Origin of the sequence: Desulfovibrio sp., from assembly GCF_019424165.1 — a bacterium.
Lineage (GTDB): Bacteria > Desulfobacterota > Desulfovibrionia > Desulfovibrionales > Desulfovibrionaceae > Desulfovibrio.
The window spans coordinates 57,667-111,050 of sequence record NZ_JAHZAA010000004.1 but is presented as its reverse complement, the minus strand read 5'-3'; the positions used below and the strand labels follow the sequence as shown (position 1 = coordinate 111,050).

The window sequence follows — 53,384 nt, the reverse complement described above, 5'->3', positions numbered from 1 at the left end:
AGTATCGCTTCCAGGGCAAGGAGAAACGCATACCACTGGATACCTGCCCTACCGTGGGGCTGAAGGATGCCAGAGAGAGACGCGAACAGGCCAAGAAGCTGCTGGCGCGGGGCATTGCCCCAAGCGCCCACAAGCAGGAAGCCAGGGCCGCAGCTACAGCTATTGAACAGGAACAAGCCACCACTTTTGAAGCCGTTGCCCGTGAGTGGTACTCCAAAAAGAAGGCCGCGTGGAAGCCTGTTCACCAAGAAAAAATCCTCTCCCGGCTGGAGAAGCAAATTTTTCCCTTCATCGGCGACAGGCCATTCTCTGCACTGGAACCTGCCGATTTCCTCACAGCGATACAGAATGCGGAATCAAGAGGGGCCATAGTGACCGCCCACAGGCTGGCGCAACTCTGCGGCCAGGTCTCGCGCTATGCGCGTATTGTGGGCCATACCCGCTATGATGTGGCGGCGGGGCTGGCCGAAGCCCTTACCCCGATACAGACCACCCACTTTGCCACGATCACTGACCCGAATGAAATTGGGCACTTACTCCGGGCCATTGACTCATATACCGGAGAACCTTCCATCTGCTTTGCCCTGAAAATCCTTCCTTTCGTTTTCGTGCGCTCTGTAGAGCTGCGGGGTGCAGAATGGAGCGAGATTGACCTTGATGCCGCCGAGTGGGTTATCCCGGCAGAACGGATGAAAATGAAGCGTCCCCACATCGTCCCGCTGGCTCGTCAGGTAATCACTCTGTTGAGTGATCTGCGTTCTTTAACGGGTGCAGAACGCTATTTATTTCCAAGTCTTTACAGTGCCAGCCGCCATATTTCCGATGTGGGCCTGTTAAATGCGCTGCGCCGCATGGGCTATGCCAAGGGAGTTATGACAATCCACGGATTCAGAAGTATGGCCTCTACTCTGCTCAACGAGCAGGGCTATAACCGGGACTGGATTGAGCGCCAGCTTGCCCACGGCGAGAAGAACGCCATCAGAGCCGCTTACAACCATGCAGAGTACCTGCCGGAGCGCCGCCGCATGATGCAAGAATGGGCGGATTATCTGGAAGGGTTAAAGGCTGAACCCTACGAAAAAACGACTACGTTTACGATAAATAAAAAATAACGTTGACTTCACCTTTAATGCCGTTTATCTTTGACTTGTCAGGAGGGCATTAACGTGAAGAACCAAGAGCGCCTAGAGCATTTTATAGCACTGCTAAACCTCGTTCCCCCGCAAGCTTACGACCTTGCCCAAGATATTACAGAATATATTAGGATAAGGGACGCTCTGCGTGCGGCCAATATTTGCTATTGTGTCCTGTTTAAAAAAGAACACCCGCTTATCATTTATACGCGAGAAGAGGCAATGGCGATCTTTGGGCAAGATTCTAATGCACCGTACGAGGTCAGAAGAGCCTTTGCTGAGGAAGAAGTTGAGCACCAGCCGATTTTCCTCGATGAAACTAAGGTTGAATTCTGGAGCTATATAATACATTTTGTTATTAAAATTAGAACCTTTGCGGACAAGTGCATTGCCGGGCATGTTGATACTACGTTTCTAAACACTCATTTAAATTGGGAAGACCATGAGGCGGAGTTTTCCGCCACAAGCAACCCCATGCGCCCGATCTTTTGTCCAACTCTTCCATCTGCACATGGCGAGGATTGGGGAGTAGAAAAAGCTCTTTGCTACCGGATACTTTACCCCTTAGTGCTTGACCCAAAGGCCCCACTTACCAAAATAAAATGCTGTCGAAATTGCGGCAAGTATTTCATTGCAAAGAGATTGAGCGCAACATTTTGCAGCGACAAGTGCAGGGGGGCGTACCATTATGCCGCAAGTGGTGACTAGGGGGCGCACCCCCCACCCACGATTAAGGGAAGTATTGGAAACGATAGAATCTATTCTTTCGGAAAATTCCACACAGGCTTACACCGGAGAAATCAGGCTTTCGATTCACATGTCTCAGGGTGCCCCAGCAAGGGCGTATCGGCTGCATGAGTCCAGAGAAGAAATAGTTCGTAAAGCATAACCGGCACCTGTACCCGCACAGCGTTCTTACGGCCCGGCCTCAGGCTCTCCCCTTTACAGGGAGGCTTGATGCCGGGCTTCTTTTTTGGTCATGGCAGGAAAGTAGAAAAACCTGTCAAGCCCCCCCATGATCAGACATCCCCACCCATGACGCGCTTTCCGATTGCGTTTCCAATACCCTGCCCGGCAGATGAGTGGATCGCATGCAAAGCCCGTGGAGATTTTGAGGGCAGCTAGAGGCCAGGAACCCGCGCGCGCAAAGGGTTCCCCCGTGGAGGATTTTGCATTATTGCCGTGATTGGTGGGTGGATAGTGCGACATGGTCCACAATCGCCGCCTGACGCACGAAAGCCAAGTTCGCACAGTAAGTGTCGCGCGATGGTTTTTATCACCTGAGATTGGACGCTGTGAGCATGGCTCTGCTGGTGGCATACCATCGGCATACCTTGAGCATAGGGTGTGCATCCGTTACACACCCTCTCAAAATAAGTGGTCTTAATGATTCATGTTGGTTACGAAGTATGGGCAACTAATGTCCGACAAAATGCAAGCAATTGCAGCCAATTGGTAGCTTTTGCATGCAATTGGTGGTCAACCAGTGGTCATCTGGTGGGCAAATTGTTTCACGCAAAATCAAATAGCACGATTATTTATTTTAGTAGCACTCAAAAAAAATGTGCGCAGGCCGTTTTGTGAAACAGCAGGAACCATTGAATATTTTATTTTGCCATGTCTCATAAGAGGCAATATGTAAACTTGGACAAACTATAAATGGCATTTTTCAAATTAATACTTGCATAAATTAAACGAAAATGGCAAGAAGAAAAAAACGGAGGTGAACAAATGTCTCCCCTGACAGAAGAGGAAAAGGCAAATAGGCCGATGAACCTTGAGGAAGTTATGGAGTACCTCCGCGTTGGGCGCAATACAGCCCTGAGCCTTCTGCAAAGCGGGAAGGTGAGCGCGGTTCAGGTCGGGCGACAATGGCGTGTTACCCGCAAGTCGTTGGATGAATTTCTTTCAGGCAAGGCCACAAGCAAGAATTAACCAAAACAGCCCGGCAAGGAGTCTAGTCCACTCCAAACCGGGCCTAACCCAGACCTACCAAGGAGGTCATGCGCTATGCAAACTGTACCCACCACCGCCAGCAATGGCAACACCACTGACGACACCACCCGCGAACAGCTTCTTTCCTTGCTGGGCGAACTGACCGAAAAACTTGAGCCGACCCCCGCGCCCGGGCCGGAAAAAATCACTATGGCCCATATATACATGGCCCCTTATCAAAGTGAGCGCGAAGACTTGGGCCGGGCAACCGAAAGCGTGGAGGCCTGCGCCAACGCCCTTAGACGCGAGGTGAAAAAGCTTGTGCGGGCGCTTCCTCCGATGGAAAATGAACGTGTCTGGAAACACATTTTTGAGCATTCTCTGGATGAATTTGAAGACATGGTGAAGGCCCTTGGTTGGCATGCCTGCGCCATGCGGCGACACGCGGACCATCTTGTACATTTGGTCGTTATGGCCGCTGGTGGTGACCCCGAAGCCGCTGCCTCCCTCCAAGGCGGTGAATGCCATGAGTAAACATCCCGCCCTCACTGGATACCAGTTTGATGAAGCACAGCCCGATCTTAATGATCTTTTGTGGGAAGCCCATGAAGTGCTTGCCTGTCTCAGCGACCTTTTCCAGCATAGCAATGGCCGGGACGTTGAAATCGAAATGAGTGACAGCGGGCGTCAAGGCCTTGGCCGGATTCTCAGGCATTGCGAACAGATCACCATTGACGCCATCGGGCTTGCACCGAGTAGGAGGAAGGAGGTCAGCCATGAGTAATTCCACCCTGACCACCAAAGACCACGGCAATGCAATCATGCTGTCCGAATCCATTGAACTGATGGCGCAAGGATTACGGGAAACCTACCTCGATCACGGCTTAAAGTCCGGCGACGATACCGCCGAGCATTCCCTTTATGCCGGACTGAACATGATTGCCTTCTCTGCAAAGAATTTGAGCGAGTATGTGGAGCAGTGCCAGCGTGAACTTGGCGAATTTGATCGGTCCTGATGAACTACCTGAACGAATAGCACTTAAGGGCCTGCCCCCCCACAGGCCGGCGCACAACAGCCCCCTGAGGGCTTGAAACGAAAATCCCGACTCAGTACATGGGCCGGGATTTTTGTGATCTTATACCGCATGGCGGCGTCTTTTCCTGCCGGGCTACACCAAGGGGCCAAACTTCCAATCTCTTACCCCCCAAAAACAACTGACACCCAGGATATGGGGATTACTTCTTCTTCGACAAAAAATTACTTCCTGACAGCGCGGACTTTCCAGACTTGCTTTCCAGTTCTTCGCGGGCTTTCTTGGCCACACCACCGCCATCTTTGGCTGCCTCGGCGTTTTCATCAAACCCGGTAGCTTCCATTTTCTCGGCAATCTGCTTGGTAGAAATTTCAGCCAGCATGGTCAAAACAAGCTCGGCATCGCTCATATGGTCACGAAGGTTTTGCGATTTAAGCCCTTTCAGGTCTTTGTGCTGGCGCACAGACAATCCAGTCCATTCCTTATGGGTAATACCCGTGAGGCGGGCGAACTCAGCGCCTTCTTTTATCCCGTGTTCGTCCCAAAAATCAGTGAGGGAATTACGGACTCGAATGCTAAGCATGCGCTGATTAATCCAATCATCAGAGCGCCCCTGCCTTTTCCAGTCTGCACGGGCGCGGGCAATCCCTGCCTCTGGGTCTTCTGTTTCCTTGATTCGCTCATAACCAACGCGAGCCAGCCAGAGCTTGATGGGTTCTGCTTTGGGGCTTGGAACTGACTGAATAAGGCGGAGGAGGGTTTCAACATTGGCCACGTCTGTGAGCCTTTTTTTGCCATCCTCAGCGGTTAGTTTCAACTGTTGACAATCTGTCAACAGTTCGGATCCTTCCTGCTTGAGACGGCTTTTTAGTTTGCCCCAATACAATGCGGCCCCTCGCGATGTTGGCTGCTCTGTAAGCACACCGACAATATCCACCACCGAGAAATACCAAGTCTCGGTCTCTTCATCGAACTGACGACGTACATGCCATCTTTCGAAAGCTGCGATTTCTTCTTTTGGCGTCATTTATACCTCGTATCCGAACATGCTTATGTAGGGTGGCTAACTTACTCAGCACTCAATCAACGGGGCTGTGCACCAACCCGATAGTCATAAAAAACCGTCAGGAGCACTGTGCGCCTAATCCTAGCCAAAACTGACTGATATTACCACCTCCCTCACGACAAGCACCCGTGCGCCACAGTGGGTCTAAATGGCTGTTTATGGACATGCTTACATATATAACCGTCTGAAATTATTGTTTACAACACATGGCGCCGGCATAGGCCTAGTAGGCCTGGTAAAAATGGGCGATTCTGGGCCAATCTTGGGCATGCGTCGAATGCGGAGCTACCTACAGGATACACCAAAAACTACAAAAATGATCAGGGGGTTTTCTGTCAGCCCTGTTTAGGTGATACCTCCGCCAGTGCCGCACCGAATAAAAAAGGGGGCAACTTTGGGGGCAACTCCAAATTTGTTTTTATAAATATTTATAAATTCAATTATGTTATTTAATATATTCAAGTCCCGCTCCGTCTTAAATGCCTTGTGGGGCTTAATGCTTTCCGAACGGACAAGCCTTGCAGGCTCAAGGGCGCCGTCGGCATCTCATGGCATTGGGGGCAACTTGGGGGGACAAATTACGATTAACAGTTGCACCCACAGATGGAGTTGCCCCCATGCCTCTTACCGACACCGCAATTCGGGAACAAAGCCCGCCATCAAAGCTGCCAGGCTGCTTGACAGCGACGAATTCCATATTGAAGTTGCCCCAAGCCGGAGCACGGGGGGGGGGAGCGTAAGTATCGCTTCCAGGGCAAGGAGAAACGCATACCACTGGATACCTGCCCTACCGTAGGACAGAAGGACGCCAGAGATAGATACGGATCCGGCCCAAAAGAAGCTGCTGGCGCAGGGCATTGACCCAAGCGCCCACAAACAGGAGGCCAGGGCCGCAGCTACAGCCATTGAACAGGCACATGTGTGCCTGCCAGCTTCATCACAGCAAACCAGGCTGACGTAGAAAACGACCTCGCGTCCACGCATTTTTTTCTACCACAGCCCGGCCACCCAGCATTTCAGGGCAAAGCTGACAGTGCGGTGCAACGCTCGAAACGTGATCAGATGACGCTAGTGCAGAAAAGGAAACAACAAAGCCCCCAGCACTTTGTGCCAGGGGCTTTATTTCATCAATATGCGCTAGGCTTACCAGCGACGGGCGGCCGGCTTTTTGGGCTCGGCCTTGTTCACGCGCAGGCTGCGACCGTCAACTTCTTTGCCGTCAAGGGCAGAGATCGCGTTGGTGGCGTCGTCGTCTTCCATTTCAACAAAACCAAAGCCGCGAGCACGGCCGGTTTCGCGATCTGAAATCAGGTTAACGGAAAGCACCTGACCATAAGCGCTGAACAGGGATTCAACGTCGCCCTGCGTGGTAGACCAGGAAAGATTGCCGACATAGATAGAAGTAGCCATAATAGACTCCATGGGGTTACGGGAGGTAGACTTTCGGCTGAAGCCTTACCCATGTAAAGTCTCTGGCGAAAAATTTACGATACCCAATCAGTGATGCGTAAAGATACGGATAGGCCCGTGCGTTGTCAATAATTATTTTAATAAATTTGTTATTATTGAAGAAAAATTAAATCCTGTTAAATTATTATCAACCTTAACAAATGGATAGCAATCTACATTTATTTTTTAAATCATTTATTGCACAACAGTTATATAATTGTATTGCGATCACCTGATATTAAAAAATGAAACAGCTATGAACTACAACGCACACCATGTTGCACCATGCCTACTGGTCAGAAAGCAAAATTTTCCCGCTTATCGCTTCAACCATACTGCAAATATCCACCATCATTGAAATAATAACTCTTTTTGCAACAAGAATCCTGGGGCGCAGCATTAAAAATTACCTCCAGCATTATCCAGTATTATCATAATTCCATCATTTATGCCCACATGCCTCTGCACAAAGCCCTGAATGGGTCTTTTAATCCTGAACAACTGTTGGCCTTGAACGCTCATCGCCCAGCAAGGCTACGTAGACAAAGCATGCCACACACTACGACGGCGCGCCCTCCTGGCAATCCATCACCCCGGCAGGCAGCACCTCCATAACGTCCCCGGGGCGCACAATCCCGCCCTGCAAAACCCTGGCAAACACGCCCTGCCGGGGCATGATGCAATCCCCCATGGTGTGGTATATCTGACAGTGATTATGGCACTCCTTGCCTATCTGCGAAACCTCGAGAAGAACCTCGTTACAGGACAGCCGCGTTCCCACGGGCAGGGCCGCAAAGTCAATGCCGTCCACAACAAGGTTTTCACCAAAACACCCGTGGGTCACAATGGCTCCCCTGGCCTTAAATGCTTCGATGGCCTGCCATGAGAGCAGGCTGACCTGGCGGTGCCATTTTCCGGCGTGGGCGTCGCCCTCAATGCCGTGATCCACCACAAGCGTGGCGGAAGACGCAGTTTTCTTGGCTGTACCTTTTTTGGGGCTGGTACAGATGGCCTTGATAATACCCATATTATTTCCCTATGTTTAGCAGACGCACTCGTTGTACTGCGTGACGGATCAGCTCTCGCCAAGGCAGCGCCGGCAGCACGGCAATCCCGCGATTCCGCCGCGCCGCTACCCGCAATCGCGGCTCCACGTCCTGCAGCGCCTTTACCGATCAACGTATCCATTCCTCTGTGCCCCGGCAATACCCCTGCCCGAAACACTCTGAAAAAGCATCATGTATTGCCGGAAGCTCCGGCATATCCACATCCTTGTCATTCCTTCCGGCACACACGCTGGCGGCATGGTCAGATTCGGATATCGACCGCAACGCATCGCGCGCTGTACGTTGCAAAGGGACATGACGCGGCACCGGATTGCGGCCCGGATTGCGGCCCCACCAAAAACACGTCCGGCCCCCCTGCCCCACCAGCCTTTCCGGTGCATCCTTCCTTATATAAAACACAAAAACAGATGGTCATCCCCTTCATTGAAAAAAGTGGAATTCGTAAGCAAATCAAATAAAATGCAGGAAGGCATAAAAAATTCTTGACGGAGCATGCATGAGTAGCTATATAACCCCTTGCCTCATGTAGGAGCGTAGCTCAGGTGGCTAGAGCACTTCCTTGACACGGAAGGGGTCAGCAGTTCAAGTCTGCTCGTTCCTACCAAAAGAAACTTCGGGGATGGTTCCCCTTAACGGCGGAAGGCCTTGGCCCCGCCCATAGCACAGGCTGCTGCAAGGCGGCCGAATGACCGGTATCGGCGCAGTGGGGAGGTTTACCTCCCCATTTTGTTTTGGCTTTTTTGTCTGGCCGGGCAGCGCCTCCGGCGACGCAAGGAGATTGTCATGGAAGTCCGTGTGGAAGGGCAAATGGTAGAGGGGCAGGCTGGCGACAGCGTGGCCGCCGTACTCCAGAAAGCCTTGAGCGGCAAAAAGTTCAAGGCCGTTGTGGCCGCCCGCGCCCTTGACAGCGCGGAAGAACTGCTTGACCTTTCCTCTCCGGTTCCCGCCGGTTGCACCGGCATCGAGCCTGTGTATGCCGACTCACCCGAGGGCCTGCAAATACTCCGCCACTCCACCGCCCACGTTATGGCGGCGGCAGTGAAGCAGCTTTTCCCAAAAACCCGCGTTACCATCGGGCCTTCCATCGAATCCGGCTTTTACTACGACTTTGACGTGGAAAAGCCCTTTTCCAGCGAAGATTTTTCTGCCATTGAAGCGGAAATGCAGCGCATTGCCAATGCGCGCGAGCCCTTTACCCGCGAAGTGCTTTCCAGGGCCGAAGCCATCGAGCGCTTCAAGGCTATGGGCGAAAACTATAAAGTTGAAATCATTGAAGGCATCGACGCAGATACGGTGTCGGTCTATACCTGCAGCGGCTTTGCTGACCTGTGCCGCGGCCCGCACGTGCCGCACACGGGCTTTGCCAAAGCCTCCAAGCTCATGAGCGTTGCCGGGGCCTACTGGCGCGGCGACGAAAAAAACCGTATGCTGTCCCGTATTTACGGCACGGCCTTTGCGGACGAGAAAGCTCTTGCCGCATACCTGAAGCAGATGGAAGAAGCCAAACGCCGCGACCACCGCAAACTGGGCCGCGAACTTTCGCTCTTCACCTTCAAGGAAGAGGTTGCTCCGGGCATGGTGTTCTGGCTGCCCAAAGGCATGCTTGTGCGCACCATTCTGGAGGATTTCTGGCGCAAAGAGCACCTCAAGCGCGGGTATGATATTGTGCAGGGGCCGCAGCTTCTGCGCGTTGAAACATGGCAGAAGTCCGGTCATTATGACCATTACCGCGAAAACATGTACTTTACGCAGATCGAGGAAGACGCCTACGGCGTCAAGCCGATGAACTGCATCTCGCACATGCTTATTTACGGTAACGAGCTGCATAGCTACCGCGACCTGCCGCAGCGCTACTTTGAACTTGGCGTGGTACACCGCCACGAAAAAAGCGGTGTGCTCCACGGCCTTTTGCGTGTGCGCCAGTTTACCCAGGATGATGCCCACATCATCTGCGCACCGGAACAGCTTGAAGGCGAGATACTTGAGGTCATCCATCTTATCCGCGACCTTATGCATCTCTTCGGCTTTGAATACAAGGTGGCAGTGTCCACCAGGCCCGAAAGCAGCATCGGCACGGACGAAGCGTGGGAAATGGCCACCAGCGCCCTTGTGCAGGCAGTGGAAAAAGCCGGCCTGCCCTACACCATCAATGAGGGCGACGGCGCTTTTTACGGTCCCAAGATCGATGTGCGCCTGCTGGACTGCATCGGCCGCGAATGGCAGTGTTCCACCATTCAGGTGGACTTTACCCTGCCCGAGCGTTTTGATCTCACCTATGTGGGGCAGGACGGCGAACGCCACCGCCCTGTCATGGTGCACCGCGCCATCATGGGTTCGCTTGAGCGCTTCATCGGCATTCTTGTGGAAAACTTCGCCGGGGCGCTGCCCACCTGGCTCGCGCCGGAGCAGGCCCGCCTGCTTACAGTGACCGAAGCCGGGGACGAGGCCGTCAGCAGCATGCTTGAAGAGTTCAAGGCTTTGGGCATCCGCGCCCAGGCCGATACGCGCAATGAAAAGCTGGGTTTCAAGGTGCGTGAGGCCCAATTGGCAAAAGTTCCGTACATTCTTGTTGTGGGAGAAAAAGAAGTGCAGGCGGGCGGTGCCAATGTGCGCCTGCGCAATGGAGACAACCTGGGGCTCAAGTCCGTAGCGGAAATCGCCGCACTCATACGCACGGACGCCGAAGAGCCTTTCAAACAAGGAGGGATGCGCTATAGCTTCGCCTAACATGAGATTCCGCCGCGACATGCCGCAAGACAGCGTACGTCGCAACGAAATGATCCGCGCCCGTGAAGTGCGCGTGATCGCCGCCGATGGCGAGCAGCTTGGTATTTTGCAACGTAACGAAGCCATTTTGATGGCCAAAGAAGCGGGCATGGACCTGGTGGAAGTTTCTTCCAACTCCGAGCCGCCCGTTTGCCGCATAATGGATTACGGCAAGTTCAAATACGAGCAGCAGAAAAAAAAGCAGGAAGCCAAAAAACGCCAGGCTGTGGTGCAGATCAAGGAAATCAAGGTTCGTCCCAAAACGGATGACCATGATTATGAAACCAAGGTCCGCCACATCCGCCGCTTTCTGGAAGAAGGCGACCGCTGTAAAATCACCGTATTTTTCAGAGGTCGTGAAATCGTCCATAAAGATCGCGGCGTAGCCATCCTGGAGCGTGTGGTGCAAGACCTGGCCGATATTGCCAAGGTTGATCAAGAACCCCGCGCCGAAGGCCGCACCCTGCAGATGATGCTGATACCCAAAAAGTAGCGGCCTCACACGGCAAAAAACATTGGAGCAGCGGCCCTTGAGAGTGTGCATTCTCAAGGTCTGAAAGCGGTTAATCCGGCGCCGGCAGGGCGAATATGCCTGTCTGCGGCCCGTAAAAAACGCCTGCCCACATATCCGCGGGAACAATTTTACATTGAAGTTGTTCCAGCTCTTGCGCCTTATGGCGCTTTGGGGCATTATGCCCTTCCCCTGGCGCGTCTACAGACCTGCCGGGTATATGTTTTCGTAAGGAGTACGCCATGCCCAAGATCAAAACCCGGCGTTCCGCCGCCAAGCGTTTTTCGCAGACCGGCAGCGGCAAGTTCAAGCGTCGTCGCCAGAACCTGCGCCACATTCTTACCAAAAAGGCCGCCAGCCGCAAAATGCGCCTGGGTCAGTCCACCACTGTGGACCAAGCAAACGAAAAGGCCGTGCGCCGCATGCTGCCCAACGGCTAGGGCTTTTGCCCCGGCCTGCCTGTCCGGCAATCAGGTTCTCTATCTGAACCTTTTGCGGTGCGTTTTTAACTATCCGCGCGGGCATACAGCTTTTTACTGCTGCATTGCTCCGGACAAGCATTCGTGGAAACAGCAGCGGCCCTGGCCGTCGGCTTAAAAAAATTCAAGACGCGCAAGCGTCGCGGCGTGTGCGGAGCCGTAACCGATGTTCAATCCGCCCCCCTCTGCGAGGGCTCATGATACTTTACACCCCCCGACGGGCTTTCCTCCGCCTGGTTGGGAGAAGGAGGTTACACCATGCGTGTCAAGAGAGGTCTTTCCGGTCATCGTCGCCACAAGAAATATTTGACCGCCGCCAAAGGTTTTCGCGGCGGCCGCAGCCGTCTGTACCGCACCGCCCGCGAGGCTGTCGAGCGTTCGCTGCAGTACGCCTATGTGGGCCGCAAGCTGCGCAAGCGCGACTTCCGCACCCTGTGGATCCTGCGCATCAACGCTGGCGCCCGTCTGAGCGGTCTTTCTTACAGCCGCTTCATGCACGGCCTCAAGCTTGCCGGTATTGAGCTGAACCGCAAGGTTCTTGCCGATCTGGCCGTGTACAAAAAAGACGACTTCGCCAAGATCGTCGATATGGCCAAGGCTGCCCTGGGCAAATAAGCCACGGGCTGGCGCTCCCCGCGCCGGAGCTGGCCTCCAGGCCGCGCTGGCCCGCACATCAACGTGCGGCGGGCTGGCTTGCGGGAGCAGGGCCATACGTGCTATAAGGGCGTGGGCGGTGCACATGTGCTGCCCACGCCCTGTTTTTGAGCCACACAAAATTCAACGTCAGCGCCGCGCAGGCGGCATCGGGAATCCGTATGGATCTGATTTCTGCACTGGAAGGCCTGGTCCCTGAACTTGAAAAAGGTCTGGATCAGGCTTCTTCATTGGAAGGGCTTGAAGCCCTGCGGGTGGATTTTCTGGGCCGCAAGGGCAGAATTGCCCAGATCATGAGCCGCCTTCCCTCGCTCGCCCCGGAGCAGCGCCCCGCCGTGGGGCAAACAGCCAACAGCGTCAAGGAACGCTGCAATGCGCTGTTTGAATCCCGCAAGGCCGCGCTGGAGGCCGGGCGTGAAGCCGAAGCCCTTAAGCGCTTCGACCCCTCCGTCCCCGGCCGCGCGCCGTGGAGCGGCACCCTGCACCCCACCACTCTGGTGATGGAAGAAATTTGCGGCGTTTTTCAGGGACTCGGTTTTGATGTCGCCTCCGGCCCCGAAGTGGAGCTGGACTACTACAACTTTGAAGCCCTCAACATGCCGCCCGAGCACCCTGCCCGTGACATGCAGGACACGCTCTATATCACCGACAAGGTGCTCATGCGCACCCACACCTCGCCCGTGCAGGCCCGCACCATGCTGCGCCGCAAGCCCCCGCTTGCCGTTGTGGTTCCCGGCAAGGTCTACCGCCGCGACAGCGACCTTACCCACACCCCCATGTTTCACCAGATCGAGGGACTGATGGTTGGTCAGGGCATCAACATGGCCCACCTGCGCGGCACGCTCACAGCTTTTGTCCGCGCCATTTTCGGCAGCGATACCCGGGTACGCTTCCGGCCGAGCTTTTTTCCCTTTACCGAGCCTTCTGCCGAGGTGGACATGAGCTGCTGCATGTGCGGCGGCCAGGGCCACATTAACGACAGCCCCTGCCGCGTGTGCAAAACCACGGGTTGGGTTGAAATTCTCGGCTGCGGCATGGTGGACCCGGCAGTGTTTGAAGCCGTGGGTTATGATGCCGATGTCAGCGGCTTTGCCTTCGGTATGGGTGTGGAACGCGTGACCATGCTCAAATACGGCATTGGCGACCTGCGCATGTTCTTTGAAAACGATGTGCGCTTTCTGGGCCAGTTCGCCCGCTGAGGCCAAAGCCGTGTTGCGTTCCGCCAGCCGCCCCTGCCACCCTCGCGTCGCCTACGGCATGCTGCGTCACGCGCTTGCCTGCGCTGCGGCGGCAGCCCTGCTGCTGGTTCCCGCGTTCTGGCCCTTGACGGACGGCAGTTTTCTGACCGGCACAAAGACCGGCGGCGCAGCCCTGGCAAAATCGGCCTTCAGCCCGCGTAATTCCGGCCTGGAGCCTCCCGGCGGCCCGAAACCCATTGAAGGCCTGCCCGGCAAGGACATGAGCCGTACTGCCGAGGGTGGCATGGGATATACCGATGCCTACGGCAATACCGTCACCGAGTCGCAGCCGGAAGAGAAATCGCCCAAGCGGCGGCCGCGGGCGGGGGCTTACGGCCACAGGCCCGCGCAGGAGCACGACCGCCCCCTGCCGGACCCCGAAAAGGTTGACGAGACTCCGGCCTGGAATTTCAACTGAGGCCTGCGGCGCGTGGGCTGCGTCCATTCGCGGCCCTGTTTTGTAATGAACACCACTACCTATGACGCCCAACGCGGCGGCCCTACGCCCCGCGCAAACAGGACATGCTATGCTGCTCTCACTTTCATGGCTGCGTGAATTTACGCCTTACGAAGGCACGGCTGAAGCTCTGGGCGACCGCCTGACCATGCTCGGCCTGGAGCTGGAAGACATCCGCCGTCCCTTTGACGCCATCGCCCCCATCGTGGTGGGGCTGGTAGTCGCCTGCGAAGACCATCCTCAATCTGACCACCTGCATGTCTGCAAGGTAGACGCGGGCCAGGGCGAGCTGCTGGACATCGTCTGCGGCGCGCCCAACGTGGCCGAGGGCCAAAAAGTACCCGTGGCCCTTGTGGGCACGACCATGCCTGACGGCCTCGTCATCAAAAAGGCAAAACTGCGCGGCGCGCCGTCATTCGGCATGATCTGTTCCGAGCGCGAGCTGGGCCTGACCGAAGACCACGCCGGCATTATGGTGCTGCCCGACAGTTTTGAGGTGGGCAAACCGCTGGTTGACCAGCTTGTGCTTGACCGCGAATTGCTGGACATTTCCGTCACGCCCAACAGGGCCGACTGCCTTTCCGTTCTGGGTCTCGCCCGTGAAGCCGCGCTGGCCTTCAACCTGCCGCTGAACATCCCGGCCCTGCCCCTTCAGGTGGACGAGAGTGCGCCACAGCGCCTCATTCCCATTGATATTGAAGATCCCGACCTCTGCCGCCTTTATTCCGGCAGGGTCATCACGGGAGCAAAAATCGGCCCCTCCCCCATGCGCGTGCGGCACCGCCTGCATGCCATGGGCGTGCGCCCGGTCTCCAATATTGTGGACGTGACCAACTATATCCTGCTTGAATACGGCCAGCCCCTGCATTCCTTTGACCTCGACAAGCTTGAGGGTGGCCGCATTGTGGTCAGCCGCGCCCAGGATGGCGAAAAAATCACGACACTCGACGGGCAGGAACGCATCCTCACCCCGCAGGACCTGTGCATTCGCGATAGTTCGCGCGCCGTGGCCCTGGCAGGCGTGATGGGGGGCCTCAATACAGAAATTACCGCGGAAAGCAGCAATGTTTTTCTTGAAAGTGCTGTCTTCCTTCCTGCGGCCATCCGCAAAACATCGCGCCGCCTTGGGCTTTCGTCCGAATCTTCCTATCGTTTTGAACGCGGCATTGACCAGCAGCGCACGGTATGGGCGCTGGATCGCGCCTGCGCCATGATGGCCGCCCTGAGCGGCGGCACGGTGCAGCCGGGCCTTTCCGTTTCCGAACCGCGCCCATTCAAGGCCGCGAGTATCGACTTTCGCCCGGCCCGGGCCAATGCCCTGCTGGGCGTGACGCTTACGCCGGAATTTGACCAGACCGTGCTTACCGGCATGGGCTGCACGGTGGACGCCTCCGGCGATGTGTGGCGTGTGGGGCAGCCCTCCTGGCGGCCCGACCTCACCCGCGAGGCTGACCTTATCGAAGAAGTGGGCCGGGTTCATGGGCTGGACACCATCGCCCCCGAACTGCCCCCCGTCTGCCGTGACCTCGCGCATGCGGGCGAGCCGGAATCGCGCTTTGCCTTCTGGCTGCGCCTCAAACACTGGGGAGCGGGCCTGGGTCTCAATGAAGCCGTCAACTACAGCTTTGTGGGCCACAAGGATCTGGATCACCTGGGGCTGCCGCGCGAAGGCCGCATTTCCATCATGAACCCCCTTTCAGCGGAGCAGGACGCCCTGCGCACGGCCCTGGCCCCCGGCCTGCTGCACGACCTGCGCAACAACCTGGCCCAGGGCGCGCAAGGGCTGCGCTTTTTCGAGCTGGCCCACACTTTTGAGGCCGATGCCGCCTCCGAGACCACTGCCCGCGAAACCGGCATGCTGGGCGTGCTGCTGTACGGCTCGCGCTTTGACACGGCATGGCCCCAGGCTGAAGGCGACATGGACTATATGGACCTCAAGGGTATTGTGGAAAATCTTATGCGTTTTCTGCACCTGCCTGCACCGGTCTGCACGCTTGCTGCGGAACACCCCTTCCTGCTGCCCTGCGTTGAAGTTGCCGTTGACGGCCGCGCCGTAGGCGTTATGGGACGGGTCAAACCCGCCATGGCCGATGAGTTTCATGCCCGCAAAGACGTATGGCTGGCCGAACTGAATCTGGAAATACTGCGTGAACTGCACGATGCGGCCCAGGTGCGTTTCCGGCCTCTGCCCGTGTATCCCCCGGTACGCCGCGACATTACGGTCATGGCCGGGCCTGGGCTTACCGTGAGCGCCGTCATGTCACACGTGCGCGGCCTTGCCCTGCCCCTGCTTGAAGACCTTGTTCTTGTAGACTGCTTTGAACCCAAGGCGGTTGAGGGACAGGACGCTGTTCGCAACCTGACCTTCCGCCTGACCTTCCGCCATGCGGACCGCACCCTCAAGGATGCGGAAGTGGACAAGGAACGGGAAAAAGTGGCACAGTCGCTCGTAGCGGCCTTGGGAGTAAAGGTCTAGAGCAGATCAACTTTGAAAATATACATTTTCAAAGTTGTCATTCTGCCCAAAAATGCGATTTTCGGCAGAATCCACGCTGCGTTGCGGCGCGCTGCACTCGCGTGCAGCGTTAGAGAATTTAACCTTTTTCAAAGGTAAAATGCTCTAGTCGCGTTGCCGTGCCGCCACACGGCAGGCAAAGCGAAACCGTTCTGAAATTACGCTGCCCGCCGGAGCATGGAACGCCATGCTTCCGGCGCTTGGCGCTTGCATGCCATATGGCGGCATGATGCCGCGCGAGGGCGTCAGGGGGTGCCCTATGTCGGATCACAGTGAAGAAAAAACCTACCGCATCGGTGAAGTGGCAGAAATGCTCAACCTCAAGACCCATGTGCTGCGCTTCTGGGAAACGGAATTTCCCCAGCTGGCCCCCCTGCGCACGGGCAAAGGGCAACGCCTTTACACCGAAGACCATATAGGCCTTTTGCGCCGCATACAGCAATTGCTGCATGAACAGGGCATGACCATTGAGGGCGCGCGCCGCGTGCTGCACGGCAGTGCCGTGCTGGACGAAAGCCTGCCCGAACGTGTTGCCGCAGTGCCGGACCCGGATTTCATGCGCATGCTCCGGCGCGAGCTTACGGCGGTGCGCCGGCTGCTCAGCGGCCAGTAGGCCGCGCGCCATGCCAGCGAAGCTGGTACACGCCGGTCAGGTGTGACGCGGACTGGTGCAGGAAGCCGCAGGCTGCTGGCCCTGCCCGCATTACGGCGGACGTACCCCCAAAACGCGCCCTGCACAGCGCAAAAAACGATCAGGTGAGCAGCCCCCGCCGGGACTTACAGCGTCCGGCCGCTGCGCACGATGGAATATCAGGTTGAGGCAAAGGGACGCGGGGAAGGCGACTCCTTTGCGCACGGCGGCCAAGGCAGTCAGACACTGCATACGGCAAAGCCCGAAGGCCCTTCCCCATAACACAAGACAGAACTACTCCCATGATTCTATCGCCCTCGCTACTTTCCGCCGATTTTTCCCGTCTGGCCGAAGAGTTGCAAGCTCTTGAGGCCGCCGGGCTTACCTGGCTGCACCTTGATGTGATGGACGGGGCCTTTGTACCCAACATCACCTTTGGCCCCCCGCTGATCAAGGCCCTACGGCCCGGCAGCGGGCTTTTTTTTGACGTGCATCTCATGGTGGAAAACCCCGCCCGCTATATCCGGGACTTCAGGGACGCGGGAGCCGACATGCTCGTTATTCATACCGAGGCCGACCGCCACCCGCAGCGCACGCTTTCCGCCATCCGCGACATGGGCTGCCGCGCGGGCGTGGCGTTGAACCCCGGCACAGACCTTGGCGTCATACGCTGGCTTGTCAATGATCTGGACATGCTGCTCGTCATGAGCGTCAACCCCGGCTTTTCCGGCCAGGCCTTCATTCCCGCCACCTTTGAAAAAATCCGCAGCGCCCGCCGCCTGCTGGATGCCTGTGGCGGCGAAGACGTTCTCATTCAGGTGGACGGCGGCGTATGCCCCGAAAACACGGCTCAACTGGTGGAAGCCGGAGCCGACGTGCTGGTTTCAGGCTCGGCCTTTTTCGGCCACAAGCCCTACGACGCCCGTCTGGCCGCCTTCATGAAACCTCTGGATGGCCGCGAGCAGCGCCCCGCACTGCAAAAGGCCGCCCGGCGTCAGACCTTTGCCCTTACTCATCCCAAGCAAAAATAGAGGAATGATCATGCCCACCCGCAGACAGTGCGCCAACGCCATCCGCGCCCTTGCCATGGACGCTATTGAAAAAGCCCGCTCCGGCCACCCCGGCGCACCCCTCGGCATGGCCGACATGGCCGAAGCCCTCTGGCGGCACGGTTTCAGGCATAATCCTGCCAATCCCCTGTGGTTCAACCGCGACCGCTTTGTGCTCTCAAACGGGCATGCGTCCATGCTGCTCTACGCCCTGCTGCACCTCACGGGCTATGACATCCCGATGGAAGAAATACGCAATTTCCGCCAGTGGGGGGCAAAAACCGCCGGGCATCCCGAATACGAGCCGCATCTGGGCATTGAAATGACTACCGGCCCCCTGGGGCAGGGCATTGCCTCCGCCGTGGGCATGGCCCTGGCTGAAAGCATGCTGGCTGCGCAGTTCAACACTCCCGAGCACAAGGTTGTGGACCACCACACCTACGTTTTCGTGGGCGACGGCTGCCTGATGGAAGGCGTTTCGCATGAGGCCTGCTCCCTTGCGGGAACCTGGGGCCTCGGCAAGCTCATCGCCATGTACGACTCCAACGGCATTTCCATTGACGGCAAGATCGACGGCTGGTTCAACGAAGACGTGGCCGCCCGCTACCGCGCCTACAACTGGCAGGTCATCGGCCCCGTTGACGGTCATGACGCCGCCGCTCTGGACAAGGCCCTGGCCGAAGCAAAGGCCGATACGGACCGCCCGAGCCTTATCATCTGCCGCACCCATATCGGCTTCGCCTCTCCCAAGGCCGATTCTGCCTCCAGTCACGGTTCCCCCCTGGGCGAAGACGGCGTAGCCGCCACGCGCGAGGCCCTTGGCTGGCACGAGCCGCCCTTTACCATTCCGCAGGACATTTACAGCGCCTGGAACGCCCGTGTGTCCGGAAAATCTCTGGAAGCGGCGTGGGACAATCTTTTTGCCGCCTATGCCGAAGACCATCCTGAAAAGGCCGCAGAACTGACCCGGCGCATGCGCGGCGAGCTGCCCGCGGACTGGGCTGAAATTGCCCGCAACGCCGTTGCCGAGGCCGTCAACCAGGGTGCCGATACGGCCACCCGCGTGGCCTCCAAAACAACCCTGGAATATCTTGTGCCGCGCCTGCCCGAACTGGCGGGCGGCTCTGCCGACCTCACAGGCTCTGTGGGCACGCTCACAAGCTCGTCGGTGCATATGGATGTAAAGAACCACACCGGCAACTACATCTCCTACGGCGTGCGCGAATTCGGCATGAGCGCCATCATGAACGGCCTGGCCCTGCACGGCGGCTTTATTCCCTATGCGGGAACGTTCCTTGCGTTTGCCGATCAGGCTAAAAACGCCCTGCGTCTGGCGGCCATTATGGGCATCCGCGTCATCTGGGTGCTGACGCACGATTCCATCGGCGTGGGCGAAGACGGTCCCACCCACCAGCCTGTGGAACAGTTGGGCATGCTGCGCCTTATGCCGGGCTTCAATCTCTGGCGGCCCTGTGACACGGTGGAAACCGCCGTGGCCTGGACCTGCGCGCTGGAAGCCGGTCATACGCCATCGGGCCTCTCCCTTTCGCGCCAGACCCTGCCCTTCTGCCCGCGCAGCGAAGAGCAGGTGGCAGCCATCGCCCGTGGCGGCTATGTGTTGCGCGACTGCGACGGAACCCCCGAAATCATTATCATGGCTACCGGCTCGGAAGTCGCCCTGGCGCTTGACGCCGCCGGGCAGCTTGCCGCCGACGGTCGCAAGGCGCGCGTTGTTTCCATGCCCTGCACCGAAGTATTTGACGCCCAGAGCGATGAATACAAAGAAAGCGTGCTGCCTTCCGCTGTTCGTGCGCGGCTGGCCATTGAGGCCTCTGCGTCTGACTGGTGGCTCAAGTATGTAGGCCTTGACGGCGCGGTTATCGGCATGGAAGGCTTTGGGGCTTCGGCTCCGGGCAAGGTGGTTTTTGAACGTCTTGGCTTTACCGTCGCCAACACGCTGGAAAAAGCCCGCGCCCTTATGGCCGGAAAACGCTGACAACACTCCCGCGCGGGCGCTTCTTCAGGACGCGCCCGCGCGTTTGGGTACATAACGCCTGACATGCCGGCGGCGGCAGGACTTGCCTGACTGTTGCACGGCAAAGGTTTTTCGTAAAAAATCCTGCAGGGCATGCGCGTACCTCACCGGTGGCATGCTCTGGCTTGCAAGGCCCGCCCGGGCATTTGCCTTCACTAAAAATCACGCTGCAAGTCCAACAAAGAGGAGAGCGCCATGCCCGTAACAAAAATGCAGGATATTGATCTTGGCGGAAAAACGGTCGTCATCCGCGAAGACCTCAATGTGCCGATGAAAGACGGAGTCATCACCAATGACAAGCGCATCCGCGCCGCCCTGCCCACGATAAGACTGGCGCTGGAAAAAGGCGCGGGCGTCATTGTGCTGTCGCACCTGGGCCGCCCCACCGAAGGGCAGTTTGACCAGCAGTTTTCTCTTGCTCCTGTGGCCGACCGCCTGGCCCAACTGCTGGGGCAGCCCGTGACCCTGGCAAAGAACCTGGACGAAGCCAAGGCTGCACCCGGGCAGGTAACCCTGCTCGAAAACGTGCGCTTTCTGCCCGGCGAAAAAAAGAATGATCCCGAACTGGCAGCCAAACTTGCTGGTCTTGGCGATGTGTATGTAATGGACGCCTTTGGCTCGGCCCACCGCGCCCATGCTTCCACTGAAGGGGCTGTGCGGGCCGCCGCCGTGGCCTGCGCCGGCCCGCTGCTGCAAGCCGAACTGGAAGCCTTTGACAAGGTGCTCGACAATCCCGCCAGACCTGTGGTGGCCATTGTCGGCGGGGCCAAGGTGTCCACCAAGCTGGCCCTGCTTGAAAGCCTGCTGGAAAAAGTGGATGTGCTCATTGTGGGCGGCGGCATAGCCAACACCTTTCTTGCCGCAGCCGGGTATATGGTGGGCAAGTCCCTTTATGAAGAAGACCTGCTGCCCGAAGCCCAGAAGATCATGGCGCTGGCAAAGACCCTCAACAAGGAACTGCCCCTGCCCGTGGACGTGATCACCGCCGAAGAACTGGCCCCCCGCCAGCAGACCATGCTGCATGCAGTGGGCGATGTGCCGGGCGACCAGATGATCCTTGATATCGGCCCCGAAACGCTGACCCTGTATGAAAAATTCCTTTCCAAGGCGGCCACGGTGGTCTGGAACGGCCCGGTCGGCGCGTTTGAGATAGAACCTTTTGGCGACGGAACCAAAGCCCTGGCCGAATACCTGAGCGATTCAAAGGCGTTTGTGGTTGTGGGCGGCGGCGACAGTGTGGCTGCCGTGGAAAAATACGGCCTGGCCGACCGCATGGGTTACATCTCAACCGGCGGCGGCGCCTCCCTGGAACTGCTTGAGGGCAAAAAACTGCCTTCCGTCGCGGCGCTGGAAGACCGCGCCCAGGCGGGTGCATGAGTATATATTTTATGAAAAAACTGTCTATCCTGAGCGCGCTGTTTCTGCTGCCGCTGTTGACCTGCTGCCTGCTGGCGGCGCCCACGGCCCAGGCACAGGAACTGTGGGAAGAGGATCCCGACGCCCCCGACGCAACCACGCAGCAGGGGCGGTGGGGATTTAACACGGGTATTGGCGCATCACTGCGCACATCGGAATACAAGGGCATCAACTCGCTGGGTTCACCCCTGCCCCTGCTGGGGTACGAAGGCAACTGGCTGTACCTGCGCGGCCTGAGCGGCGGCGTACATGTTTTCAAAAACCGCTATCACGAATTCAATGTCCAGCTTTCCTATCTGCCGCAGCATTTTTATGCGTCCTGGAGCGATAGTGACCGGATGAAGCGCCTGGACGACCGCTATTCCTCGCTCATGGCCGGCCTGAACTATACCCTGCGCTCGCGCTATGGCCTGGCTTCGGCCACGCTGTCCACAGATGTTCTGGGCGTCAATAACGGCGTCATGGCCGATGTTTCCTATGCCTATCCGCTGCGTTTCGACAATATCATTATCATGCCCTCGGTGGGCGCGCAGTGGACCGACAGCAACTACAATGACTATTATTACAGCGTCAGTTCCAGTGAATCACGCAAAAGCGGCCTGAAAGAATACAGCCCCGAAAGCGCTTTTTCGCCCTATGCAGGACTGACGCTGCGCGTGGCGCTTACCGACAGTTGGAGCGTTCTTGTCAACGGCAGAGCCCTTTTTCTGGGAAGTGAAGTCACCGATAGTCCCATGGTGGAACGCAGCACCACGTACGCTTTCAATGCGGGCTTTCTCTACGCTTTCTAGCGCAACCTGCCCTTGAGGGCTGTCTGCAATCAATACGCTGTAAGCCGTGATCTTTTTGATCACGGCCTTTTTGTCTGGCTTCAAGGCAGTACGCCGCAAAAAAGTATCCGCACCATCACGCTTGGAACGGACATCGCGCACGCTTGATTTTTCACAAAGAGTGCGTACACTTTAATTGAAATTGATTTTCAAACTAAACCAACGCTTTCCAAACCAGGAGGAATCCATGAGCAAACTTCGGATCGCCCAGTACGGTTGCGGAAAAATGTCCAGATATTCAATGCGTTATGTATACGAAAAAGGCGCAGAAATTGTCGCCGCCTTTGATATGAATCCCGCTGTGATCGGCCGCGATATCGGCGCCATCATGGGGTGCGAAAACAAGGGCGTTATTGTTCAGGCTGCATCCGAGGCAGAAAAAGTGCTGGCCCAAGTCAAGCCCGATGCCTGCCTCATCACCACCATGAGCCTTATCCGCGATGTCAAAGATGCGCTCATGGCCTGCGCCCGTAGCGGCGTCAATGCCATCACCATCTGCGAAGAGGCCATTTTTCCCGCCAACTCTTCACCAGCCATTACCCGCGAGCTGGACGAAACCGCCAAAAAGACCGGCTGCACCATATGCGGCACGGGCTACCAGGACGTCTTTTGGGGTAACCTTATCGCCACGCTGGCCGGGGCCATGCACACCATCAAAAAAATTCGCGGCAAATCCAGCTATAATGTGGAAGACTACGGCATTGCCCTTGCCAAGGCACACGGGGCAGGCCTGGATATTGCCGCCTTTGAAAAGGAAATCGCAGCCGCCGACAATATTCCGGAAACCGAACGTGCGGCCCTTATTGAAAAAGGCGAATTCCTGCCTTCGTATATGTGGAACGTCAATGGCTGGCTGGCGGCGCGTCTGGGCCTTACGGTAAAAAGCCAGGTGCAAAAATGCGTCCCCATGACCCACTCCGCCGAACTGAAGTCAGAAACGCTGGGCATGACCATTCCCGCCGGACACGCCACCGGCATGTCGGCCGTGGTCACCACCGAAACACAGGAAGGCATCACCATTGAAAGCGAATGCATAGGCAAGGTCTATGCTCCCGATGAGGTAGACCGTAACGACTGGACCCTTATGGGCGAGCCTGACACCCAGGTGGTCATCACCCGGCCCTCTACCGTGGAACTGACCTGCGCCACACTGGTAAACCGCATTCCCGACCTTATCAATGCCGCGCCCGGCTACGTGACCACAGACCAGATGCCCGTAAACAGCTACCGGGTAAAGCCGCTGGACTATTACGTCAAAAAATAAACTGCCGGAATCTGCACACAACAAGCCCCGCCCTTTTTGAAAGGACGGGGCTTGTTGTAAAAACGCGGAACAAAACAGCCGGAGCAGGCGTCGTGAGGCTGATATTGCAGACTGCGCATACTTTGCGTGCGAGGAACAATGCTCTGCCGTGCAGGGGTAAAACCGTACTCTGAACAGCGTTACGCTACTCCTGCAAAACGGCTGCATGCACACCCGCACCCCACGAAACCGCAAGGCAGTGCATGCACGGTCAAACGCTGTGGTGGAGCCGCGAGAAGGGGCAGTGTTTTCTCAAAGCCGCCGTGCTCTGGCTGCGGCCCCTAGCCGCCCAGATAGGCTTCCCGCACGCTGGCATTATTCAGCAGGCTCTGGGCCTTGTCTTCCATAACCACATTGCCCACTTCCAGCACATAGCCACGTGACGCCAGCTTGAGAGCCGCACGGGCATTCTGCTCCACCAGCAGCACGGTGACGCCACGCTTGTTGATGGCCCGCACGGTTTCAAAGATGGAACGCACCAAAAGCGGCGCCAGGCCCAGCGAAGGCTCATCCAGCAGCAAAAGACGTGGTTCGGCCATCAGGGCGCGGCCGATGGCCAGCATCTGCTGTTCACCGCCAGAAAGCGTGCCTGCAAGCTGGTCCTTGCGCTCAAGCAGGCGCGGAAAAAGATCGAATATCCATTCCAGAGTGCGCTCACTGCGGGCCTTGTCTTCAATACAAAAAGCGCCCAGCCGCAGATTCTCAAGCACACTCATGACGCCAAAAACGCGCCGCCCCTCGGGCGATTGCGCAATGCCCAGCCCCACCACCTTGTGGCTCGGCAGCCGCAAAAGGTTCTGCCCTTCAAAAAGAATCTCGCCCGAAGTGGGCCGCACAAGCCCGCTGATAGACAGCAGCGTGGTGCTTTTGCCCGCGCCGTTAGCCCCGAGGATGGTGACTATCTCGCCCTCTTCCACCCGCAGGTTAATGCCGTGCAGCACCTCGACGCTGCCGTAGCTCACCCGTATGTCAGAAAGTTGCAACAGGCACATGGCTTACCACTTCTCGTCTTCTACGCCCAGGTAGGCTTCCACCACCGCCGGATTCCGGCGCACGGCCTCCGGCTCGCCCTGAGCTATCATGGTGCCGTGCTCCAGCACCACCAGTTTTTCACAAATTTTCATGACCAGCCGCATGTCATGTTCGATCAGCAGCACCGTAATACCCCTGTCGCGAATGGCCGCGATGGTGTCAACAAGAGCCACCGTTTCCTGGTCATTCATGCCACCGGCAGGCTCGTCAAGAATGAGCAGGCGCGGGTCTGATGCCAGCGCGCGGGCGATTTCAAGCAGTCGCTGGTTGCCGTAAGAAAGCCCCCCGGCGGCCTCGGCATAATTATCGGCCAGGCCTACAAAGCGCAGTTCTTCCATACAGCGCGCCACAGCGGCACGCTCTTCGCTGCGCTGCCAGGGCAGATGCAGCATGCACGACATCATGCCCGACTTCATGCGGCAGTGCCGCCCGGCAAGCACATTTTCCAGAACGGAAAGCTTGCCGAAAAGACGTATGCTCTGAAAGGTGCGGGCAATGCCAAGCTCCACCACGCGATGAGGCTTCAGCCCGGCAATGGGTTCGCCGTCAAAAAAGATACGGCCCTTTTCAGGCGTATAGTTGCCGGTAATGCAGTTGAACACGGTGGTCTTGCCCGCCCCGTTGGGGCCGATAAGGCCCACAACGCTGCCCGCGTCAACACTGAAGGTAAGATCGTTGACAGCCACAAGACCGCCGAAAACCTTGGTCATTTCCTGCAGGCGCAAAAGGCTCATGCGGGCCTCCCGCTGACAGTTCCATTGCCTCCCTCACCAGGGGCATCCCGCGAGGCGTCTTCTCCGGAAGGGGCATCCACGTGGTAGCGACGGCGGCGCGGGGGCAGAAGGCCCTGGGGCCGCCAGACCATCATGACCATCATGGCCAGGCCAAAAATGAGCATGCGCGCATTGGAGAATTCCCGCAGCAGTTCCGGCAGGCCGATGAACAGAAAGGCGCTGATAAGCACGCCTATCTGGCTGCCGCCCGAAAGGATGACCACGGCAAAAATAATGACGGACTCCATAAAGCTGAACGATTCCGGCGAAATGGTCGTCATCTTGGCCGCATACAGGGTTCCAGCCATACCCGCCCAGAACGCCCCGAGCACAAACGCCATGAGCTTGTAGTGGGTGACGTTGACACCGCAGCCCTCTGCGGCCACGTCGTCTTCCTTGATATAGTTGAGGGCGCGGCCAAAGCGCGAATGCCACAGGCCGTAAAAGAGCAGCAGGCTCACGGCCACCATGCCCCAGACCAGATAGTAGAACTGTATGCCCTTGACTATCCTGAAGCCGAAAAAACTGGGGCGGCTGATGCCGAAAATACCGTTAGCCCCGCCGGTAAGGCCGAAAACATCGTTGATGAGCGCAATGCGCACAATTTCCACAATGCCGATGGTCACGATAAGCAGATAGTCGCCGCGCAGATGGATAATGGGCCGCGCCACCAGCAGGGCAAATACGGCGGCCACGGCGCCGGCCACGGGCATGGTCCAAAAGATGGGCCACTGGCACAGGGTATTCAGTATGGCTGTGGTATACGCGCCCACGGCAAAAAAAGCCGCATGCCCCATATGAAAAATGCCCGCCTGGCCCAAAATCACGTTCAGTGAAAGCGAAAGCAGCGCATACAGGCCGATGCTGACGCATACGTCCGTCCAATAGGCATTGCTGACCAGCGGCAGCACACAGATAACCGCCGCCAGAGCGACCCTGGCGGCAATACGAAGAGGCTCTGTTCTCATAGTTTGTCCGCCGTGCGCTCGCCCAGAATGCCGGTGGGACGGATGATGAGTATAAGAATGAGCACAAAGAAAGCGATGGCGTCTTTCCAGGCAATGGCAATGTAACCGGCGGCCAGGGCTTCGATTACGCCAAGCAGCAGCCCGCCGATCATAGCGCCGGGGATGTTGCCGATGCCACCCAGAATGGCTGCGGTAAAGGCTTTAAGCCCGTAGCTCCAGCCCATGGTAAAGTCTATCTGCCCGTAGTAGATGCCCACCATAAGCCCGGCGGCTCCGCCAAGGCCCGGCCCGATCAGAAAAACCAGGCCGATAATGCGGTCCACGTTGATGCCCATAAGCTGGGCCGCGCCGGGGTCGATGGCTACCGCGCGAATGGCCGCGCCGGTGCGCGAACGCTGGATAAAGGCCCAGAGTCCGAGCATGAGAATCACGCTGGCGGCGATGACCAGAAGGCGTACGCCGGGTACGGCCAGGCCGAAAAGATGCACGGTAAAGTCGGGTCTGAGATAGTCGGGGTAAACGTAAAAGCGCGCGCCATAAATAAGCATGATGGCGTTTTGAAAAAATATGGAGGCCCCAAGGGCCGAAACCACGGCAGAAAGGCGGCCCGCATTGCGCAGGGGCCGGTAGGCAGTACGCTCAAGCAGAAAGCCGATAATGGCCACCAGCAGGGCCACCATGACAAAAACGGCCAGCACCGCCACCACAGGGTTAAGCATGCCCGAAAGATTGCAACTGACCAGCAGGGTCAGCCCAAGATAGGCCCCGATGGTGAACAGGTCGCCGTGCGCGAAGTTGATGAGCTTCAGCACACCGTACACCATCGTATAGCCCAGGGCCACCAGGGCGTAGATGCCCCCCACGGCAAGGCCGTTCAAAAGCTGTTGAAAAAACTGTTCCATAAAGCGTTATACCCTTGCCACGTCCCGACGGCGTAAAAAACGCACGCCTCACCGTGGGCGGAAAGGCTGCGCCCCGCCGCCGGAGCCGTATACGGCGGCTCCCCTTTACCGGCCCGGAGCCGGAACCGGACTGCTCCGGTTCCGGCGGCCACGGCCAAAGTTGCTGTGTATGCGCGCACCATTTTCAGCGCGCGGATATGCGGCGGAAAAACCGCCGGACCGCGCCGGGGCGCGGAGCACACTGTACGGTCTGTTTACTTGGGCTGCAAGATAAATACGCCCTTGTCGTTAACCATATAGGTGCGGTAAAACTCGCCCACGCGGTCGCCCTTGGCGTCAAAGCCCAGGCTGCCGGAAAGGCCCGGCATGCCCTTGAGATTCTTGAGCCATGCGGCCATTTTTTCGGGCGTATCGTTGCCTGCGGCCAGCGCGGCTTCAATGACCTTGAAGGCATCGCCCGCCAGCACGGCCCACACGGAAACAGGCACGGCATTATACTTGGCCTTGAAGGATTCAAGGAAAGACCGGGCTTCAGCGGTATCCATATCCTGCGGCAGGGGCGGGCTGATAAAGAAGTAGCCCTCGGCCGCCTCGTTACCCGCTATCTTCACCAGGTCCTGATGGTTGGCGGCATCACCGCCCATCATGGGGACGGGCCAGCCCATTTCCCTTTTCTGGCGCAGCAGCATGCCCGTTTCAGGGTAATACCCGGTAAAGAACACAAGATCGGGCCCAGCAGACTTGAGTTTGGTCAAAATAGCCGTGTAATCGCGCTCTCCGGGGGTGAGAGCGTCATAAAAAACCACCTTTACGCCGTCTTTTTTCAGGGCGGCCCTGGTTTCTTCGGCCAGGCCCTTGGCGTAAGAGGAATTGTCGTGCAGAATCGCCACGGCCTTGTAACCGCCCTTGACAACGGCAGCCGCCGCCGCGCGGCCCTGGGCGTCGTCACGCGGGCAGGTGCGGAAGAAGAGCGGCAGGCCTTTTTCCGTCAGGCGCACGCTGGTGGAGCCCGTGCCGATCTGCACCAGCCCGGCCTCGTCCAGAATGTTCTGGCTGGCTTCGGTTACGGCCGAACCGTACGTGCCGATCACAGCCACTACACCCGCCGAGGCAAGCTTTTGCGCGGCAAGGGCTGCGGTGCGCGGGTCGCCCGCATCGTCTTCCACCACAACCTTGATCTGACGGCCATTGACGCCGCCTTTGGCATTTACCTCATCAGCCAGCAGGCTGACGATATTCTTCATGTCCTGACCTTCGGAAGCCCATTTGCCCGTCAGCGGACACATGAGACCGACCTTGATGTCACCGGCCAGAGCCGTCATAGGCACCAGCAGGGTAAGGGCCAACGCCCCAAGCAAACGACCAAGTGCTTTCATAAAAAATTCCCCCGTCCGGTATTCGGTGATGATAGTAACAAAATAGTATACCCCAAATTCGCGTAAAGAAAAAGCCCCAGTTTTACCACTGTAAATCCGGCGGCAGGCTACGCCTGCCGTATTTCAAGCCAGCGGTGCTTTTTCGCCATTGGCGCGCGCCCTGTTTCGCCCGGCGAACGCCGCATGCCGCGCAGGATGCCATAACCTGAATATATTCAAACATTTTTGACCGATACTGCATGCTGTAGGCATATTGCAGTCCTTTTGTCATCATGCCGTAAAACTCGACAGGCAGATAAATCTGCTATATGGTAATGCTCAGACAAACAGGCAAAGCGTCGCTTCCCCTGTGTGCGGCGCACGCCTCGGCCATGCATTGCGCCGGTATTTTCAGCCGGAACATTCCGTTCGGGCATTCAGCATGCCGGATCAGCAGCGCATGGGCCGCCCTACGACATTTTCGCGGCCACGCCCGGTCCGCCCGCCCAGCAGTCTTACACAGGCCCGCTGCGATCTCGCCTCCCCATCTCGTCTCACGCAGCGTCGTTCCCACGCACCCATATCGCCAGGGAGGACGTATGCGGTTCAGCTTTGACAAGGCTGCCTGCCAGAATACCCGCAGAGCGCTGCGCAAGGAATGGCTGCTCACCAACGGCCTTGGCGACTATGCGGGCAGTACCATACTGTGCTGCAATACGCGCAAGTATCACGGCCTGCTTACTGTCAACACGCCCCACGGCCGCCATGTGCTGCTTTCTGCCCTTGAAGAGTCCCTTGTGGGCGGGGGCCGGGAATTTCCGCTCTCTACCCGCCAGCATCCCGATACGCTCTATCCCCACGGGCATGATTACCTGGAGGCCTTCAGGCTGGACCAGTGGCCCAGGTGCGTCTACCGCGTGGGTGATGTGCATCTGTGCCGCGAGATACTGCTTGTGCCGGGGCAGAGCCGTCTTGCCATACGCTGGAACCTGCGCGGCCCGGCCCATGTGCCTGCCCTGACCTTGCGCCTGCGCCCCCTGCTGGCCTACCGCAGCTTTCACAAGCTTACCCATGCCAACGCGCATCTGCGTTCGGCCGCCACGCTGCTGCCCGACGGCTTCAGCATCAGCCCTTATGAAGGCCTGCCCACCCTCTACATCCAGTGCCGTACCGATGCGGGACATACCTTCACGCCGCAGCCGGACTGGTGCTACAATGTGGAATACCTTGAAGAGCGTGAACGCGGTTTTGCCTACAGCGAAGACCTTTTCATGCCCGGCACGCTTGATGTGGCCCTGCCGCCGCTGTCCGGCGGCAACGCCTGCGTGTACCTGACGGCCGGAACCACCGCCTGCGACGGGGATATGCGCGAGCTATGGGAAGATGCCGAACGCGTCCGCGATCACAACCGCAAAAACGGCGGCGGCCTGTCCGGGCATCTGGCCCGCGCCGGGCAGCAGTTCTGCATCACCTCCCCGGAGGGACGGCCCGAAGTGCTTGCGGGCTATCACTGGTTTGACGCCTGGGGGCGCGACACCCTCATCAGCCTGCCCGGCCTGACATTTCATGCGGGCCGAACGGATTTTGGCCTGCGTGTTCTGGCGGATATGGGCAGTCACGTCATAGACGGGCTTATTCCCAACATGTTCTCCCCTACGGGCAATCATGCCTACAACTCCGTAGACGCGGCCCTGTGGTACGCCTTTGCCCTGCAAAGCTGCCTTGAGACCGATGCAGACCATCTTGCGTGGCTGCGTGAACATGCCTGGCATGCGCTCAAGGCCATTATTTCCGGCTACCGTGCGGGGGCGGGCAAAGCCCGGCGACTGGACATCCGTGTGGATGCCGAGGGCCTGCTGCACGCGGGCAACGCCCACAGCCAGCTTACCTGGATGGACGCCCGCGTGGACGGCCGCCCCGTGACTCCAAGGCAGGGCTGCCCTGTGGAGATCAACGCCCTGTGGTACAATACCCTGGCTTTTGCCGACCAGCTCGCCGCCCGTTTCGGTGAAGCCCCCCTTACAGGGCATGAAGCCCTGCGCCGCATGCGCGCGGCGTTTTTGCAGCGTTTCTGGGTTCCCCACGGCGGAGGCTACCTTGGCGACGTCTGGCGCGACGGCAGGCTGGATGCCGCCGTGCGGCCCAACCAGATTTTCGCCGTATCCCTGCCGCACTCCATACTGGCCGAGGACTGTCAGGCCCAGGTGGTGGAGTGCGTGCGCAACAAGCTGCTCACCCCTTACGGCCTGCGCACCCTGGCCCCCGACGATCCCCACTACAAGGGGCGTTATGACGGCGGCACGGCCGAACGCGACGGAGCCTATCACCAGGGTACGGTCTGGCCCTGGCTTCTGGGCCACTATGCCGATGCCCTGCTGCGCACGGCCTGGGATGTGGACGGCGCGGCCATGGCCCTGCTGGACACGCTCACGCCACTGTATTGCGACCACCTTGCCCAGGCAGGGCTGGCGAATATTTCTGAAGTTTTTGACGGCTCGCCGCCCTACAAACCCAACGGCTGCATTGCGCAGGCCTGGAGCGTGGCCGAATGCCTGCGGCTGTTGCTGCGCCTGCAAAAAGCCGCGCCCGCCGTATACCAGCGCTGGCACAAGCTGGCGGCCCACCGCATGAGCCACCCCGTCATCGGTGACACGGCGGGCATCTGCCGCATCAGCATGGCTACGGGCGGCTGCAACGAACACGGCCGGAGCCGGCAGGAAAGCACAGACCCTGCAGCCACGGCCACAGACCGGAAGTAGTGACCGCAGCGGAGGAAGAAAAACACTTGCGGCGGCCCGAAACAGCGGCTGCCGAACCTGGCGGCAATGCCGCCACGAGGGATAATCCATGCGAGTTCTTATGTTCGGCTGGGAATTTCCTCCCCATATCAGCGGCGGCCTTGGCACCGCCTGCTTTGGCATGACCCAGGCCCTGGCCCGTAAAGGGGCGGAAATCATCTTTGTGCTGCCCCGCATCGACAATGACGTGAAGCAAGAGGGCTTTCTGCGCTTGCGCCCGGCTTCGGGCACGCCCATTACCGAAGACCTGGCCCGGCGCATGGAGTATACGCGGCATGAGCAGGCGGCGGCATGGCCCGGCGGCGTTCGCTGCATGCCGGTAGACAGCCCCCTTATGCCCTACCTGACGCCGCACGAATATGTCCGCGCCCTGGGCCGCCACGGCGCGCGTGAAAGTGCCGGGGCGGCCGGGTTCTCCGTTCCGCCCGCGGCCGCAGTTTCAGAAGCTCGCGGCCCGCGCCGAAAAACCTTCACCTATACCCTGCACGGCGGCTACGGGCCTGACCTCATGCGCGAAGTGCTGCGTTACGGCCGCCTGGCCGCAGCCCTGGCCGCCAGTGAAAATTTTGACGTTATCCACGCCCATGACTGGATGACCTATCCGGCGGGCATGCTGGCAAAAAGCCTTACGGGCAAGCCCCTTGTGGTTCACATTCACGCCACGGAATACGACCGCAGCGGCGACAGCATCAATGAAGAGGTGGCAGGCGTGGAGCGCGCCGGCATGCTGGCCGCCGATGTTGTGGTGGCCGTCAGCCGCCTCACCCGCAAAACCGTGATAGAGCGTTACGGCATCCCGCCGGAAAAGGTGCTGGTGGTGCACAATGCCGTAGCCCGGCAGGAAGCGCGGCGGCGCTATCCTGTTCCCCCGCGCATCCGGCACGAAAAACGTGTGCTCTTTCTGGGCCGCGTAACCTTTCAGAAAGGACCGGAATATTTCATGGAAGCAGCGCGCCTTGTGCTGCAAAAAATTCCTGAGACCCGCTTTTTCATGGCGGGCAGCGGCGACATGCTGCCCCGGCTCATCCGCCGGGCGGGCCAGTTGCGCATGGGCAGCCGCTTTCATTTCGCGGGCTTTCTGCGTGGTGAAGAGGTAGACCGCATGTTTGCCCTGAGCGACCTGTACGTCATGCCCTCGGTTTCCGAACCGTTCGGCATCACACCGCTTGAAGCCATGCTTTATGATGTGCCTGTGCTGCTTTCGCGCCAGTCCGGCGTGTCGGAAGTACTGGAGCACGCACTCAAGGCTGACTTTTGGGATACACGCGACATGGCCGACAAAATCTGCGCCGTGCTGCGCTACCCCTGCCTTGCCTCCGAACTGGTGAAAAACTGCCACGAAGAAATGAAATCCATCCGCTGGGAAAACGCCGCCGACCAGTTGCTGGTCATTTACCGCAACGTACAGGGAGGTCACTGATGCCAGCCCTCTGCTTCTGCTATGAGGTTCACGAGCCTTACCAGCTACGCCGCTATACCGTCTTTGACATGGGTCAGAACTCCATCTACGAGGACGACGACCATAATTGCGAAGCCCTCCTGCGCGCGGCCCGCCTGTGCTATCTGCCCGCCAACGAGCTTATGCTCAGGCTGATCCGCCGCTACGACGGGGCCTTTCGTCTGTCTTTTTCCATTTCCGGCGTCGCTCTTGACCTTTTCGAACAATATACCCCTGAAGTGCTGGAAAGCTTCACGGCGCTGGCCCGCACGGGCTGCGTGGAATTTGTGGCCGAAACCGCGCCGCACTCACTGGCTTTTCTGTATTCCCGGCAGGATTTTGACCGTCAGGTACGGGAACAGGCCGCACGTCTCGAACATCTTTTCGGCGTAAAGCCGACGACCTTCAAAAATACCGAATGCGTTTACAATAATGATCTGGCCGCCGCTGTGGCGGAACACGGCTTCAGGGCCGTGCTGGCCGAAGGGGCCGATCATGTGCTCGGCTGGCGCAGCGCCAACTATCTTTACCGCCCTGCAAGCGCTCCGGATATTGCGCTGCTGTTGCGCAACGCGGGCCTTTCCGGTGATGTGGCCCTGCGCTTTTCAGACCGCAACTGGCCCGCATGGCCTCTCAGGGCCGAAACATTCGCCGCCTGGTGCCACGGCCTTGAAGGATCGGCGGATATTATAAATATCTTCAATGATTATCACATATTCGGGCTTCGCCACGAAAAAGAATCGGGCATTTTCGACTTTCTGGAAGCCCTGCCCGGCGCCCTTCTGGCCCACGAAAAATTCAGCTTCACCACCCCGGCGCTGGCCGCAAAAAACCTCAAGGCCGTAGGCGAAGTGGATGTGCCGCAGTTCATGTCCTGGGAAGACGAGGGGCGCGATCTCACAGCCTGGCTCGGCAACGACATGCAAAAGGACGCCATACACGCGCTCTACGCCCTGGGGCCGCGAATAACCGCCTGCGACAGCGCCCTCAGGCGCGACTTTGACCGCCTTCAGACCGCCGACCACTTTCGGCATATGTCCACCAAATGGTTTTCCAACGAGGTCCCCGACAGGCCCAGCCCCTTTGCCAGCCCGTATGACGCCTATATCACCTATATGAACGTGCTGGCCGACTTTGAGCTGCGCCTCAAGGCAGACGAAAGCGCACGGGCGGCGGCTGCGGGCAAAACCGCAGAAGCAGCCCCTGCGCCCAGGGGCAAGGCAGGCGCGGCCCGGAAAAAGAATGAAAAGCCCGCCGTCCAAAACGCAGGCTCCCCCGCGCCCCGGCGCGGCGGCAAGGCCCCTGCCGAAATCCAGGACGCGAACCCGGCAGACACGCGGGCAGCAGGCAGTAAAAAAGCCGGAACCACCCGAGCAAACCAAGAAAAAAAGCCCGCCACGCTGCGCAAAAGCCGCAAAAACGCATGACAAGGCCGCGCAGCACGGCTTCACGACCTTCATGACAAGGAGATGGCATGAATTTCAACTCGTCCCTGGTAACCCTGTTTGAAGTGAGCTGGGAGGTCTGCAACAAGGTGGGGGGCATCCACTCTGTTGTCACCAGCAAGGCCCTCCAGGCCGTGGAGCATTTTGGCGAGGACTATTTTCTTCTGGGGCCGGCCCTCAAGAACAATCCCGGCTTTGAAGAAACAGACGAGCACGCCTGGGATTCACTGCGCATGGGCCTCGCCACGCGGGACCTCAAGTGCCGCCTCGGCCGGTGGAACATACCCGGACGCCCCAAGGTAATACTGGTGGAATTTGACAAGCGCTATTCCAGCAACCAGTTACTGTTTGAAATGTGGAAAAACTACGGGGTGGACTCGCTCTCCGGCGGCTGGGACTACATTGAACCCGTTATGTTTGCCACGGCCTGCGGCGAAGTTATCGCGGCCATACACGAAAGCCGTGTAGAACCCATGCAGGGCCGCAGCGTGGCACTGTTTCACGAGTGGATGTGCGGCGCGGGGCTGCTCACGGTGAAAAAGCTCACCCCCGAAGTGGGTACGGTCTTCACCACCCACGCCACTACCCTGGGCCGCGCCATGGCAGGCACAGGGCGCGACATCTACACCAACATGCGCAATATCAATCCCGCCAATGAGGCCGCCGCCCTCAACATCACGGCCAAGTGGTCCATGGAGAGCGCCGCCGCCCGCGAGGCGGACGCCTTCACCACCGTCAGCCCCATCACAGGTGAGGAGTCCACGGTATTTCTGGGCCGCCAGCCTGATGTCATCACCACCAACGGCCTCGACCTGCGGGTCATACCGGACTATACCGACGAGCGTGAGGTTCCCTCAGCCACACGCGCCAAGATCATGAGCGCGGCGGGGCGCTTCCTGCGTGGTTCCCTGCCGGAGCACACGCGCATTTTCACCATTTCCGGCCGGTACGAAATGCACAACAAGGGCGTGGATATTTTTCTTGAAGCCCTGGCCCGCGCCGACCGCAACCTTTCCGGCACAAACAGTTCCATCCTGGCCCTGTGCCTTGTGATGGGCGGGCATACAGGTATCAACGCAGCCGCTGTTTCCGGCAATCCTGATGACACGGACAACGGCATGCCCTTCATATGCACCCACCGCGTATGGAATGCCCCACAAGACCCGATCATTAATGCCTGCCGCCGACTGGGCCTTGATAACCGCGAAGAACGGCGCGTCAAGGTCATCTTTGTACCCGCCATGCTCGACGGACACGACGGCTTTTTCGACATTCCCTATGAAGAAATACTGGCCGCCTGCGATATGGGCTTTTTCCCATCATGGTACGAGCCGTGGGGCTATACACCGCAGGAATGTGCGGCCTGGGCCGTACCCACCCTTACCACCGACCTTTCGGGTTTCGGCATGTGGGCGCGGGAGCAGATGAAAGAAGAAAGCATGGACCGCACCGGCGTCTGCGTCATGCCGAGGCGCGGCATGAGCTTTGACCAGAGCGTCGACCGGCTGCACGAAAGAGTGCTGGGGGCCGCCGCCTGCCCGGACGGTGAACTGTGCTCCTGGCGCGGGCATGCCCGCGATCTGGCTGAAAAAACCTCGTGGAGCTACTTTTTCGACAACTATATCAAGGCATTTGACATCGCCCTTGCCAAATCCGACGCGCGCACCGACCACGACTCCGCGCACGGGGCGCTCACACGGGTGCTCACGGCCTCCTGCTCGGCCACGCCTTTTCTGCGTCCCATCATGGCTGTTGCCGAGGTTCCGCACGAGCTTTCACGCCTGCGCGAACTGGCGCAGAACATCTGGTGGAGCTGGCACGATCAGGCCAAGGCCCTGTTTATGGCCCTTAACCCCCAACTGTGGGAAGCATGCCGCAATCCGCTGAAAATGCTTGAAGAGGCATGGCCGGCCCGCCTCAAAGAGCTTATTGCCAACGAAGAATACATGGCCATGTACCACAAGGTTATGGACAGGTTCGACGCCTACATGGCCGAACCCATCCGCTCCCTCAGTGTAGACGTGACGCCCGAACACCCCATTGTCTATTTTTCCACAGAATACGGGCTTAACGAATCCGTACCCATTTATTCCGGCGGCCTTGGCGTGCTTTCGGGTGACCACCTGAAGTCCGCCTCGGACATGGCACTGCCACTGATGGGCATCGGCCTGCTCTACAAAAGCGGCTATTTCATGCAGGAGATTGACTCCAGCGGCCGCCAGGTGGCGCAATATCCGGTCAACAATTTCGGCCAGATGCCCATAAAACAGGTGCATGACGCCCAGGGGCAGCCCGTGTACATACAGCTCGAGCTGCCGGGCCGCATCCTTTACTCACGGGTTTGGCGGCTTCAGGTGGGCCGCATCGGCCTCTATCTTTTGGATACGGACACCACCCGCAATACCGATGAGGACAGGCGCATCACCGACCGCCTGTATGAGGCCAACCGCGAAACGCGCCTGTTACAGGAAATACTGCTCGGTCAGGGCGGCATGCGCCTGTTGCGCACCCTTGGCATTATCCCCGGCGTTTACCACATGAACGAGGGGCATTCAGCCTTTATGGCCCTTGAGCGCGTGCGGGACTGCATGACCCAGGGTATGAGCCATGACGAAGCCGTGGTGCGCGTGCGCTCCAACACGCTGTTCACCACCCATACCCCCGTGCCTGCGGGTAACGAATCCTTTTCGCTGGAACTGATGGAACGCTATTTCAGCGGGATGGCAAAAAATCTTGATCTCTCCTGGCAGCAGTTTGTGCAGCTCGGGCAGATCGAGGGCGGCGACAGCCACGCCTTTGAAATGACGGTACTGGCCTTGCGGCTCTCGTGCTGGGCCAACGGCGTCAGCCGCCTCCACGGCGTGGTCTCGCGCCATATGTGGAACAATCTGTGGAAGGGCCTGCCCACGGCTGAAACCCCCATCGGGCATGTCACCAACGGTGTGCATACGCCGTCCTATGTGGGCAGCTGGATGCACGAACTGCTGCATAAACATCTGGGCGCGGGCTGGTTGCAGGCGCTGCCCGGTTCCGCCGTATGGGACAAGGTGGACGACATCCCCGACGAGGCATTCTGGGCGGCGCGGCAACATCAGAAAGAAGCCCTGCTCGATGCCCTGCGCAAGCGCATTCCCGTTTTTGCGCAACGCTTCAAACTGGACGCCACCGTCCGCAAAGGCATGGAAGCCCTGTTGCGGCCGGAAACCCTCATCATAGGTTTTGCACGGCGTTTTGCGCCCTACAAGCGGGCCACCCTGCTCTTTGCCGATCCCGACCGCCTGGCCCGCATACTCAACAGCCCCCACCGGCCTGTGGTACTTGTTTTTTCCGGCAAGGCGCACCCTGCGGACGAAGCAGGCATCAACCTTATTCAGGAAGTCATGCGCATGTGCCAGGACGAGCGCTTTCTCGGGCGCATATTCTTTCTGGAAAATTACAGTCTTTCGGTATCGCGCATCATGTCTCAGGGTTGCGACGTCTGGCTCAACACGCCCCGGCGTCCGCACGAGGCCTCCGGCACAAGCGGCATGAAGCTGCCCGTCAACGGCGGCATCAACCTGAGCATCTCCGATGGCTGGTGGTGCGAAGGTTATAACAGGCAGAACGGATGGACCATAGGCCCGGTCGTCACCACCGAACTGCCCAGCAATGAACAGAACGACTATGCAGACGCCGAGGCGCTGTACAACCTGCTGGAAAACGCCGTGCTGCCGCTCTACTTCGACCGCACCCAGGGCGACCTGCCGACCCAGTGGATCGCCATGGCCAAGCGGTCGTTCAAAAGCCTTACGGCCATGTACAGCAGCAACCGCATGCTCAATGACTATATACGCCAGTATTACCTGCGGGCCGCGCGCCGCCGCAACATGCTGGCCGAAAACGACTGGTCGGCGTGCCGCCGCCTTGCCGCCTGGGAAAAGGACCTGCCCGCCCGCTTCGGCACGGTCAAGGTAGAGGAGCTTTTCATCAGCGGAGTGGAAAACAATACAATGATCTGCGGCGAACCGGTAAGCGTGCGCCTGCATATGCATCTGGGCGCAATGCAGCCGGAAGAAATACTCGTACAGCTTGTCATCGGCCGCGCCCTGGTCAACGGCAGCTTTATCGACAAGCCCGAAATACTGCGCCTTGAGCCGCGCGCAGCCGACCACAATGGCGAAAGCGGAAACGGCATGAACTATGCTGCCACCTACATTCCCACGCACAGCGGGCAATACCGTTACGGCGTGCGGGTGCTGCCCTACCACAAAAACCTGGCAACACCGCTTGAAACAGGGCTTGTGCTGTGGACCTGACACTTTGTCGCCCGTGAGCGGCCCACAATAATTGAGAACATGGCCCTGCCGAAAAACAGGCCAAAACAGGAAGAGGCCGCCCAAAGGGCGGCCTCTTCTGAAGCAGTACCAAAACAAAATGCCTTCAAGACCTTCTACAGGCGAACCAGAGCAGTCAGCCCTTGAAGCTATCCCTGGCTTATGCCTGAGACGGTTTCAGCACAGCACACCGGCATCATGCTTTTGCTGTCCATTACCCAAGCCGACCCAGCCACCAAAGCCAGTCTCGTTGATGGTATTGCGCCGAAGAGCCTGATACACTCCCCGCCTGGACAGTGTAAAATCGTCGATGGCATTGCGCGGCGCGGAGGGAGATCACCGGGCGAAGCGAGGAAGCTCCGCGGCAAAAGACGCGCGGCCCTCGCAGGCTCCCTCTGCCGCCCGCCGCGCAGGCGGACAGAGTGACAGTAGAAAAAAGGGTTCCTTGCCCGCAGGGCGAGCAGCCTGACAGCAAGGAAAAGGGGTTCATTCCGCAGGCGGCCCAAACGAAGGCAATACAAGCATCTCAAGCATCAGTTACTTTAGCGCAGGTAAACATTTTCAATGGTACTCTGCTCTACATCTGGATCTGCTTCACGCCGGCCCGGCTGCCAAGCGCAGCCCCGTCAAGCAGGCTCATGGCGTCCAGCAGCAGCGCCCGGTAACTGCCGGTCCCGCCGCCCATGCCGCCCACCGTTCCGGCAGGGCCAGTCATGATTTCAGCGGCAATCTCCCCGGCAACTCCCATGGCGCATACGGCACACAAGCAGGCCCGCGGCGCTTCATGAGACGCCACGCCAAGGCAGCATCCCATAACCGCGGCCGACATGCAGCCCGATCCCGTAATACGCGCCATGAGCGGATGCCCGTTGCGCACGGCCCAGGCCCCACCGGCATGTGCCACAATATCAATGGCCCCGCTGACAATCACCACGGCTCCCGTGCTCTCGCTCAAACGTCGAGCCGTAGCCGCCGCGCTTTCAAGCCTGTCTTCAGTCACAAGGCAAGAGCCCTGGGCATCTACGCCCCTGGCCTTTGCGTCCTTGCCGGCCAAAAAACCGATTTCAGAGGCATTGCCCTTGATGGCCGCAAAACGGATTTCGTCCAGCAGCCGTTGCAGCGTGCTGTTGCGCAGGGCCGATGCCCCCGCGCCCACAGGATCAAGCACAACAGGCTTGCCCATACTGTTGGCGCGTCTGCCCGCCGCCAGCATTGATTCCACCGTGCGGCTGTTGAGCGTGCCTATATTGATAACAAGCGCCTGGGACAGGGCCACAATATCTTCAACTTCCGCCGCATCATCGGCCATAATGGGCGAACCGCCCGTAGCCAGAACCATATTGGCGCAGTCGTTGACCGTGACGTAATTCGTTATGCAGTGCACCACCGGCTCATGCCGCCGCACTGTATCCAGAACATCCGCAAAATCTGTCATTCCGCCTCCTTCCGGCAAAACCATGCACCGCCGGAAGTCTCCGCCGGTCCCTCGCAGTACAAACGGCAAACATGCGCTCAGCACCGGCACAGCACACAGCCTCCGGCGCGGCGCACCCGGCGTATTCACATTTCATTGCCGCCCATACCCTTACGGCCTGCTACGCCATGCGGCGTACAGTATCCGGGCCGTCAGCCAGGCGCACAGGCGGTCACCACAGTGACGACGCCTGCGGGCAATATGGAAACGGCCCGCGCCGTCCGGACCAGAGCCGTCAGAGCTGAACTGTCAGGGCTTGATGTAGGCAAAGCCTTCGCGCTGCAGGCGCACTATTTCCACCAACCCTGCGGGTACAACATCGCAACCGGGCCAGATATCGTCATGGCTTATGCTGTTGTCGGCCAGGGCGTTGGCGCAGAGCAGGATGCGCAGCCCCTGATCCTGAAGGGGCGCGGCCATAGCGCGGAATTCTTCGTTTTTGCGGATAAAGTGGGTCACGGCAGGGCCATTGGCCACCACCACAAGCTGAAAACGTTCGCCGGGCAGCCCTTTGATATAATTGGCCGCATTTTTCAGCACCAGTTTCAGAATGGCGGGTTCATTGCTGTCAATGTGCAGGCAGAGATCATAATTCATACATATTCTCCATACGTTGCCACCGGGTGTAAGCCGGGGGCAGATTCCGGCAAACGCCGGGCATGCCACAAGTAGTAGCAGGGGCTCGCCGCTTTGCCAAGCAATGGAGAATGTGCAGGCCGCAGCCATATGGTTTTGCTGACAATACGCACGAGCATTGTGCGAATGTTTCTTGCTAAGCCCGCGCATACGGCGTATATTACCGCCATGCGTGCTGTACCCTGCAAAAAGCCCTTGAATTTCTTCCGCTCTGAACGCGCCGTATTTTTTCCCCTGCCTGGTGTGAGTCCGGGGTCCGGGGCATTGCGCTGCCTGTTGCTGCTGCTTTTGACGCTGTGCCTTTGCGGTTGCGGTCTTCTGAAGCCCAAACCCGACGATGCCATGCCTGAACAGGCGCAGGAACAGGAATCCCTTGAAGCCGCCTGGCGCGGCGAGCCGGTGCCGTACTCCCTGCGCATCAGGATAGAGGATGGCCCATCCTCCCTGGAAGGCAAGATGAAATCCGTCAGCCAACTGGCGCAGCTTGCCAATGAACTGCCCGACAGCACGCTTGCCCTGGAGCGTCGCGCCCGCGCCGATGTGGACACAGCCGTTCGCCTTCTGCATTCCCAGTGTTACTATGAAGGTTCGGCCTCTTTCAGCTTTGATGAAGAGGCCAGGCCCCTGCGCGTCACACTGACCCTTGTGGCAGGGCCGCGCTATACCCTTGGCCGGGCCGACGTAACGTACGAACCGTCGCCGGACGTGCCGGCTCCCTTTAAAGACCGTCAGCGCGAGGTAGGCTTTTGGGGGCTGCAAACCGAGCCTGTTCCCCCGCCGTCCTTTCCCGCGGTGCTGCCCGGCGTTGCCGTGGGCAAGCCTGTTGTGGCAGACACCCTGCTGAACGCGGTAGAGGCCCTGCCGGAAAAGCTGCACACCCAGGGCTACCCCCTGGCCGCCGTGGCCCAGGCCCGCTATACTCTTGACCCCGAAAAAAAACAGGTCAATGCCGACATCAGCATCAATCCCGGCCCACCGGCCCTTATGGGCGGCGTGGACGTGACAGGAAACAAGGGCGTCAATGCCGCCTACCTGCAACGGCTGACCCCCTGGGTTCCCGGCGATGAGCCGTGGGACACGGAGCTTATGGACGACTACGCCAACCACCTGCGTGGTCTTGGCCTTTTCCGTTCTGTAGAGGTACGCCCCAAAGAAGAACTGCTGGCAGGAAAAGACGTGGCCGATAACAGCGGCGTGCCGCTCCGCAACAAGGACGGCCTGGCCGTGCTGCCCATTGAGGTGACCGTGAGCGAACTGCCCTTCCGGTCCGTGGGCGGCAGCGCGCGCTACGACACAGATACCGGCGTAGGTGTGGAAGGCTTTTGGGAGCACCGCAACCTTTTCGGCAACGGCGAAAAACTGATGGTCAGCGCCCCCATTGCCACGCAGGTGCAGGGCATCAAGGCGGCCTTTGAAAAACCGGCGTTTCTCGTGCGCGAGCAGCGCCTGCTGGCCTCCGGCTCAACCCTGCGCGAAGATACCGAAGCCTACAAAAGCACATCGGCCAGCGCTTCGGCCGCGCTTGAACGCCGTCTTTCACGCCTGTGGTGGGGCAGCCTGGGCGTTGGCGGGCAAAGCGGCTCCATCAAGGAAAACGACAGGACAGAACAGTTTTACGGGTATGCGGGCCCCAGGGCCAGCGTGCGGCGCGACAGCCGCAACAACGTGCTCAATCCCACGCGCGGCTCTGAAATCACCCTCAAGGCCAATCCCAATACGGGCTTTTACGGCGAAAGCTTTACGGTCATGGCCGGTTCTCTGGAGGCCAGCGGCTACTACGCGCCCTTCCGCAAAGACGGACGCCCCACCGACAAGCTGGTGCTGGCGGGCCGGGTAGAGGCCGGGGCCATGTCCGGCGCGGCCCTGCACAACATTCCCGGCAGCCTGCGGTATTATGCGGGCGGTGCGGGTTCCGTGCGCGGCTACGCCTACCAGTCCATCGGGCCTGAAGATAAAGGCGGCGACCCCCTGGGCGGCCGGTCCTTTCAGGTCATCAATCTTGAAGCGCGCTACAAGATCACCGACGACGTGGGTCTTGTTCCGTTTCTGGACGGCGGCATGGTCTACCGGGATGAAGCCCCCCGCATTATCGGCGATATGGACTGGGGCGCGGGCCTGGGCCTGCGGTATTACACGCCCATTGGCCCCCTGCGGCTGGATGTGGGTTTTCCCCTGCAACCCAGGGATGGCGATCCGCCGGTTCAAATTTATGTGAGCATAGGGCAGTCTTTCTGATGACGACGCTTTCTTCCCATACCGGCCCGGGCGGCGCTGTTGTTGCCGATGCTGTTGTTAGCGGCGCTGCGGCAGGCAGCGCGCATGTCTCCGGCTCCGGCCAATCCGGTAAAGGTCCGGGACGGCCCGGCGCAGCCCTTTTCTCCCGCATCTGGGGCGTTGTGTGGCGCGGCCTGGTTTTTCTGCTGCTGTTGCTGCTGTTTTTTCTCGCGGGCATTCTGCTGGCGCTGCGCAACGAGAACGTGCAGGCATGGCTCAAGGATGAGGTCAATGCCGTTCTGGCCGCCCCGGTGGAAACAGGCGGCCTGCAGGTACGGCTGACGCGCCTTTCCGGTTCACTGCCCTTCAGCATGCAGGTGGGGGTTGAGCTGGCGGACGCTCACGGCCTGTGGCTTGAAGCGCCCCTCAATACCTTTGAATGGGACTGGGCAGCCCTGCCCGGAACCGTGCGCATACGCGCACTCACAAGCCACAATCCCCGGCTGTTCCGCTTGCCGGACCTGCCGCCCGCCCCGCCGTCCGAACCTTCTCCCCCCATGACGGAAAACAGCCTGCGCGCAACCCTGGGTGAGACTGTGCAGGCCCTGAACACCCTGCCCGGCTGGCTGCCCGCGGTACTTCTGGACCGTCTGGCCGTTGTGGACGCGGTTTTGCCACAGTCATTACTTGGCGCAGCTCTTCCGGCTGGTGCAGAGGAGAAGGAAAAAGATCAGGGCAAAGAAAACAGCGGCAATGCAGATGCCACCGGGCAGCATCAGGCCGCCAACACTCCGGTCGTGTCGCCCGCCAGTGGCACACAACCCACAGCCACGCGCAATGAACCGGCGGATACACCGGCAGCGCACAACGGACAGGCAGACGCACATCAGACACGCGATGGCCAGCCAGAAAATGGGCAGGCCGCACCGCAGCCTGCTGCCGCTTCCGCGCCGTTTTCCGGCGGTATGTTCTTCAGGGCAGATGTTGACGCCAGCCTCAGGGCAGACAGCAAGGGCGGCAGCCTCAACGTACTGTTGACCGCCTCCGGCCGGGATCATGCTCCCCTGCTTGTGGCCGACACCTCTTGCGGCGGCCTTGAAGTGCGCATGGAAGCAACGTTTACGCCGCAGAAAGACAAATCCGGCAAGCTCGTTGTCCAGACCCTGACAGTCAACAGCAGCCTTGAAGCCGCAGCTCTGCCAGCCGCTGCCGCCGCAACGCCGGATGAAGACAGCGGCAAGACCGCGGAGACACCCGGCGATTCCTCCGGCGCGGCCAGCCCGGCCCGTCCGGATAGCCCGGATAGCCCGGCCAGTTCAGCACGCACGCAAGGCCAGCCCGGCCCGCATAATCCACATGGCTCTCTTGCCCCGTTGCTGGCCGGTGGCGCGCGCCTTTCCCTGGCTCTCGAAGCCCAGGCCCAGACCATTCCCGGTACGCCTGACAACATGGCCGCCGCTGCCCGCGCCGGGTTGACAAGATTTGACCTCAAGGCCGGTCCGCTTTCCGGCACGGGGCATGCCGCATGGCACAGCCCGGATGCCCCCGCTGCCGCATCTGACGGCCCCCGGCCCATTGATGCGGCACAAAACATGTCATGGCTTTCCGGTCCGCTGGATGTGGACCTGCGCCTGAGCCTCGCCCCTCTGGAAAATTCCCCCGCACGCGCCGCTGGAGACGCGGCGGGCAATCCTCTGGACATGCTGGCCGCGCCGGGCAGTGTGAGCCTCACGGCTGGCGGCCCTCTGGAGGCTCCCGACCTTACCCTTCGCCTGGAATGCGCAGACCTGCGCCTGGGCAGCCACAAGCTGGAAAAAGCTGTGGCAAGCCTTGTCGCAAGCCCGTTGAACTGGCGGCAGGCCTTGCTTCTGGCAGAAGATCACGCCATCACTCCCCTGGTTGAAACCGCCGGGCAGCACCGCGCACCAGACAGTACGGACGACAAAAACAACCCTGCCGGAGCCGGTCATGGCGGCTCCCCTGATGCAAAACATGGCTCAACGCCTGACTCAGCGCCTGGCGCAGCCAAAGCCAGCGCCCCCCAGGGCGAACAGGCAGCGGCAACGCAGCTTGTGCTCCACCTGGACGTGAGCGGCCAGTGGGACAACCGCCCCCTGAGCCTTGCCGGACAAATTTTTGCGGGGCGCACCGAGGACGGAATACTCCAGGCGGGCCTGCGCAAACTGTACCTCAATGCCCTGGGGGTGGAAGCTACCGGGCAGGCGGCCGCCATGCTTCCCCCCGGCAGCATGCCCGGCTGTGACGGCAGACTGGACGTGCGCGTAACCGACTGGCCTGCCCTTTCAAGTCTTGTGCCGGGCGCGCGCCTGGATGGCGAAGCCTCCCTGAGCCTTGAGCTGCGGGCCGAGCGCACCACCGCCCCCGCCGTTTCTGAAGCTGCGGAGGCGCAACACGCTCCAACACCGCAAGAAACGGCGCAAAAAAACGGTCAGTCCGCCGCCAGAAGCAACAGCGAGGCCGATCCCGCGCAAACAGGCGCACCCCAGGCAACCGGGGCTGCTGCCACCCCGGCTGTGCGCTTCAGCCAGCAGGCCGTGCTGCGCTGGAATGTGCCGCGCCTGAGTTACAGCACCGGGGCAGATGCGCCGCTAACTTTGCAAAACCTTGCGGGCGAGGCAACGCTGCGCGATCTCTTCGGCGCGGCAAACCTGGCCGCCCGTCTGGACCTTGCCGCCTTGCGCCAGGGCGATCTTTCTCTCGGAACAAAAGTGCGGGCCAACGGTTCGCTCAACGGCCCGCTGGACGCCAGCGTTGAAACAAGCGGCAGTGTGGCTGCCCACGTCAACGCGCGCTGGCAGCCGGGTCTTGTGCAACTGCAAAAACTTGAAGCAAACCTGGCCGGGCATGACCTCGGCTTCATAACAAGCCCCGGCGCAAGCCTGCGCTATGGAGATTCCGGCATTACCCTGAGCGGTATTGATATACGCCTTATCCCCGGCGGCAGACTGCGTGCCAACGCCGCCCTTGGGCAGGACAGGCTGGATGCCCGCCTTGACCTGGACGGCCTGGCGCTCACGCCCTGGAAAAAATTTGTCCCTGCCCTGCCCGAAGGCACGGTGGAGGCCCACGCCCGCCTGACGGGCAGCCCTGCCCGCCCGGGCGGTGATTTTCATTTCGGCGTCCGCCAGCTCCGTATCCCCGGCAGCCCCCTCAAGCCGCTGAACCTGGGCCTCGCCGGACGCATTGAAGGTACAAGCCTTGTGGCGCGCCTGGCCGTGGACAAGGAAAGCATTCAGGCTCTGGGCGGCACAGAGGCGCGCCTTGAAGCGCGAATACCCCTTGTTTTCAGCAAGGACGGGCTGCCGCAACCCGACATGCAGGGGCCATTGCGTGGTCAGGTACGCTGGAAAGGGGCCGCCGGGCCGCTGTGGTCCCTGTTGCCCGTAGCTGACCAGCGCTTTGCGGGTAATGTGGCCATGTCCGTCGATCTTGGCGGCACGCTTTCCACCCCTTCAGCCAAGGGATCTGTTCTTGTCGACAATGGCAAGTATGAAAACCTGCTTCAGGGTGTGTTGCTGACCAATATCAACCTGCGCCTCAAGCTCGAAGAGGGCCGGGGCAAAGGGACAAGCGCCCTGCCCGGCGTGGCACGGCTTGAGCTGGATGCCTCCGGCGGCCTTGGCGGCAAACTGCGCGTGGCCGGGTACAGCAATCTTGACGGCAGCAAGCTGGACATCAAGACCACCATTGATCACCTGCGGCCCCTGAGCCGCCGCGACATACGCATCGAACTTTCGGGCGATGTGGGCGTAACCGGCAGTGCCGCTGCCCCCAGGGTGGATGGCCTGATCACCGTCAATCAGGGCCTTGTGCTACTGAACAAACTGGCCGTGGGGGGCAGCGTTACCACCCTGCCCATCAGCGAAAGCCCCGCACCCGCCGCGGTACAGGCCGCCGCAGGGGCAGCCAGCAAGCCCGAGGCAAAGGGCAGCCTGAACCTGCGCATCGTGATTCCCGGCCGTTTTATGGTGGAAGGGCACGGCCTCAGCAGCGAATGGAAAGCCGACCTGCTGGTGGCGGGTACGCCTGAAGACCCGCAGATCACGGGGCAGATCATGGCCGTCAAGGGCAGCTTTGATTTTCTGACCAAAATATTCAAGCTTTCGCGCGGTACAATCACCTTTGCAGGCGGCTCACTGAGCAATCCTCTGCTGGATATCAAGCTTGCCAATGAAACGCCCGATCTCACGTCTTATGTGAGCATCACGGGAACCGTGCGCAAAATGAAGCTTTCGTTGAGCAGTGAACCGGAACTGCCGCGGGATGAAATCCTCGCCCAGATTCTTTTCGGCAAAAGCACCAGCGAACTGGGACGCCTGGAAAACCTGCGCCTGGCCGGAGCCGTGGCGCAACTGGCGGGCTTCGGTTCGGGCGGTGGCGGCATTTTTGACGTCACCCGCGATGCTCTGGGAGTTGATGTACTGCGCCTCAGCTCCACACCGGGCAGCGGGTCAGGCGACGCCTCCGACGATGAAAGCATGGGCGCAGGCACTGCCGTGGAAATGGGCAAGTACATCACGGATGTTATTTATGTGGGCGTGCAGCAGGGCATGAAGCAAGGCAGTACGGCCTTTATCATCCAGCTTGAACTGACACCGCGCACCAACCTTGAGCTGCGCTCGGAGCAGCAGAGCACCTGGGGCGGCATACGCTGGAAATATAATTATTAGATCTGGTTAATGGTAAATTATCCTGTGCCGGCGTGAACAGCGCCCGCCGTGGAGGCGTAAACGGAGCTTCCGTCGTACCGCTTGCGGTAGCGTGACGCGATCCGTTGCGCAGGAAAGGGAGGGGGCTCTTCTGGAAGGGCTTTTACCGACGCCCTGCGGGACAGGAGTTTTTCAATTTCCGTTCTATTGGCCGCCCGCCGCGCAGGCGACCCAAACCAATACACTTGGTGCATTTCAGGTAGCAGCTTTTTCCAAGTGTGCCACCGCCTTTCCCGCAGGCAGCCCAAGTGAAGGCAACGAAAAAAATTAAATGGTCGCGGCTCTGAATGCAGGCCAATTCTGCAGTACCGCTACCTGTAGCCTACAGACTTGACACATGAACAAACGCGAATCTCCTTTTCCAGATCCCGCACTGCACCTGCGCCGCGCACAGCCCGAAGATCACCCCGCGCTTGCCGACCTCTGGCGGCGCAGCGTGGAGGCCACGCATCATTTTCTTTCCCCTTTGGCCGTGGACGAGCTTTACGCCGCCGTGCTGCGGGACTACCTGCCCGCCGTGGAAGAAGTGTGGCTGGCGGAGTACAGGCGTAAAAATGACGCCAGGCCCCGCCCTGCCGGATTTATGGGCTGCAACGGCCCGCAGGTGGAAATGTTGTTTGTGGAGCCGGAATTTTTCGGCAGGGGCGTGGGCAAAACGCTTTTGCAGCGCGCGCAACAACGCGCCGCCAAAGAAGGTTTTGCCCTGACACTTGACGTCAACGAGCAGAACCCTTCCGCACTGGCCTTTTACAGGCATATGGGTTTTGCCGTAACGGGGCGCTCGCCGCTGGACAGCGCAGGCCGCCCCTACCCTCTGCTGCATATGGAATGGCGGGCACGCTGACAGCGCCGCAAGCCGTCTGAAAGCAGGCCAAACGTATGCGCGGCAAGGATTCTTGTGGAATCCTTGCCGCGTCTGCATGCACCTTACGGATAAAAAGTCTTTATCCCTTGCGCCTGCCAGCTATCTGATAGCGCTTCTGGGCCGAAAGCTCGGCCTTGCGCAAACGGATGGACTGGGGCGTTACCTCCACCAGTTCGTCTTCGCGCACAAAGTGCAGGGCGTGTTCCAGCGTCATACGGCGCACAGGCGTCAGGATGACGTTTTCGTCCTTGCCCGCGGCGCGCATGTTGGTGAGCTTTTTTTCCTTGGTGGCGTTCACGTCAATATCGTTGTCGCGATTGTGCTCACCCACGATCATGCCTTCGTACACAGGATTGCCCGGCTCTACAAAAAGCACGCCGCGCGGCTCAAGGTTAAAGAGGGCATAAGCCACGGCGCTGCCCGACCTGTCAGCCACAATGGAGCCGGAAAAACGCGTCGGAAAATCGCCGCGCCATTCTTCATAGCCCTCAAGATACGAGTTCATGATACCCGTACCCTTGGTATCCGTAAGAAATTCATCACGATACCCGATAAGGCCGCGTGAAGGCACGGTGAATTCAAGGCGCACACGGCCCGTGCCGTTGTTGACGCAGTTGAGCATGCGGCCCTTGCGCTGGGCCAGCTTTTCCGTAACCACGCCCATGAAGATTTCGTCGCAGTCCACATAAAGGCGCTCAATGGGCTCAAGAACCTTGCCGTCTTCATCCCTGTGCAGGATAACCTCGGGGCGGCCCACGGAAAGTTCAAAACCTTCGCGGCGCATGGTCTCGATAAGAATAGCCATCTGGAATTCGCCACGCCCCTTGACCAGAAAAGCATCGCGGTCGGCGGTGTCTTCCACGCGCACAGCCACGTTGCGCAGAGTTTCCTTTTCCAGTCGGTCGCGGATGGCGCGGCTCTGCACAATCTTGCCCTCGCGCCCGGCCAGGGGCGAAGTGTTGATGCCGAAACGCATGGCCACCGTCGGCTCGTCCACCCTGATGCGCGGCAAGGCGCGGGGATTGGTGCTGGTGCAGATGGTATCGCCGCTGGTCACGTCTTCAATGCCTGCCAGCACCACAATATCGCCGGGGGTGGCGGTTTCCACCTCAGCCAGTTTCAGGCCGTCATAGACCTGAAGCTTGGTGGCACGCAGGGCGCGGGGCTTTCCGTTTTCGCCGATGCAGGCAAGGGTTTCCTTGCTGTGCACATGCCCGTGCATGATGCGGCCCACAGCCAGGCGGCCCAGATAGTCGGAATAGTCAAGGTCCGCCACCAGCATCTGGAAAGGCTGTTCGGGGTCGTGCGCCGGGCCGGGAATATACTTCAGTATGGCTTCAAACAGAGGGCTCAGGTCTTTCTGCTCGTCGTCAATATTTTCCATGGCCACACCCTGGCGGCCGATGGCGTAAAGTACGGGAAATTCGAGCTGCGCCTCGCTGGCGTCCAGATCGATAAAAAGATCGTAGATCTCGTTCAGCACTTCTTCGGGCCGTGCGTCCTTGCGGTCGATCTTGTTGATGACCACCACCACGGGCAACCCGGCCTCCAGCGTTTTACGCAACACAAAACGGGTTTGCGGCAGGGGGCCTTCAGAAGAGTCCACCAGCAAAATGGCCCCTGTGGTCATTGAAAGCGAACGCTCAACCTCACCGCCGAAGTCCGCGTGGCCCGGCGTATCGATGATATTGATCTTGACGCCGTTCCATGAAACGGCACAGTTTTTGGCGGCAATGGTGATGCCGCGCTCGCGTTCAAGGTCCATATTGTCCATGACGCGGTCGTCTATCTGCTGGCCGGCGCGAAGGCCGCCGCCCTGCTTGAAGAGCGCGTCCACCAGAGTGGTCTTGCCGTGGTCAACATGGGCGATAATAGCAACGTTGCGAAGAGAATCGTTATAATGCATGGGCGCTTTGCCTTGTAGTGTAAAAAAATGAGTCTGGGCTGCGCTTGTACGTATTTTTTAAAGTTTTGTCATCATTGCCCGTATGAGGCGACCCAGATTTTTACCCGCCTGGGCAGCCACAAGAATAATTTCTTCCAAGGGCGCCGGTATCATACAGTCCGGCAAGTTTTTATTTGAAATACATGAAAGGCCAAGCACACGCATGCCGAGATGACGTGCCGCAATGACCTCAAGAACCGTGCTCATGCCCACAGCGTCGGCTCCCCACTGCCGGTACATGCGCGTTTCGGCAGGGGTTTCCATTTCAGGGCCGCGCACGCCAATATACACGCCGCGCTCCAGCCGCAGGCCCAGCCTGGCTGAAGTTTCCATGGCAAGGGCGCGCAAATCCGCGTCAAAAGGCACGCTCATATCGGGAAAGCGCGGCCCCCACTGCTCGCAGTTACAGCCGAGCAATGGCGAATGCCCCGTGTGATTGATTAAATCGCTCATGCACATGATGGATCCGGCGTCAAAATGGGGATTAAGCGCTCCCGCCGCATTGGTAATAACCAGCGTTTTGACGCCCATGGCCGCCATGACGCGCACCCCCATGCACACTTCGGCAGGGCTGCGGCCTTCGTAAAGATGGCAGCGCCCCTGCTGGATAAGCACAGGACGGCCCGGTACATCGTCCTCACCGCAGGATGAAGGAAAACGCCCCCACACAAAGGCCCCCACATGCGAATCCACACTGGAAACGGGAAAACCCGGCAGATCGGCATAAGGCACGGCCACCCGCTCCGTCAGCCTGTCGGCCAGGCCCGAAAGCCCAGTACCCAGAACAAGGCCAACAGGCGCGCTGTTGTCTTCTGCCGCGGCGCCGGTGATTTTTCGCATGCCCATAACTTGTGAAAAGCTACATGGTGCAGCCTCCAGAGCCTTGCGCAGAGCCATCGCGGCCGACTGGACTTCTTGCGGATTTTGCATATTATCCCTCCTGATTTTAACAGTGCCGCAGCGGATAGTGCCGCGCAATGATCGGGGGGCGACTTTTTTCATCCGCCCACAGTACTGCGTGTGGATTTTCACACGGAAAGTGCGTATGCTCGGTTGATACGAATCCTGTATAGCCCGCCCAGCCCAGTCCCACAAGGACAAACCGGCGGGCCGGACCACACTTCGGCGACCGCGTTACGTGGCCGCACCGGAACCACCAGACCAACAATTACCGCTTGCGCCCCACAGGGCGCCACATAATGAGGGAGACAGGCTTGGACAACGCTCAGGAAATCATTCCCCTGCACAAGCATAAAATTCTGGTAGCCAACCGTGGCGAAATAGCCATGCGCATCATGCGGGCCTGCCGCAAGCTGGGCGTGGCTTTTACTGCCATATTCACCGCCGAGGACGCGGCTTCGGGGCATGTACGCCTTGCACGCGAAGAAGGTGGAGAAAAAAGCCTTTTCCGCGTTTCTTCCTACCACGATGCCAACGAGCTTATGTCTGTGGCTGACGAGGCAGGCTGCACCGCCGTGCATCCCGGCTACGGTTTTTTTGCCGAAGACTTCCGCTTTGCGCGCCGTGTGACAAAGCGCGACCGCAAGCTCGTCTTTATCGGACCTTCGTGGAAGATCATCCGCGAACTGGGCGACAAGATCAACACCAAGCGCCTGGCGCGCAGCCTTGGCGTACCCACGGTTCCCGGCTCTGACCGGCCCATCTATGACGAGATGGAAGCGGAACGCATCGCCAAAAGCATCTTTGAATTTCAGGCACAGCAGGGCATCACCCGCCCGCTGGTGCTGGTCAAGGCATCGGCTGGCGGCGGCGGCATGGGCATTGAGGAAGTGTACGATCCGGACCAGTTCCGCTCCGTTTACCGGCGCATCCGCAACTATGCCCTGCGCCAGTTCAAGGACGAAGGCGTGCTCATCGAGCAGCGCATTACGGACTTCAACCACCTTGAGGTGCAGGTTGTTTCCGACCGCACAGGAACCAACCCGGTGCATTTCGGCACGCGCAACTGCTCCATCCAGTCCACAGGGCTGCAAAAGCGCATTGAGGTGGCCCCCGGCTTTGTTCCGGAAGAAATCAAGTACACCTTTGACGCCGGCAAGGTGCTCAAGGATATCGTCCATTACTCGCTGACCATGGCCCGCAAGGTCGGTTACGACAACGTGGGTACATGGGAATGGATCGTCACCCGCAAGGGCGAGCCTTTTCTTATGGAAGTGAACACCCGCATCCAGGTGGAAAACGGCGTTTCGGCCCGCATTTCCAAGGTCAAGGGCCAGGGAGATGTGGATATCATCGCCGAACAGATACGCATCGGCCTTGGCGATCCCCTGGGCTATACCCAGGACGACATCACTTTTGACGGCGTGGGCATCGAATACCGGCTTATCGCCGAAGACCCGGACAGCAACTTTACCCCCTGGGTAGGGCGCATTGAGCGCTTCCAGTGGAAAGAACAGCCGTGGTTGACCATGCTCACCCACGTTCCCACCCAGGAACCCTACGAAATCCCGACCGAGTTTGATCCAAACCTGGCCCTTGCCATCATATGGGGCAAAGATCTTGAAGAAGCCAAGGCCCGTGGTCTTGAGTTTCTGCACGACCTGCGGCTTGAAGGACATAACGGCGCAGGAGATACCCTGAAGTCCAACGTCAACTTTTTAGCGGCCAATACGGAACGGATTCTCCGTTTCTGACCAAAGGAGCAAATTATGGGGACCCCCCAATTTCCCACATGTGCTACCTGCCCCTTCAAGCGCGAAGACCGCCTGTGCGTCAAAATCGGCGGCAAGCATCCTGCCAACTGCCCGACTGCCATGCGGCACGACCTGGGCGATGCAGCGCTGGACTGTTACAAGGATGACATATTGCGCATGGCGCGCGAATCGGCCATTGTTGAATATAACTGTTACACGACGCTGCCCGATGGCACGCGCATTCCCTGCCACCCGCGCATTCTTGAAATTATGG

At 59.2% G+C, this 53,384-nt stretch carries 39 protein-coding genes, 1 tRNA gene and 1 pseudogene; 29 read left to right on the top strand and 12 right to left on the bottom strand.

The window, feature by feature from the left end; all coding sequences use genetic code 11:
- The 6 genes from QZ377_RS03335 to QZ377_RS03310 form a co-directional block, all read left to right on the top strand.
- Window positions 1-1,112 (top strand): tyrosine-type recombinase/integrase (locus QZ377_RS03335; RefSeq protein ID WP_291439511.1); only part of this gene is annotated, 1,112 nt, incomplete at its 5' end.
- A 54-nt stretch (window positions 1,113-1,166) separates the two neighbouring features.
- On the top strand, window positions 1,167-1,841 hold the full coding sequence (locus tag QZ377_RS03330) for a hypothetical protein (protein ID WP_291439510.1): 675 nt from the start codon (window positions 1,167-1,169) through the stop codon (window positions 1,839-1,841).
- A 1,023-nt stretch (window positions 1,842-2,864) separates the two neighbouring features.
- Entirely contained in the window at window positions 2,865-3,068 is a 204-nt protein-coding gene (locus QZ377_RS03325) for a helix-turn-helix domain-containing protein (RefSeq protein WP_291439509.1), read from the top strand.
- Between the two features lie 75 nt (window positions 3,069-3,143).
- Window positions 3,144-3,602: a hypothetical protein gene (locus tag QZ377_RS03320; protein WP_291439508.1), complete on the top strand. Its 459-nt coding sequence runs from the start codon at window positions 3,144-3,146 to the stop codon at window positions 3,600-3,602.
- Window positions 3,595-3,852, top strand: coding sequence for a hypothetical protein (locus QZ377_RS03315; protein ID WP_291439507.1), 258 nt, complete (start codon window positions 3,595-3,597; stop codon window positions 3,850-3,852). The genes QZ377_RS03320 and QZ377_RS03315 overlap by 8 nt, the downstream gene beginning before the upstream one ends.
- Window positions 3,845-4,084, top strand: coding sequence for a hypothetical protein (locus tag QZ377_RS03310; RefSeq protein ID WP_291439505.1), 240 nt, complete (start codon window positions 3,845-3,847; stop codon window positions 4,082-4,084). Before QZ377_RS03315 ends, QZ377_RS03310 begins: the two co-directional genes overlap by 8 nt.
- A gap of 220 nt (window positions 4,085-4,304) precedes the next feature.
- Here the strand turns inward: QZ377_RS03310 and QZ377_RS03305 are convergent, their stop codons facing one another.
- The 3 genes from QZ377_RS03305 to QZ377_RS03295 form a co-directional block, all read right to left on the bottom strand.
- Entirely contained in the window at window positions 4,305-5,129 is an 825-nt protein-coding gene (locus QZ377_RS03305; protein ID WP_291439503.1) for a BRO family protein, read from the bottom strand.
- A gap of 1,182 nt (window positions 5,130-6,311) precedes the next feature.
- The gene (locus QZ377_RS03300) at window positions 6,312-6,578 is read right to left on the bottom strand and encodes an RNA-binding protein (RefSeq protein WP_291439501.1); all 267 of its coding nucleotides are present in this window, start codon (window positions 6,576-6,578) and stop codon (window positions 6,312-6,314) included.
- 598 nt (window positions 6,579-7,176) lie between these two features.
- Window positions 7,177-7,644 carry an MOSC domain-containing protein gene (locus QZ377_RS03295; RefSeq protein WP_291439499.1) on the bottom strand — a complete coding sequence of 156 codons (468 nt, stop codon included), beginning with the start codon at window positions 7,642-7,644 and terminating at the stop codon, window positions 7,177-7,179.
- Between the two features lie 567 nt (window positions 7,645-8,211).
- Between QZ377_RS03295 and QZ377_RS03290 the strand changes: the two genes are divergently transcribed.
- The 14 genes from QZ377_RS03290 (at window position 8,212) to QZ377_RS03225 (ending at window position 23,529) form a co-directional block, all read left to right on the top strand.
- Window positions 8,212-8,288: transfer RNA gene (locus QZ377_RS03290), tRNA-Val, on the top strand.
- A gap of 179 nt (window positions 8,289-8,467) precedes the next feature.
- Entirely contained in the window at window positions 8,468-10,411 is a 1,944-nt protein-coding gene (gene thrS, locus QZ377_RS03285) for a threonine--tRNA ligase (RefSeq protein ID WP_291439498.1), read from the top strand.
- 1 nt (window position 10,412) lies between these two features.
- On the top strand, window positions 10,413-10,943 hold the full coding sequence (infC, locus tag QZ377_RS03280; RefSeq protein WP_291439497.1) for a translation initiation factor IF-3: 531 nt from the start codon (window positions 10,413-10,415) through the stop codon (window positions 10,941-10,943).
- 260 nt (window positions 10,944-11,203) lie between these two features.
- A complete protein-coding gene (gene rpmI, locus QZ377_RS03275; RefSeq protein WP_291439496.1) occupies window positions 11,204-11,401 on the top strand; it encodes a 50S ribosomal protein L35 in 198 nt (65 codons plus the stop codon).
- A gap of 297 nt (window positions 11,402-11,698) precedes the next feature.
- On the top strand, window positions 11,699-12,055 hold the full coding sequence (gene rplT, locus QZ377_RS03270) for a 50S ribosomal protein L20 (protein WP_012624127.1): 357 nt from the start codon (window positions 11,699-11,701) through the stop codon (window positions 12,053-12,055).
- Window positions 12,056-12,255: 200 nt separating this feature from the next.
- Window positions 12,256-13,293 carry a phenylalanine--tRNA ligase subunit alpha gene (pheS, locus tag QZ377_RS03265; RefSeq protein ID WP_291439493.1) on the top strand — a complete coding sequence of 346 codons (1,038 nt, stop codon included), beginning with the start codon at window positions 12,256-12,258 and terminating at the stop codon, window positions 13,291-13,293.
- A gap of 10 nt (window positions 13,294-13,303) precedes the next feature.
- On the top strand, window positions 13,304-13,750 hold the full coding sequence (locus QZ377_RS03260; protein ID WP_291439491.1) for a translation initiation factor IF-2: 447 nt from the start codon (window positions 13,304-13,306) through the stop codon (window positions 13,748-13,750).
- Window positions 13,751-13,859: 109 nt separating this feature from the next.
- Window positions 13,860-16,265, top strand: coding sequence for a phenylalanine--tRNA ligase subunit beta (gene pheT / locus QZ377_RS03255; protein WP_291439489.1), 2,406 nt, complete (start codon window positions 13,860-13,862; stop codon window positions 16,263-16,265).
- A gap of 298 nt (window positions 16,266-16,563) precedes the next feature.
- Window positions 16,564-16,917 (top strand): MerR family transcriptional regulator, encoded by a 354-nt coding sequence (locus QZ377_RS03250; protein ID WP_072311561.1) that lies wholly within the window; start codon window positions 16,564-16,566, stop codon window positions 16,915-16,917.
- 320 nt (window positions 16,918-17,237) lie between these two features.
- Window positions 17,238-17,966 carry a ribulose-phosphate 3-epimerase gene (gene rpe, locus QZ377_RS03245; RefSeq protein WP_291439486.1) on the top strand — a complete coding sequence of 243 codons (729 nt, stop codon included), beginning with the start codon at window positions 17,238-17,240 and terminating at the stop codon, window positions 17,964-17,966.
- A 10-nt stretch (window positions 17,967-17,976) separates the two neighbouring features.
- Window positions 17,977-19,980, top strand: a complete 2,004-nt coding sequence (tkt, locus tag QZ377_RS03240; RefSeq protein ID WP_291439484.1) for a transketolase — start codon at window positions 17,977-17,979, stop codon at window positions 19,978-19,980.
- A gap of 234 nt (window positions 19,981-20,214) precedes the next feature.
- Window positions 20,215-21,396, top strand: a complete 1,182-nt coding sequence (locus QZ377_RS03235; RefSeq protein WP_291439482.1) for a phosphoglycerate kinase — start codon at window positions 20,215-20,217, stop codon at window positions 21,394-21,396.
- Entirely contained in the window at window positions 21,393-22,226 is an 834-nt protein-coding gene (locus QZ377_RS03230) for a MipA/OmpV family protein (protein ID WP_291439480.1), read from the top strand. The genes QZ377_RS03235 and QZ377_RS03230 overlap by 4 nt, the downstream gene beginning before the upstream one ends.
- A 226-nt stretch (window positions 22,227-22,452) precedes the next feature.
- Window positions 22,453-23,529, top strand: a complete 1,077-nt coding sequence (locus QZ377_RS03225) for a dihydrodipicolinate reductase (protein ID WP_291439478.1) — start codon at window positions 22,453-22,455, stop codon at window positions 23,527-23,529.
- Between the two features lie 320 nt (window positions 23,530-23,849).
- On the opposite strand, the gene QZ377_RS03220 is transcribed toward QZ377_RS03225, so the two are convergent.
- The 5 genes from QZ377_RS03220 to QZ377_RS03200 form a co-directional block, all read right to left on the bottom strand.
- Window positions 23,850-24,560, bottom strand: a complete 711-nt coding sequence (locus tag QZ377_RS03220; RefSeq protein ID WP_012624116.1) for an ABC transporter ATP-binding protein — start codon at window positions 24,558-24,560, stop codon at window positions 23,850-23,852.
- Between the two features lie 3 nt (window positions 24,561-24,563).
- Window positions 24,564-25,334 (bottom strand): ABC transporter ATP-binding protein, encoded by a 771-nt coding sequence (locus QZ377_RS03215; RefSeq protein ID WP_291439475.1) that lies wholly within the window; start codon window positions 25,332-25,334, stop codon window positions 24,564-24,566.
- The gene (locus QZ377_RS03210; protein ID WP_291439474.1) at window positions 25,331-26,341 is read right to left on the bottom strand and encodes a branched-chain amino acid ABC transporter permease; all 1,011 of its coding nucleotides are present in this window, start codon (window positions 26,339-26,341) and stop codon (window positions 25,331-25,333) included. Before QZ377_RS03210 ends, QZ377_RS03215 begins: the two co-directional genes overlap by 4 nt.
- A complete protein-coding gene (locus QZ377_RS03205; protein ID WP_291439472.1) occupies window positions 26,338-27,243 on the bottom strand; it encodes a branched-chain amino acid ABC transporter permease in 906 nt (301 codons plus the stop codon). The genes QZ377_RS03210 and QZ377_RS03205 overlap by 4 nt, the downstream gene beginning before the upstream one ends.
- A gap of 254 nt (window positions 27,244-27,497) precedes the next feature.
- Window positions 27,498-28,619 (bottom strand): branched-chain amino acid ABC transporter substrate-binding protein, encoded by a 1,122-nt coding sequence (locus QZ377_RS03200; protein ID WP_291439470.1) that lies wholly within the window; start codon window positions 28,617-28,619, stop codon window positions 27,498-27,500.
- A 578-nt stretch (window positions 28,620-29,197) separates the two neighbouring features.
- Between QZ377_RS03200 and QZ377_RS03195 the strand changes: the two genes are divergently transcribed.
- The 4 genes from QZ377_RS03195 (at window position 29,198) to glgP (ending at window position 38,574) form a co-directional block, all read left to right on the top strand.
- On the top strand, window positions 29,198-31,357 hold the full coding sequence (locus tag QZ377_RS03195) for an amylo-alpha-1,6-glucosidase (protein WP_291439468.1): 2,160 nt from the start codon (window positions 29,198-29,200) through the stop codon (window positions 31,355-31,357).
- A gap of 88 nt (window positions 31,358-31,445) precedes the next feature.
- Window positions 31,446-32,816 carry a glycosyltransferase family 4 protein gene (locus QZ377_RS03190; RefSeq protein ID WP_291439466.1) on the top strand — a complete coding sequence of 457 codons (1,371 nt, stop codon included), beginning with the start codon at window positions 31,446-31,448 and terminating at the stop codon, window positions 32,814-32,816.
- Window positions 32,816-34,261 carry a glycoside hydrolase family 57 protein gene (locus QZ377_RS03185; protein ID WP_291439464.1) on the top strand — a complete coding sequence of 482 codons (1,446 nt, stop codon included), beginning with the start codon at window positions 32,816-32,818 and terminating at the stop codon, window positions 34,259-34,261. The genes QZ377_RS03190 and QZ377_RS03185 overlap by 1 nt, the downstream gene beginning before the upstream one ends.
- A gap of 47 nt (window positions 34,262-34,308) precedes the next feature.
- Window positions 34,309-38,574, top strand: coding sequence for an alpha-glucan family phosphorylase (glgP, locus tag QZ377_RS03180; RefSeq protein WP_291439463.1), 4,266 nt, complete (start codon window positions 34,309-34,311; stop codon window positions 38,572-38,574).
- 595 nt (window positions 38,575-39,169) lie between these two features.
- Here glgP and thiM read toward each other — a convergent pair.
- Together thiM and QZ377_RS03170 are read right to left on the bottom strand one after the other, a co-directional pair.
- Window positions 39,170-40,027, bottom strand: coding sequence for a hydroxyethylthiazole kinase (thiM, locus tag QZ377_RS03175; RefSeq protein WP_291439462.1), 858 nt, complete (start codon window positions 40,025-40,027; stop codon window positions 39,170-39,172).
- 288 nt (window positions 40,028-40,315) lie between these two features.
- On the bottom strand, window positions 40,316-40,663 hold the full coding sequence (locus QZ377_RS03170) for a DsrE family protein (RefSeq protein WP_291439461.1): 348 nt from the start codon (window positions 40,661-40,663) through the stop codon (window positions 40,316-40,318).
- A gap of 165 nt (window positions 40,664-40,828) precedes the next feature.
- On the opposite strand from QZ377_RS03170, the gene QZ377_RS03165 reads away from it, so the two are divergent.
- From QZ377_RS03165 to QZ377_RS03155, 3 genes are all read left to right on the top strand, one after another.
- The gene (locus tag QZ377_RS03165) at window positions 40,829-42,937 is read left to right on the top strand and encodes an autotransporter assembly complex family protein (protein ID WP_291439460.1); all 2,109 of its coding nucleotides are present in this window, start codon (window positions 40,829-40,831) and stop codon (window positions 42,935-42,937) included.
- Window positions 42,937-47,607, top strand: coding sequence for a translocation/assembly module TamB domain-containing protein (locus tag QZ377_RS03160; protein ID WP_291439458.1), 4,671 nt, complete (start codon window positions 42,937-42,939; stop codon window positions 47,605-47,607). The genes QZ377_RS03165 and QZ377_RS03160 overlap by 1 nt, the downstream gene beginning before the upstream one ends.
- A gap of 376 nt (window positions 47,608-47,983) precedes the next feature.
- Window positions 47,984-48,490, top strand: coding sequence for a GNAT family N-acetyltransferase (locus QZ377_RS03155; RefSeq protein ID WP_291439456.1), 507 nt, complete (start codon window positions 47,984-47,986; stop codon window positions 48,488-48,490).
- Window positions 48,491-48,590: 100 nt separating this feature from the next.
- On the opposite strand, the gene typA is transcribed toward QZ377_RS03155, so the two are convergent.
- A complete protein-coding gene (gene typA, locus QZ377_RS03150; RefSeq protein ID WP_291439454.1) occupies window positions 48,591-50,417 on the bottom strand; it encodes a translational GTPase TypA in 1,827 nt (608 codons plus the stop codon).
- Between the two features lie 57 nt (window positions 50,418-50,474).
- Window positions 50,475-51,386 (bottom strand): purine-nucleoside phosphorylase, encoded by a 912-nt coding sequence (locus tag QZ377_RS03145; protein ID WP_291439452.1) that lies wholly within the window; start codon window positions 51,384-51,386, stop codon window positions 50,475-50,477.
- 269 nt (window positions 51,387-51,655) lie between these two features.
- Here QZ377_RS03145 and QZ377_RS03140 point away from each other — a divergent pair, with 269 nt between their 5' ends.
- Together QZ377_RS03140 and QZ377_RS03135 are read left to right on the top strand one after the other, a co-directional pair.
- Window positions 51,656-53,110, top strand: a complete 1,455-nt coding sequence (locus QZ377_RS03140; protein WP_291439450.1) for a biotin carboxylase N-terminal domain-containing protein — start codon at window positions 51,656-51,658, stop codon at window positions 53,108-53,110.
- 15 nt (window positions 53,111-53,125) lie between these two features.
- A pseudogene (locus QZ377_RS03135) lies at window positions 53,126-53,384 on the top strand (metal-binding protein); the annotation flags it as partial.

Coding starts and splice junctions, on each gene's coding strand:
- QZ377_RS03325 (WP_291439509.1), top strand. CDS start 2,865: ATGTCTCCCCTGACAGAAGAGGAAAAGGCAAATAGGCCGATGAACCTT.
- QZ377_RS03320 (WP_291439508.1), top strand. CDS start 3,144: ATGCAAACTGTACCCACCACCGCCAGCAATGGCAACACCACTGACGAC.
- QZ377_RS03315 (WP_291439507.1), top strand. CDS start 3,595: ATGAGTAAACATCCCGCCCTCACTGGATACCAGTTTGATGAAGCACAG.
- QZ377_RS03310 (WP_291439505.1), top strand. CDS start 3,845: ATGAGTAATTCCACCCTGACCACCAAAGACCACGGCAATGCAATCATG.
- QZ377_RS03305 (WP_291439503.1), bottom strand. CDS start 5,129: ATGACGCCAAAAGAAGAAATCGCAGCTTTCGAAAGATGGCATGTACGT.
- QZ377_RS03300 (WP_291439501.1), bottom strand. CDS start 6,578: ATGGCTACTTCTATCTATGTCGGCAATCTTTCCTGGTCTACCACGCAG.
- QZ377_RS03295 (WP_291439499.1), bottom strand. CDS start 7,644: ATGGGTATTATCAAGGCCATCTGTACCAGCCCCAAAAAAGGTACAGCC.
- thrS (WP_291439498.1), top strand. CDS start 8,468: ATGGAAGTCCGTGTGGAAGGGCAAATGGTAGAGGGGCAGGCTGGCGAC.
- infC (WP_291439497.1), top strand. CDS start 10,413: ATGAGATTCCGCCGCGACATGCCGCAAGACAGCGTACGTCGCAACGAA.
- rpmI (WP_291439496.1), top strand. CDS start 11,204: ATGCCCAAGATCAAAACCCGGCGTTCCGCCGCCAAGCGTTTTTCGCAG.
- rplT (WP_012624127.1), top strand. CDS start 11,699: ATGCGTGTCAAGAGAGGTCTTTCCGGTCATCGTCGCCACAAGAAATAT.
- pheS (WP_291439493.1), top strand. CDS start 12,256: ATGGATCTGATTTCTGCACTGGAAGGCCTGGTCCCTGAACTTGAAAAA.
- pheT (WP_291439489.1), top strand. CDS start 13,860: ATGCTGCTCTCACTTTCATGGCTGCGTGAATTTACGCCTTACGAAGGC.
- QZ377_RS03250 (WP_072311561.1), top strand. CDS start 16,564: ATGTCGGATCACAGTGAAGAAAAAACCTACCGCATCGGTGAAGTGGCA.
- rpe (WP_291439486.1), top strand. CDS start 17,238: ATGATTCTATCGCCCTCGCTACTTTCCGCCGATTTTTCCCGTCTGGCC.
- tkt (WP_291439484.1), top strand. CDS start 17,977: ATGCCCACCCGCAGACAGTGCGCCAACGCCATCCGCGCCCTTGCCATG.
- QZ377_RS03235 (WP_291439482.1), top strand. CDS start 20,215: ATGCCCGTAACAAAAATGCAGGATATTGATCTTGGCGGAAAAACGGTC.
- QZ377_RS03230 (WP_291439480.1), top strand. CDS start 21,393: ATGAGTATATATTTTATGAAAAAACTGTCTATCCTGAGCGCGCTGTTT.
- QZ377_RS03225 (WP_291439478.1), top strand. CDS start 22,453: ATGAGCAAACTTCGGATCGCCCAGTACGGTTGCGGAAAAATGTCCAGA.
- QZ377_RS03220 (WP_012624116.1), bottom strand. CDS start 24,560: ATGTGCCTGTTGCAACTTTCTGACATACGGGTGAGCTACGGCAGCGTC.
- QZ377_RS03215 (WP_291439475.1), bottom strand. CDS start 25,334: ATGAGCCTTTTGCGCCTGCAGGAAATGACCAAGGTTTTCGGCGGTCTT.
- QZ377_RS03210 (WP_291439474.1), bottom strand. CDS start 26,341: ATGAGAACAGAGCCTCTTCGTATTGCCGCCAGGGTCGCTCTGGCGGCG.
- QZ377_RS03205 (WP_291439472.1), bottom strand. CDS start 27,243: ATGGAACAGTTTTTTCAACAGCTTTTGAACGGCCTTGCCGTGGGGGGC.
- QZ377_RS03200 (WP_291439470.1), bottom strand. CDS start 28,619: ATGAAAGCACTTGGTCGTTTGCTTGGGGCGTTGGCCCTTACCCTGCTG.
- QZ377_RS03195 (WP_291439468.1), top strand. CDS start 29,198: ATGCGGTTCAGCTTTGACAAGGCTGCCTGCCAGAATACCCGCAGAGCG.
- QZ377_RS03190 (WP_291439466.1), top strand. CDS start 31,446: ATGCGAGTTCTTATGTTCGGCTGGGAATTTCCTCCCCATATCAGCGGC.
- QZ377_RS03185 (WP_291439464.1), top strand. CDS start 32,816: ATGCCAGCCCTCTGCTTCTGCTATGAGGTTCACGAGCCTTACCAGCTA.
- glgP (WP_291439463.1), top strand. CDS start 34,309: ATGAATTTCAACTCGTCCCTGGTAACCCTGTTTGAAGTGAGCTGGGAG.
- thiM (WP_291439462.1), bottom strand. CDS start 40,027: ATGACAGATTTTGCGGATGTTCTGGATACAGTGCGGCGGCATGAGCCG.
- QZ377_RS03170 (WP_291439461.1), bottom strand. CDS start 40,663: ATGAATTATGATCTCTGCCTGCACATTGACAGCAATGAACCCGCCATT.
- QZ377_RS03165 (WP_291439460.1), top strand. CDS start 40,829: ATGTTTCTTGCTAAGCCCGCGCATACGGCGTATATTACCGCCATGCGT.
- QZ377_RS03160 (WP_291439458.1), top strand. CDS start 42,937: ATGACGACGCTTTCTTCCCATACCGGCCCGGGCGGCGCTGTTGTTGCC.
- QZ377_RS03155 (WP_291439456.1), top strand. CDS start 47,984: ATGAACAAACGCGAATCTCCTTTTCCAGATCCCGCACTGCACCTGCGC.
- typA (WP_291439454.1), bottom strand. CDS start 50,417: ATGCATTATAACGATTCTCTTCGCAACGTTGCTATTATCGCCCATGTT.
- QZ377_RS03145 (WP_291439452.1), bottom strand. CDS start 51,386: ATGCAAAATCCGCAAGAAGTCCAGTCGGCCGCGATGGCTCTGCGCAAG.
- QZ377_RS03140 (WP_291439450.1), top strand. CDS start 51,656: ATGAGGGAGACAGGCTTGGACAACGCTCAGGAAATCATTCCCCTGCAC.